Source organism: Rubripirellula lacrimiformis (assembly GCF_007741535.1).
Classification (GTDB): Bacteria; Planctomycetota; Planctomycetia; order Pirellulales; family Pirellulaceae; genus Rubripirellula; species Rubripirellula lacrimiformis.
Genome location: NZ_CP036525.1, coordinates 7,266,590 through 7,324,260 on the forward strand (window position 1 = coordinate 7,266,590; position 57,671 = coordinate 7,324,260).

The window sequence follows — 57,671 nt, forward strand, 5'->3', positions numbered from 1 at the left end:
CAGCCGGCGGCTTCCAGGCCTGCCAATCCAAGGCGGGTTCAAAAACGGCTCGCAAGGAGAAATAGTCGGCGTGTGAGATAGGGTCGTAGCGGTGGTCGTGGCACTGGGCACAATGAACGCTAGAACCAAGCAAAGTCGAGCAGACGATTTGCAGTGTGTCGGCGATCACTTTGTTGCGGGCTTCGGGACTGTTGTCACCACTGCCGGTGCCGTCGGCTGCCATTCGCAAAAAACCTGTGGCGGTCAACAGTTCAATCTGGCGTGGCGTCCAATCGTCCTGTTTAGGTCCGGCCAGTTCATCACCCGCAATCTGCTGGTGAATGAATTCGTCGAACGGTTTGTCTTCATTGAACGCTTTGGTCACATAATCGCGATAACGCCACGCCCACGCGCGGTTGCGGTCGGCTACCGTGTAGCCGTCGCTATCGGCATACCCCGCCGCGTCCAACCAGTGCCTGCCCCAACGTTCGCCATAGTGTGGCGAACGAAGCAATTGATCCACCAAGTTTTCAAACCATCGCGGGTCCGCGGTATGCAGCCAGGGTTCAATTTCCTGCTTTGTCGGTGGCAGTCCAACCAAGTCGTTGTAGGCGCGTTGGACCAGCGTGAATCGATCTGCATCGTCCGAGAAAGTCAAACCAGCGGGCATCGCCGCAGCGATGAACGCATCGATCGGCGAGCGAATCGACGGACTGTTCACGTTGGCCGGAATGGACACGTCCGCGATCGGTTGGTAAGCCCAGTAGTTGCGTTCTTCCTCGGTGATCGGAATGCCTGGTTCCAGTTGTTCGGGTTCGTCGCGCAGCGTTGCTGCCCCAGACCGAATCCACGCTTCCAAAACGGCGATCTTTTCATCCGCAACTCGCGCGTCGCCCGGTGGCATATCCCCGTCACGAACACGCTGGATCAACAGACTAGCGTCAGGGTCGCCCGGAACCACTGTAGGTCCCGAATCGCCACCCGAAATCATGAAATGGACGAGGCGCAGGTCCAAGCCGCCCTCGAGTTCTTCCACCGCACCGTGGCAATCGAAGCAGTATTCACGAAGGATCGGGCGGATCTCGGTCTCGAAGTACCGTGAATCTGCCGCCCACCCCGATTCGCAGATCAGCACCAGCAGAACGCTGACGAGTGCAAAGCGATGCGGGCAGCGTGAAGCCAACCAAAGGTGCATGGCATCTAACCGATTCGTCGAGGCGGGATTTACGAGGCAGGTCGTTGAAGGCGGGGCTAATTCGGCAAGCGAACCAGATCGCATAGTATGACCTTCGCCGGCGCCAACATCAACGACTTTGCAACGAGCGATCAATCAGTGTCGTTTCTTTCTTCCCCCTCTCTCTAACTCTCACCCCCGCAAACCGCTGCGCGACGGAGGCGAGATGACTTGAATCGCGACACTGATTGATCGCTCGTTGCTTGGGCCAGTGCGGGAAACATTTGTCGTGGGTGGACGAGGGCGCGGATCCCGTTCGGATGCTTGGTGTGTGGCACAAACGGATGCAGCCGTGGCGGGTCACAGCGTCAGTGACCATTTGCCTGCTGGCGCGTCGACACTGATGATCAGGGCGTCGTCATCCTGGGTGAAGGTGTTGTCGCTTAGCTGCGTCGCGGTTGCGACCTGCCGCAACACTCGTTTGTCGTCCTTGTGGTGCAGCACCGGAGGCGACTTGATTGCCGCGGCATCCAATTCCAACGTGAATCGCGGGCAACTGAGCGGCGTTTCAATTTCCAATCGGTCAGGGCTGGGCCGCGCGATCGTGGCCATTTCCTTGACGGCCCAATAGCGAGCGATCTCGCTGACTTTCATCCACAACGTTTGGTCACGGTAGCGGTCGGCAAGCGATACCACGATTCTCTTGAAAGTTTCGAAGCCCGACTTTTGACCGTTGCAGTACATGCCGGGCCAATGGCACAACATCACCGCTGGTTCGCCGCGCTGAATCATTTCCACCATCCGACCCTGTGTGGCGTCGGCGTTGCAGTAGCGGTCCCCTTCGCTGTCCATGATCCCCTGCCAACCGCCGAACCAGTCCCCCGTGCCGGCCGGAACACTGACGGTAAGATTGTCGATCGTCTTGCTCGCTCCCACAAATTCCAACCGCGGTGCCGTCGATTCGGGGCCGCTGACCACGTATTTGAAGTAGTGCGGCAGTTCGACCGGGAACACGTCGCGGACCGCTTGGTGAACCGCCAAGGGCAGCGAATCCTTGACTCGATTCCCAAAACCACCCGGCGTGGTAACGCCTTCGCAGGGCAAGCCACAGTTCTTTAAGATCTTCAGCGCGTAGGCCAGATAGCTTGCCAATTCGTCGACACTCTGGTCGATCTGCGGATACGAGTTCTCCATCGTGGCGGAGGAAGCCGTTGCCTTGGGACGCCCCGTTTTCAGGTCAATGACACGCGTGTGCGTAATCATTTCCGGATGAATGTCCCAGTTGGGCAACATCAAATCGCGGACCAGTCCTAGGCTGGCGTCCAGCTGTTGCTTGGACCAGCCGGGGAGACCGCGATCCAGCCATCCGACACAAGCCGGATAGGGCACGATGCTGTACTTGCCTTTGACCCCCTGTTGGGCGCACCATTCGCCAAACTCGCGGACAAAGTCGTCGGGAATTTCTCGCGGCCAATCTTTCCACGGTTGCTTGTATTCGTCGCGGTCGGGCCAAGCTTCGGCGAACTGAGGCGTACAGAAGTGGCCCATGTTCACCAAGCACGTCGAGTCGTCGATGATGAACGACAGCGGCACCCGCCCGAGCGGATTGACGATCCGCACACCGCTGGCCAGTGATTGCTGGGCGTGCAACGTGTTAACGCACGCACCGGCGATGGTCGCGCCGGTAGCCTGCATGAAAGTTCGGCGAGGCAGGTCAAAGGAGTTCATGATCAGAGAAACCTGTGAATGGGGAGGGGTTTCCTCATCTTAGCAACGAGCGATCATGGCAGGGGCATCTTTAGAATTCGGTGATGGTAACTATCAGCAATGAATAGCTCGCCACCGCGAACGGTGACTCCGTGAGGCCGCTGAAGTTTGAAGTCACCACGACCAAGCACCGTTGTCAAAGTCTTTGCTTGCGGATCGTATTTTCGAATCATGTGATTCCTATCATCGGCGATGTAAACATGGCCCGCTTTGTCGATGGCTAAGTGCTTCGGTTCCGCCAACTGGGCTTCCAACGCGATGCCGTCTTTCCAGCCGGACTTTCCCGTCCCTGCGACCGTTTCGATGATGCCCGACGGGCGGACGACTCGCAGGGCATTCCCATTGCGTTCGACAATGTACAGGTTGCCCGCATCGTCCATCGCTGCCGCGCGCGGATCAACGAGCGGCGATTCGATCGCCAACTGCCCGTCTTGGGGAACCCCGACCTTTCCGTTCCCCGCGACCGTCGTGACGGTGTTGGATCGCAAATCGATCAACCGAATGCGATGGTTCGCTAAATCGGCGACCAACAGTGCCGTGCCATCGGGAGTCAGCGCGACACTCATGACGACATTGAATTGTGCTTGGTCCGCCGCCCCACCATCTCCCGAAAACCCACGGGTACCCGAACCCGCAAAGGTAGACACATTGCCGCTAGACGCATCAATCCGCCGCACGACGTGATTGTTGTGATCCGACAGCAGGACATCACCGGCCGACGTGACCGCCAGGTTATGAATGTCGTTGAAGGTAGCCTGTGTTGCCGGGCCACCATCGCCTTCGTACCCGTTCTTGCCCAAACCGGCGACCAATTGCAGGTTGCCGGAGCCCTGCAAACGCAGCACACGGCCACCGACATACTCGGCGATCAGCATGTTCCCCTGCGGATCAAAGTCGACCCCAAAAGGAATATTCAACGGCCCACTGGTTACGTCATGAGGCGACGGCGTAGGGTCCCCAACCAGCACCGTCACATCCTGGGCAGCCAACGATGCGACCGACACGAAAACCAACACCAGCGACGGAACAACATTGCGCACAGAATAGCCCTTTCGAAATACCAGTCGTCTCATTCCAATTCTTCTCGTTCGATACCAGTTCGGTTATCCAGCACTATCGAAGAGCGCGGCAATCGGCTGGCCTTGGTCAATGATAGGAACCGGGCGATCGCCGGCAAAAAGGTTCTTGCGGTAGTCCACTCCCGTCGCCGCACAAATCGTCGCGAAGAAATCGGGAACGCTGACCGGATCCGCAACAATCTTCTTGGCGGCTTCATCCGTTTGGCCCCACGCGCCGCGATGCGACAAGCCGCCACCGGCCAGCACACAACTGAAGGTCGATCCCTGGTGGCCACGTCCGCCGCCGCTATCGAACCCGGCCGGTCGTCCGAATTCCGTTGTGATCACGATCAGCGTCTTGTCTAGCAACTTTTTCTGTTCCAGGTCGCTGATCAGCGTAGCCACCGCGGTATCCATTTCCTGGATCAGTTTGTGTTGATTGACGATCCCGCTGTTATGAACGTCCCAACCCGCTCCGTTTAGAAAATTCAGGTTGTGACTGACTTCGATAAACCGCACACCACGCTCGACCAGTCGACGGCTCAGCAAACAGCGTTGACCAAACTCGCCACCGTAGCGATTCCGCAAATCATCCGATTCACCGTCAAGGTGAAAGACGCGGTTGAAGTCGGGGCCGCTGAGTTTCAAACTTTGTTCGATCGCAGCATCGTAGTCCAACAATTCGGCAACCTTCGTCGGCGGGGCATTCTTCCGCAGTGTCGCAAGGAATTGCTCGCGGCGGCTTTGACGCTGCGGCAAAATCCCATCGGGCCGCGATAGCCCCGCCGGACCTCGTCCCGTTTCGGTCAAATACAGATACCCATGCTTGGCTCCCAAAAAACCGGGACCGCGCGTCACGTTGGGATAGCCAATCAGAACATAGGGCGGAGCCGTATCATTCATGGGGCCACGTTGGTGGGCGATCAACGACCCCAGCGACGGATACGTCACCGTCCCACTGATCGCGCGGCCGGTGTGCATGCGGTTGGTCGCCGCAGCATGTTCGTCGATCACATTGTGGTTCACCGATCGCACCGCAGTGACGCGGTCCATCACCTTGGCCATCTGGCCCAGATGCTCGCAGACCTGCACTCCGTCGACAGCTGTATCGATCGCATCGTAATAGGATCCCGGCTTCTTCGTTTTGGGATCGCCTTTGGCTTTCGGGTCAAACGTATCGATCTGTCCCATCCCGCCGCCCAACCAGATCGAAATGACGTGCTCGGCTTTTCCCTGAACGAACGGCCCGCTAGACGATGCTGATGCAGGGTTGGTTAGCAAACAGCCGGCCGCCGCCGAGATCCCCATCAAACTTTCGCGACGGGTGAATCGACCACGTGTATTTTGAATGTTCATAGGAAGGGTTTTCCAAAGTCAAGGATTGTGTTTCGGGGGAACGATGAAAGCGAAGCGTCGGTGAGGGGGCAGCCTTTTGAAAGCAGGCTCGAACGCCTTCTTTCCCCCCACGCGCACCGCATGGCTTGCCGACACTAAGGCACAAACACAAAGTCGCGATCGTTGACCAAGCTCCAGATCACATCTTCGTACACTTCACGCCAATCAGGTTGCAGACGCGGATCGACAGCGGGCCCGCGTCGAACTCGCCGCTGCCATTCCTCTTGGATCTCGTTCGCTTCGGGCACCAAGTGGTTCGACCACGTCGATTGCGGCAAACGCGGTTCCGGGACCGGCCGTTTTACCAGTCCGTCCGGCAGCCGACGTTCTTTGAAACCGGCGGCCAACGCGGGAACAAAAGCAGCCTGTTCCTGGTGACTGGGATATCGCGTCAGAAACCGCAAGAACAATGATTCCAGCAGTGTTTCAGGCGACGCTGCGTCGATCGCAAGCTGCGCCAGGGCAGATTGGTCGGCCGCCCGCGTCAACGACATCGACAGGGTGCCATTGGCCAGAATCCCAGGCTGCAACAGGTTCGGATCGGTTTCACGCTGGGCGATCGGTTGCTGACGGGTTCCAGTCCAACCAAACGCTTCTAGCACATCAGCGATCGGCTGGGCACGCGGCATCGACAAACTGGGACGGTCACGTTCGTTATTCAATCCGGCAAACATCCAGGCGTGGCTTGGCGATCCAAGTGTCAGCCGATGGGTCATGGGTTCGGCACCATCGTGCACGAACGTCAAGGTTTCGGTATCCATCGGACGCTGGGCAGCGGCGAACAGCGAATCAACCACTTGTTCAGCGGCCAATCGTCGTGGATCGGGTGCCGCAAAGAACCTCTGCTGGGCGGATGCGGTTTCGTTCTGGCCGACCGACTTACGTTGGTACGTTTGCGACGTCATGATCTGCTGCAGGACATGCCGCAGATCGTAATCGTGTGATATCAGTTCATCGGCCAACCACTGCAACATTTCCGGATGGCTGGCGGTTGCCCCTTCCCAGTCGTTGACCGGCTGGACGATGCCAGCACCGATCAATCGATTCCACAGATGGTTCACGACGACCTTAGGAAAGCGATCGTTTTGGGCAGCGGTAATCAACGCCGCCAAACGTTCGCGCGGATCATCGGGGCTTTGCATCAGCTTGTCGATGTGCGGACCATCCTCCACGGCGGTGAACGATGCGAACGGCCATTTCGGCTGAACTTGCACGCCCGGTTTCAGCGTGACCTTGATCAACGATTCGCGTCCAATGTTCTCGAAGAACGCATCGGGAACGCGGCTGGTTTTCGGCGGGGTCAGCTGTTTGCGATTCAGCATCGCGGCTAACGAATACAGGTCTTCTTGGGATGTGCTGTGGTAGGGCGAATCGTGACAACGGGCACATTGCAGTTCGATTCCCAGAAACGCCGAGGCCAGGATGTGCCCTTTGGCTGCCAGCGGAGAATCATTTTCACCGGCCATCCCAAAGCCAGCACTGCCACCTTCGTGCGGACTGCCACGCATCAAAACCAGTTCGGTCACCATCCGGTCCAACGGTTTCCCATCCCGCAACGATTCGTACAGGAACCAACGGAACGGTCCCGTCGAATTCAGCGATTGATTCAACAGCGTCGGATTCTCGGCCAATAGGTCCATCCAAAAACTGACCCAATGATCGGCGTAACGTTCGTCCTGCAATAGCCGCTGAATCAACTTGCTTCGTTTCGCCGCATCACGATCGGCCAGAAACGCCCGTGCCTCGTCTTCGGTCGGGCCTACGCCAACCGTGTCCAGATACGCACGGCGAAGGAAAGACGCGTCATCGACCAGCGGTGCGATCGCGACCGACTGCGGAGCCAGCGGCGGGTTCGGCCAGAGAGCGCCATCATTGACCCAGTCTTCCAAGGTTGCGATCTGCGATTCAGTCAGCCCTTCGTCGGTCGGCGGCATATCATGGTCACGGATGCGAACGATCATCTCGCTGGCGTCCGCATTGCCGGGCACGACGGCCGCCAATTCCGATTCACCCATCGAAAGAGCGTGTTCTCGCGAGTTCAGCCTCAGCCCACCCTGCTGTTTCTCGCCATGGCATCGGAAGCATTGTTCCTGCAAGATCGGCAACACATTCTGGTGGAAATGCTGAGTCGTTTTCTCGTCCGATTCTGCCGCTTGGCTGACTGCAAGATCGATTTTGTCGGCGACGAATCGGTCGATCGGATGGACGTTCCCGTGTTCCACAGATGAAGTCGGCTGCGCGACCGAAGCACGTGCGACCGCGTGCCGCTGCTGCCAAAACGCGTCTTGCGAAGCGGCGGCTTCTCGGCGTGTGGAGTCTTCGAACGTCACCATCGACGATTCGAACTTCTGCAATTCTCTTTCGATTGCAGCGTCGGTCAGCATCAACGGCGACGACGAATCGGCTTTCAACACGAACAGCGGGCCATCTCCCTCGGGTTGCACCGCGACACAAACCTCCCCCGATTCCGTCCGGTCACCGTTGCCACCGACCATCACTTCCAAGACGACTCGCAACCGCCGCGGTTCGTCCTGTGGACTTGATGGGATTTCGTATTCCGTCAGCGCTTCCTGTTGTGGGAACGGCAGCAATCGAGCACCGGGAACCAACGGTTCAGGGACCGGCACAATCGGCTCTAGATTCCCACCTCGATTGCGCACGGTTTTGGTGCTCGTCACCAGTTCGCCATCCACCCACAACCGACTCAGCGAGCGGGCCCGGACAAGAAAGCGATGTTTGCCGCTTGGCAATTCGATGTCCCCGGCAATCCGCAGCAACAGCGGAGCCTTCCAGTCGGAACGGATCCCCCACGCGTCATACCGCACCGGAATCCGCGGCAGCAAAAACGAATCGCCAATCCAGCGAGTCGATTCTGCGGGCATGGGTTCGCCTTCATACAACCAACGGTTCCCCGCAGGCATACTTTCGCTTAGCTGAAACAACACACGACCGCTGGGAACGTCGTCCAGTTCGGGCATCACTGCCGGTGCGATTTTCACCACCCGTTCTTTTCCTACGCGGCGGAAACGAGCGGCGATGGCTTCGTCATCTAGCAGCGAACGATGGATCGCGATGCCGTCCAACAGTCCATCAAAACCGTTGCCGATACGAACTTCGTCGTCATCAACGACCGGCTTCTCTTTGGTCGGGCCGGCATAGCTCCATACGCCTTCGATCGGTTTGCCGTTGATCCAACCACGTATCGATTCCAGATCGCCGAAACGGTGCGACACAGCAATGTGGTGCCAACCGGTGCCGAGGGGGAAACCCGTCTTGGAGTCCCATCGATGCCAGTGTTTACCGTCGCCCGTCACCTTGGTAGCGAACAGAAAACTCAGCCGGGATTCGCCCTTGACCCCAACGATCCGCAGGGCCCAGTTCTGGTTGTCTCGCGTGAAGTTTGGATTTCCCGTCCTCCCTTTTCCAATCACGTACAGAGGCTGTCCGTCGCGAACGTCCGACGGGTTGACCCAGGATTCGATCGTGATTTCATCGTCGTTGGTAAAGTCAAAACGGCTGTCTTCGCCGGGATCCTGAACGGAAAAGAACGCTCCCGCATCGACTCGCACGGCCATGTTCTCCGGCGACATATCGGGGAATTCAGGGGGTCGAGGACCGACTTGATCTTGTTGAACTTGTCCATGAGGAACCAGAGTGGTTTCATCATCGGATCCGAATTCCCAACGTGCGACTTCCTGAGCCAATCCAAGATTGGCGACTAGCAGGACGATGGCGATCGACTGACAGGTTTTGTTCCACATCGGGATGGTCTTCTTTTTTACCAATGAAGTTTGGACAAACCGCTTGCTTGCGAAATTACTGTCCAGCTATCGAATGCATTCGAAGGATTCAGCGCGGCACTATGAAGTGATGTCTTGATAGAAGTGACCTTCATTCAGATCAACTCGTTCAGGCCGCCCCTTGTGCATGTAGACGACTTTGGTGTGGTCCATGCCAAGCAAGCCCATCACGGTTGCGTGAATGTCATGGACGTGCAGTCGGTCTTCGACCGCGTACAGCCCTAGTTCATCCGTGGCTCCGATCGTCTGGCCTGCTTTGACGCCGCCGCCGGCCATCCACATGGTAAACCCAGTCGGGTTGTGGTCGCGTCCGTTTCCCTTTTCGCTCATCGGCGTTCGGCCGAATTCGCCACCCCAAATCACAAGTGTATCGTCCAGCATGCCACGCTGCTTTAGGTCAGCGATCAGTCCGGCGATCGGCTTGTCGACACCTTTGCACAGCCGGCCGTGGTTGGATTCGATATTGCTGTGACTGTCCCATTTGCTGCCGGCACCGGAATACAGCTGAATGAATCGCACGCCCCGTTCCACCAATCGACGTGCCAACAGACATTGCCGACCGTAGACTTGTGTTTCTTTCTGATCCATGCCGTACAGTTCTTTGATGTGGGCAGGTTCTTGGTCCACATCAATCGCCTCGGGGGCATCGGCTTGCATTCGCGCGGCCAATTCATAGCTATGAATGCGAGCTTCCAATTCGGAATTCGATTCGCGCCCGGCAAAGTGCCGTTGGTTCAATTGGTTGATGAAGTCGATCTTGTTCTTCTGTCCCCCGCCTGAGATCCCCGCGGGGTTGTTCAAATTACGCAGCGGTTCGGCGCCGGTTTCAAACAGCACGCCTTGGTGTCCCGAAGGCATGAATCCGGAACCCCACGCACGAGCGCCATTGACGACCATGGACGCGCTATCCTTCATCACGACAAACGTCGGCAGACTTTCGGTAACCGTCCCCAGACCGTACGACACCCAGGCCCCCAGCGAAGGGCGGCCTCCGAACACGGCCCCCGTGTTCATTTGACAGACTCCGCCGGCATGGTTGATGCCGTCGGATACGCACGAACGAATCACGCACAGTTCGTCCGCCACGTCATGATGATGCGGCAACCAATCCGAGATCCAAAGCCCGCTTTCGCCACATTGTTTCCATTTGCGTTTGACCTCTAGGATCGGCGAATTGGCTTCGCCCATCGCGGTAACCGGACGAGCAAAGCTGTCCGGCAAACTCTGCCCAGCCAACTCGTTGACGGCTGGTTTTGGGTCAAACAGATCCAAGTGGCTGGGGCCGCCTTCCATGAACAACCAGATGACGTTCTTCGCCTTGCCAAATCGATTCGCGATCTTTGTCGCAGCAGGATTTTCAGTCGTCGACGCCATCAACGAATCGCCGGTCAAAGCGGCATAAGCCAGCGCACCAAATCCGCCTCCTGCTTTGCACAGGAATTCGCGTCGTGAATCTGGAATATCGAATTGGTTACATCTCATGGGATCAATCCCTTCCTTATCGCAGTCAGGTTTGCATCAATGCAGATACAGAAACTCGTTCGAATTGAACAGTGCGTGACAGAAATCCGTGACGGCGGAAATCATCGGATCATTTTCGCTAGTCGCATCAGGTTTGGTTTCGCGGCGCAGCCATGCTGTCGATGGCGCCGGCTGTTCACCGTCGCTGCCGTCAAACGTCCAGTCGATGATGGCATCGGACTTGTCGGAATCATTGCCGGTCAGCAGTTGATCGCTGGCCAATGCACCCCGGCTGATTTTCAGTCGGGCAAGCTGGCCATCCCACAGGTGTCCCTTGCTGTCACGACCGCCCGCAATGATCTTCATCGCCGGATTCTGAGCCTGGCCAACCACCGCTGTCTCGACCGTTGCGGTTTGCAATTTCGATTTTGGATCCGATAGATCTTTCATGGTGAACGTGACGTAGCCGCTGGTTGGGTTGTCATCTGAAACGCTGGCCGAAATCGATGCCGCCAAGTAGACCGGTTTGCCAATCGGGAAAGTCAGTCCCGATGCAACCACCTCGTACGTCGGTTCGTCCTGAAAATTACGTCCCACCAGTTGGACGATAAAGTTCTGTGGATGGTATCCGGACTTTGCACTGGTAACACCAAAGTTCCAGCCATTGGTTTTGGTGCTGCTATTCCAACGCGACAGCAATGTATTGACACTGGCATCGGGATAGATCCGATCCAAGATTGTAATTGCTTCGATGGTGAACTGATCACCAAGATCGTCCGTCTTTTTCAAGTGCAGTCTTTCAAAGCGGCTATCCGGTTGGAACCAAAGCGTCTTTTGGCCGAGACCGAATGAGGATGCCGATGCAAAATGCTGCGACGCAGGGCGCAATCCATTTTCGTTTGGAAATGGCACGTCGGGTTGCGGACGCGACGTTTCGTGCAATTCATATTGTTTGGTCTGCTGATCGATGAAGCGCAGTGCGCCCTGAATTTCTTCGCTGGTGACCTCTCGCCCATACGCCAAACGATAGGCCTCGCGAATGGAATCGTCGGTCACTTTGTGATTGCCCGCGATCAACCGTTTGGCAAACGAGCGTGATCGATCCAACGTCCACTTTCCGTTGACCAGCAGCAGAGACTGGACAGGCGTGGTGGTCGCAATCCGTTCGGCCGCCGACTCGAACCCGAGCGGCGAGTCGAAACCGCTGAGCATTTCGTCAGGTCGATTTCGCATCTTTTTCACAAAGACGCTACGATTGGGCGAAGTGCCGCTGACCGAGGCACCTCCGTCACGGTGCTTCAGTTCACCGGAGACAGCGAACATCGCATCCCGCACCTGTTCGGCATCGAGTCGCTGCGGTGGAAAACGCCATAGCAACCGATTGGTCGGATCCACGGTGTCTTCTTTCTTCGTCGGCTCGCGGCGTGCCGTTTGACGATAGGTAGCGCTGTTCATGACCATCGCGTGCAGCGGCTTGATTTTCCAGCCCTTTTCCAGGAACCGTTTGGTCAACCAATCCAGCAACTGCGGGTGACTCGGCAATTCGCCCAAGGTGCCAAAGTCATTGGCCGTGGGCACGATCCCTTCGCCAAAGTGACGTTGCCAGACACGATTGACGATCACGCGAGTCGATAGCGGGTTGTCATCTCGCGCGATCCAATCGGCCAGTACCGTTCGTCGGCCCGTGGTCGTCGCCGTTGGTTGGATTTCAGGCGTCGGGTCTCCCAACAATGCTAGAAACGACGGTTCGACCGTTTCCTGTGTCGTGCGAGTCATCAGCAACGTTGGGGCAGGATCGGGCCCAACGTCAGTTGCGACGAACGCCGTCGGCAATGGCTTCGGTTTCACCGCGTCGAACTTTTCCAATTCGACCTTTAGCTGGTGGTAACGTGCAAGCTTGTCCGGTTTCTTGGCCAGACTTTTTTCATAGTTGAACTTCGAAGCCGCACGTTCGGCCTGACGCCGAACGAGGTACGACAATTGTTTCTCGTAGGTTGTCTTCTGCGATTCGGGCTTGCTGTAGATTTCCTTGACATCGTCGGGGAACTGGCCAACGGTGTACTGTTGATCTTTGTCGAATGCTTCCTTCGCCAGGTCATGCATTTCGTCGCGGATAGCTTTCGTGGCGTCTTCCCACGCCTGTTGCTGTTCACGGTATTCAGCGATTTCTGCGGGCGTTGCCAATGGTCGGTCCATGGGCCAAGCCACCGACGAAAGAAACGCCTGCAGTCCGAAATAGTCCTTCTGCAGGATGGGATCGAATTTGTGGTCGTGGCACTGGGCGCATCCAATCCCGATCCCCAAGAACGCTTCGCCGGTCACGCGAGTCATTTCGTTGATGATCAGGTCCCAATGCATCCGCGCGTTCCGTTGATTCCATTCGTAGACACCATGACGAAGATAGGCGGTGCCAATGAATACGTTGGGATCATCCGGTGCGATCTCGTCACCGGCCAAATGCTCTCGGACGAATTGGTTGTACGGTTTGTCGTCGTTGAATGATGCGATGACGTAGTCACGAAAGACACTGGCATCGGGACGGAAGGCGTCTTCGTTGTACCCGTCGCTTTCCGCGAACCGCACCACATCCAACCAATGTTGTGCCCAACGTTCACCGTATCGCGGACTATCCAACAATTCGTCGATCAAACGCTGCCACGCATCGGGCCGGTCATCGTTGACGAAGGCATCCACCTGCTGAGGCGTGGGCGGCAAACCGTGCAGGTCAAAGTAGGCGCGCCGCACGAGTTCAAAACGACTGGCCGGTTGGGCGGGTTCCAGCCCCGCATCATCCAATTGCCTAGCGACGAAACGATCGATGGGATTGCGCGCCCAGCCCTCACCATCCGCAGGCGGCGTGGGATCTTGCACCGGTTGGACGGCCCACCAATTTCGGTCTTCTTCGGTGAACGTTTTTTCGGAAGTTCGAATCGGATTGGAATCCGATTCTGGCCAGGGTGCCCCCATTTCGACCCAACGTGTCAGCACGTCAATCGACTTTTCGCTCAACTGCTTCTCCGGCGGCATTTCGAACGACTCGTAATTGATCGCCTCGATCAGCAAGCTTTCCTCTGGCCTGTGTGGAGTGACCGCCGCGCCACTGTCGCCTCCTTGGATCAATGCCGCCAATGAATCCAAGCGAAGTTCGCCTTCCTGCTTTTCAGCACCGTGGCACTGGACGCATTTAGAAGCCAACAAAGGGCGCACTTCGGTTTCAAAGAACTTCAAATGCTGGACATCGTCCGCGTCGTTTGCGGTTACCAAGGTTGGCAACGACAACAGGGCCAGTAGTGCAAAAAACTTGGGAAACATGAAGAACCTAAATTCGTGTGTTCACAGCAAAGGTTGGTGGCGTTGTCGGATCAAATCAGCGGAGGAAGACCGCCGATAAACACGGGATCAACAATATGCTTGTCATCGAGTGCGTCTTGGATGAACAATTCATCCACCGTTTCGCCGTCGCCGTATCCGAGGTCCGACAAGTCAATTCCGACGGTCAATCCACGAAATCGGATGCCGTGACGGCTAGGGGAAGTGTCCAGTGTTCGAAGCGTTTCCAGCGAACTTGCTCGTTCGCGAAACATATGCACGTAAAAGCCTGCCAATTCGTGCGATCCGGGTGATTCCATGGTCAGGTCATAGATGCGGATCGTGTGCGATTTCAGGCCAGGCCGGAAACGGACGGGGCTGATGTGAAACGCATCCCCATCGGGCGGATTGCCAAACGTTTGCAAATCAAAGAACACCACGTCATCGCCGGGGCCGTTGATGACCGGTTGGCGAAAGCGGATCGCCATGCCCGGAGTCGCCGATTCACCCAACAGCACAGGATCGGCAGATAGCGGTTCTTCGCTACCACCGGGGTTGATCACCCCCGCGTTCAAACTGCGATTGGAGGCGGTTTCCAGCAGTTCAACCGGGTACGTCGAATCGCCGCAGATGAACGCGCCTGGCAGGGTGGTCGTGAACGCGGTGATCTGTGCAGGGATGATGTCACCCACCAAGATCGTCTCGGTGCGGCCGCCACGTTGGATCGTGACACTGGTCAATGTTGTGGAACCGCCTTCTTCATCCACGTTTGCCTGATAGGAAATCACACGATCGGGCAACTGGCGATGGTAGGCCGCGGGGTCATAGGGAATGCTGTCTGCGGCAAACTCTCGGCCTCTTGCAAACTTACTCGCTTCGCCAACGGTCAGACGAACTTCCGTTTGTGTTGCCCTCTGTTGGGCCGCTGCGTCTGCATTGGAAAGAGCTTGCGAACCATGCTCGTAGATGTCTGCTGCGCCTTCGATGACTTGGACTTCCGTTTCGCTTGTTTCCGCGACACTGACATTGAACCGGGTGCCGCGATCCACCACACGCGTGACGGGAGTGACGACGTGGAAACCTTCTGCACCGTCGGGAGCGTGAACGCTGCAGCTTCCCACGTCCAAGGCAAGGCTGTCTTCCGAGAGAACACGGAAGACGGCGGGGCCTTCGACAATCGCCGACGCTCCTGCTGGAAAGCTAAGTTCAACCAAACCGCTCATCAACACGTAGTCGCGGCGCGGCGCCAACGCAGAATCCACCGGCGGCAGCAATTCGCCAAAGAACTTCGCGTGGGCCAAACTGGTAAACCGAACGTCACGGATCTGGTGTGACGCATCCGTTGGTTCCGAAACCACCGTGGCGACTTCAGGAGGACTTGATCGCCATGACGCAAATCCAATAACGGCGATCAACAAGGATGCAACCAGTGCCAACATCCAGCGTTGATCCCGTACTGCCGAATCACCATCGGCGGCTGGGGTCATTGGTTGCTTGGGTTCCACCTGCACACGGCGTTCGGACAATTGTTCGACATCTGCCATGACATCGCTGACAAACTGGTCCGATTTCTCAGGCAAACGGGCGATCACTCCATCGACAAACGCATTGCGATGCATCGATGTGTCGTCGGCCACAAGCCCCAGCAAGCGGTGAGTCTGGTACAGATCAGCAGCGGTCCTGACCAAGTCAGCATCGGCGGCCAACAGTGCACGCAGTTGGTCGATGCCATTTTCATCAAGCTCGCCCTCGAGATAGTCCGTCCAAAGCTCAGCAAATCGATCGTCAGGATTCATCCATTCGTCCTCTCGGAGGTTGCCATTCGCGATTCAACGCAGGCTTGAAGTTGCTGCCGGATCAACCACAACTGTTTTTTCATTGCCGCAACCGAACGATTGCTGCGGCTCGCCATCTCTTCCAGAGAGATTTCTTCGTCGTATCGCCAACGGACATAACGGCACAGATGATCGCCTAAGCCATCCAGGCATTGCTTCAGATGATCCAGCCGCGTCGACAGTATTTCGGGCGGCTGGGAGCTTCGTCGCTGCAATTCACGCTTCAAAAGATCCGGAGCGTAGCGGGCGTGGTAATCGGCAACGCGGCGCAGACGCGTCAGTTCCGTTTTCATCTGATAACGTGCGATGGTGAACAACCATGCGCCAAAGCGAGTTTCGGGCGTGTATTCGTCGAGCCGTGAAAAAGCCGCGACAAATGTCCGCTGGGCTACTTCGTCGACATCGATCCCGGGCGGCAAATGACCGGCCAGCCAGATACGCAGCGGCGTCTCGAACCGTCGCACCACCACCTCAAAGGCTGCGGTTTGACCGTCTTGGGTGAGCTGAATCGCCTGTTCAAGCTCGGCGTCGTTGGTGTCTTGGGGAGCTGTCATCACCTAAATATGGCAGCTCGCGGCGGAAGGTTACCCCTTCCCGCAGCAATTTCGGCAAAAAGCCCCCCCGACGCTGCCATCACAGCGTGCTACCCCCCGGTCTGCAATTGCATCCGGTCTGCAAAATCACTGAGGCGAATCAGCCAGACCGCCCCCCCGGATAGAAGATGCCGTCAACGAACGACACTGCTTAGGTCGATGGATCGCTCAGACACTGCCCAGCAGTGCATTGGGTTGAGTTGAACTGGGTTTGCGAACGGCGGATCTACCGACCGACTTTGCGCATCGCCTTTTGAAGCCCGTCGGATTCGCCGTACAGCGGCGAATCGCTGCCGCGGCTGCCGGGAACCATCGCTGCATCCGTGGCAGGGATCCAACGGCGATGTTCCGCGATGACGGCATCCAACGTCTGGTCCCCAGCAAGGTTGTGATACTCGTCACCGTCGGTTCGGTGATCGTACAGTTCCTCGGCCCCATCGCGATAACGAATGTAGTGATAGTCGCGTGACTGGATCGAATGGTTTCCAGGCCCGAACGTACAGATAGCAGGGTGCGGCCAAGGCGCGGTGACATCTGACAACAGTGGGGCCAGCCCATGACCATCTAGACCTTCCGGTCGCGGCAGCCCACACGCATCGGTCAACGTCGGGTAAACATCGATCAGCCCAACCGGTGCGTTGCACTGTTTGCCCACGGCAACATTGGGACCAGCGATGATCATGGGGACACGAGTGGTCCGCCGCCAAAGACTTCGCTTGGCCCATTTGTTCTTTTCGCCCATGTGGAATCCATGGTCGCTGAACAGCACGACGATCGTGTTGTCGCCGGCGCCGGACGCCTGAACGCTGTCCATCACCATCCCGACCAAATGATCGACGAACGAGATCGATGCCAAATAGGCTTGCACGGCATGCCGGTCTTCCCCGGACTGTTTCATCCATCCATCGCGAGGCGCGGTCGGGTTCAGACTTAGCTGCACTGCGATTGGCGGCACATCATCCAGATCGTCGGCGGGCACCTCCGGCATCTGGAGATTATCCAGCGGATAAAGATCCAACCATTTCTTCGTCGCGTAGATCGGGACGTGCGGAAGGTGGAAACCGATCGCCATCAAAAATGGTTGGTCTTGTTGGGACAGTTCGGGGATCCGATCCGCCGCCCACGCCGCGGTAAAGTAGTCACGCTGGTCTTCATCGGCCATTTGGAACTGCCCCCAGTCCCAGGACGGGTGAGAGCCGGGGACTCGGTAACGCAGTTTCTCGGTTTGCCCCTTCATGCGTCGGTAGCCACGCGACGGTTGGACATGGTCGAACGATGCCTTATCGGAACCACCATGAAACACTTTGCCCATCGACTCGGTTCGATAACCGCGGGAACGAAAGTACTGGAACATCGTCACTGCGTCGCGAGTGACATCGACATCACGAAACCCAGGAACCAAAAAATAGTGACCTGTCGTCGAAGGCAGTTTGCCTAGCAACATGCTGATCCGCGACGGATTGCAAATGGGCGCCTGACAATGGGCATTGGTAAAGTTCACCCCTCGTGCCGCCAACTGGTCAATATGAGGCGTCTGCACCTGAGGGTGACCGTCTAGGCAGCCAACCCAATCGTTCAAATCGTCGATCGCGACGAACACAACGTTGGGACGGTCGGCCGCCGCTGCCCAGGGGATCGCCACAAGCATCCCCAGCAAGAAAAAGAGTGGTCGCATTCCCATGTCAGCCCTGTGTTCCCGTTGGTTTCTGTTACCGCTAGTCTCCGATCGTCACCCCAGCAATGGTAGCGGAGTTGGTGATCGTCAACCACGATTGCAAGAAACGCGGTACTATCGCCGCCACAGACGCACATGGGAAACGTGGTGGGAACCGGCTTTGGCAAACAAGCCAACGTTGGGATGTTGGCGACGTTCTACCGTGCTGTGAATACGCGAAGCACTGGCGAGGCCTGCCGAGGATAGGATGGCGACCAGCGATGCGATGGCGACCGCGCTGCGTAGGAAGCGAGACATGATGGAACTTCTTCTGTGCAGAGCCTGCAAAAAACTGCGGGCGGTGGCCCCACGGATTCTGGAAGAATCGGCGCCGGGATACCGCGTCCCAACGGCTTGTACCGCGGCAGCATCAATGCAACGAATAGCGTCCCATCTTGTAGTGCAATGTGCGGACGCTGATGCCCAGCGTTTTGGCCGTCCGTTCGCGGTGCAGATTGCATGCTTGCAGAGCAAGTTCGATGGTTTCTCGCTCGCAGCCTTCGACGGCTTCGGCCAACGAATGCGGTAGTGTCCGACTGGACCGTGGCCGGGGTGCAAAATCGGTGGGCAGTTCGTCGACCTGGATCACGTCATCGGGGTGCGTCACCACGATCCGTTCGACCAAGTTACGAAGCTGTCGAACGTTGCCAGGCCAATGTGCCGAGGCCAGTGTCTGCATCGCTTCGGGGGACACTCGTTTGCTGGGCCGCTGATGACGCAAACAGAAATCGGCAAGGAAGTGTTCGACCAACAACGGTATGTCCTCGCGTCGCCCACGAAGAGGTGGTACATCGATGGGGATCACGTTCAGACGATAGTACAAGTCTTCGCGAAAACTGCCATCGGCGATCAGTTCATCGACGCTGCGGTTGGTGGCTGAAACAACGCGTGCGTCGGTATGCAAAAGAGACTCGCCACCGACACGCCGAAACTGCCGTGATTCCAACACGCGCAGCAAGTCCACCTGACTCTTGGCCGACATCTCGGTGACTTCGTCCAAGAACAACGTGCCGCCGGACGCCTGTTCAAAGCAACCGGGTTTCTGTCGCGAAGCGCCGCTGAAGGACCCTTTCTCGTGACCAAACAACTCGCTTTCCAGCAAGGATTCTGGCATCGCGCCAAGGTTGACGGCTATGAATGGGCCACCACTACGATCGCTGAGGTCATGCAACGCTCGGGCGACAAGCTCCTTGCCCGTACCGCTTTCCCCTTGGATCATCACCGTGGCTTCGGTTGCCGCGACCTGACGAATCTGTTGGAACACGGACTGCATCGCAGCGCCACCGCCGATGATGTTCGAAACATCCCCGGCGCCCGCCAACCGCTTCCGCAGTTGTTGGTTTTCGATGCGAAGCCGGTAGTATTCGCGGGCCTTGCGGACCTGCTGGCGAATCAAATCCAGGTCTAGCGGTTTCAGGATGAAGTCAAACGCACCGGCGTGCATCGCTTCCACCGCCATCTCGACCGTTCCATGCGCGGTGATCACGATCACGGCGGTCTGGGGATGAGAATCCTGCAAACGTTTTAGTAGGTCGATGCCGGTCATGCCACAGTTGAGTCGAACGTCGGCGATCACCAGTTGATAGTGAGACCGATCGACTTTGTACAACGCATCCCTGGCTTCCCCGGTGGTGTGCACGGTGTCCGCTTCGCGTGCCAAGCCCTTGGCTAGCCCGCTGCGGATGTTCGGTTCATCGTCGACGACCAGCACACGAAAGGCGTCAGAATTCATCAGGTCCCTTTCCATTAGCAATCGAACAGAGAACTCGCAGCCCGCTGGGGCCGGAACAGAATCGATGCGATCGCAGTTGTCGACGAATCACTGTGTCGCGAAGCTGCACACCATGCCGGCAGCCGCGCCAAACAGGCTAGTAGGCAATTGCTGTGCCAAGGGGATGGGATTCCATCAAGATGACGCGTCACCGCCACCAGATTTAGGGTCACTAGCAGCGAACGAGACGCACCAGCGGTTGCAGTTAACGTGCCGCCGTATGCGGCCTGCTGACTTCGGCTTTGTCAAAAAAGCAGCGTTGGAATCACAACCCGAAGCGCCGGCGAGTGGCGGAATCGAATCACTCGCTTTCGCGTCGGGTTACTAAGCAACGAGCGATGTTCCGAGGACAAACGATGTGCAATCGATTGCACGTCGCCTGCAGTGGATTGCAGAGCGACGTGGATCAGGCCTGCTTTGGGCCGCTGGTTCGATATCGCGTCGTCGATTTCGCAGAAGTGCTTGTGGGCGGGGGAGGGAATTCCGGCGAATCCCACTACGGGATCGGGATGCATGGGCCTTGGGTGATGATCTACTTGGGTGATGATCTAGTCGATCACGCCTGCGTACTTTCGAAAGACGCGGATCAGTTCCGATAGTTTCTCGTCACGATCACTTGCATCGCCGCTTTGGATCGCATCGCTGACGCAAGTCTTCAGGTGCTGTTCCAAGACGATTTGGCCTACCTTGTTCAACGCTCCCGTGGCGGCGGACAACTGCATCAGAATATCGACGCAATAGTCGTCGTTGTCGATCATTCGGCCAACCGCCTCGACTTGTCCAACGACACGCCGAAGTCGATTGTTGAGTTTCTTTTTCTCGTCGTCTGAGCGCATTTCATTCCAGCAAAGCAAGTCCCACGAACCGAGGGCATTTAACAACCGACCCATTGTAGCTGGAATCCCGATCACCCGGCATCCCACGGTCAGATGGCGATCGAACACCGCGATCGATTCGCCCATCCAGCCGACGGACGTCCGCAGTCCGAATCAGTTCAGATCGGCCGATCGCAGCCGCAGCGCGTTGGCAATCACCGACACGCTACTAAGACTCATGGCCGCCGCAGCAATCATCGGACTCAACAGAACACCGAAAAACGGATACAGCAGTCCCGCTGCCAACGGGATCCCCAGCGCGTTGTAGATAAACGCAAAGAACAGGTTCTGACGAATGTTGCTCATCGTTTTGCGGCTCAGCGTAACGGCCGCGGCGACACCGCGAAGATCACCGCCAACGAGCGTCACGTCGCCGGACTCCATCGCGACGCCCGCGCCCGTCCCCATGGCGATGCCCACTTGGGCTTCGGCCAGCGCCGGTGCATCGTTGATTCCATCGCCGCACATTGCAACGATCTTGCCAGCGCTTTTCAGAGACCGAACGAAGTCATGTTTGTCCTTGGGAGAAACGCCCGCGTGAAATTCACCGATGCCAAGTTCGGTCGCCACTGCTCGGGCTGTGGGTTCGGCGTCACCGGTTAACATCACAACTTTCAACCCCAGTTCATTCAGGGTCTTAAGCGCCGCTGGCGTGCTGCCTTTGATCGGGTCGGTGATCGCCATGATCGCCGCCAACTGTCGATCGATTGCGACGAAGACCACGGTGGCCCCATCGGCCTGATAAGCTCCCGCCAAGGATCGCCCATCGTCGACGTTGCCAATCCCCTGCTGGTCCAACAATTCTGCTTTGCCGATCAGCAGTTCGTGGTCGCCAACCCGCCCGCTGGCTCCTCCGCCGGTGACACTTTGGAAATCCGATGCCTGTGCGACGGACAGCTTGTCGGCTTTCGCACGCCGCGTAATCGCCTGGGCCAAGGGGTGTTCGCTGGACGCTTCGACGGCGGCGGTCAGTGCCAGCACATCACGGTCATTCCACTGGCCAAATGTCTTGATATCGGTCAGTTCCGGCTTCCCCTGCGTCAGTGTGCCGGTCTTGTCGACCACGATCGTGTCGACCTTTTCCATCACTTCCAGAACCTCGGCATTCTTGATCAACACACCTGCTTTGGCACCACGTCCGACGCCCACCATGACCGACATCGGAGTCGCCAACCCGAGGGCGCATGGGCATGCAATGATCAGCACCGCCACGGCGGCCACCAACGCGTGTGTCAACTGCGGTTCCGGGCCGAACATCCACCATCCGACGAATGCTAGGACCGAAGATGCGATCACGGCCGGCACAAAGTATCTGGCCACCACGTCGGCTAGCCGTTGAATCGGAGCACGACTTCGCTGCGCCTCTGCGACCATCTGGACGATTCGGTTCAGCACCGTGTCGCCCCCCACACCCACCGCCTCCATCACCAAGCCGCCGGTTTGGTTCAGCGTGCCACCGGTGACGTCGTCGCCTTCGCCCTTGGATACCGGAATCGGTTCGCCCGTCAGCATCGATTCATCCACACTGCTAGCTCCGCTGATCACGCGACCATCGACTGGCACCTTTTCGCCGGGACGAATTCGCAGGCGATCGCCTCGCTGAACCGATTCCAACGCGACGTCCTCTTCACCCTGGTCGCTGATTCGATGAGCGATCGAGGGCGCCAGTTGCATCAATTCGCGAATGGCCCCGCCGGTTTGCTGACGAGCCCGCAATTCCAAAACTTGCCCCAACAACACCAGCGTGATGATCACAGCGGCCGCCTCGAAGTACAGTGGCGGTGCCCCGTTTTCGAACATCGATTCCGGAATCGCACCTGGCAACAAGACAACGATCAAACTGAATCCATAGGCTGCAAGTGCCCCCACCGCGATCAACGAGAACATGTTTAGGTTCAGGCTGCGAAAGGACTTCACCCCGCGAACCAGCAACGGCCACCCGCACCAAAACACCACCGGGGTCGCAAGCGCCAACTGCAATCGGCCAAAGGAAACTTGCCCGATCCAATCCGAGACGTTCACGCCCACCATCGGCCCCATCGCGATCAATAGCAGCGGCAGCGACAACGCAGCACCCATCCAAAAGCGCCGCTTCATGTCGCTGTACTGTTTGTCATCGCCATCGGACGACATGTCAACGAACTTGGGCTCTAGATCCATCCCGCAGATCGGACAATCGCCAGGACCGACTTGTTCGATCTCGGGGTGCATCGGGCAGGTGTACACGGCTTCGGAATCGCCATCCGCCGGATTCCGTTTCGCCAAACCGGTGGATGATCCACCATTCCCGCCACAGCATGAATGTTGTTCGCCGGGATCCGCCGTCGCCTTCGCAGCATCCTTTGCCGCCCGCTTGGCTAAGACGCCAACCGGATCGCTATCGAACTTCTTCTGGCACCCGGCACTGCAAAAGAAATACGCCTTCCCCTTGTACTCGCTGCGCAGCGAATCACCGGGGGCAACGGTCATCCCGCATACAGGGTCGATTGCTGAAATATTGATCGCGACCATCGGTCATCCTTCGGTGTCATACTGGCATCAGGCAATATACCCTGCATAGGTATGCAACTTGTGTTCCGAAATCGCTGTATTCCCAGGTTATTCGCTGCACAGTGTGCAAGAAGGGACAGTGTGCAAGAAGGGATCGCCCGGCTGAACAACGGTGCGATCGCAGCCGCGGGGGTTCGAAGAATGGGCGGCAAACGCCCAGCAAACGTCCGGCAATTTGCGGCAACCGGCCCATCGTGCCTCCATCGTGAATGCCACGATGCTGGACGCCGGCCATCATTCACCCGTCGTCGGCGGATCCAGATTCGATTGTCGCGTTGTCGGCGCCGTCGCCAATCAGGGGCAGCCGACAGTGCGTTCGATCTGGGCCATCGTACTGGCCAAGGCGGCTTTGCTGCGTGCGACTTGGACCTGCAGAGCCAACAGTTCGTGATAGGTGGCGATCAGGTCTGTGAAATCGGCTCGCTTGCCTTGGTAGTCCGCGATCACGATTTCCAGAGTCTGCTCGGTGCGCGGGATCAAGCGATTGCGAAAGAGTTCCAGCTGCTCGACCGCAGCATCCGCGGCGGCGACTTGACGCCGCAATGTCCCACGCAGTTTGTCCTGTTCCGCTTCGCGGCGAAGCGTGGTGCTGGAACGGTTGTGCGCCGCTTCGCGAATCCCTGCGTTGATTTTGTCTCGCCAGACTGGCAACGTGATGCCAACGGTAAAATTGATGTTGTCGTGGCCGTTGGCGACGGGACTGATCACATTGGTATCGTCGTCAACAATCGAATAGCCCAGGCCAAGTTGAAAGTCCGGGTACTGCTGCAAACACGCCAGCGATTCCTTGGCTCGATCCCGAGCGATCTCGGCGGCCAAGCCCTGCAGCGTTGGATTGCACGCTTCGGCTTGGGCAACCAATTCATCCAGCCTCGGTGAGGCCTCGGTGAGGATCAGTTCGTCGACAGCGATCGACATCCAATCCAGCGGCTGACGAACGAGCGCACCAAGATCCGCTCGCGCTTGCTCTTTCTGAAGTCTCAGCGAGATCATCTGCTCGGCAAGACGGTCGCCTTCTAGCTGCGCACGCAGAATGTCTTGCTGGCTGCCACCGGTTCGATATCGAGCCTCGGCGACTTCAATCAAATCGTCGACAAGCGCGCCATTTTCATCCACGATCTGAACCAATTCTTCGGCTAGCCACAACTGATAGTAGGCCAAGCGAACCGCTTCGGTGATCTCCAGTTCCGCACGCGCGCTTTCCGCGATGGCAACCTGCACCTCTCGCGATGCCACGCTTCCTCTTGCATTCAGTTTGGCGGGCCAGGGAACTTTTTGAGTCAAAGCGAACTGGTGACCGATCCGGCCTCCGGCGGTTTGCAAGGCTTGGTCTTGGATCGGCCAAAACGTATTGCCCAAGGTAGGATCGTCCAGCGCCGTCACTTGCGGGATGCGATGCTGGGCGGCGGCGACTCTTTGACGCGCTGCGGCGACCGTGGGGTGCGTGGCCAACGCACGAGCCACCAGATCGGAAAGCGAGACCGGGACTGGCGTCGAACGCGAGTCCACCAAGACGGGAGCGATCGATTCTTCGTCAACGCCTGGGATGACTTGGATCGCTTGGTCGTTTGCCGCGGGTAAGTCGGTTGCTGCCGCGATCTCGTTAGGATTCTTGGCGACTTGCTCGGCATTCCCGTTCTGGGCAATCTGGAAACTGGCCAGCGCAGTTTGCGAATCCGGGGACGACGCAGCGGCGATGCTTGCGGATCCCGCGGGCGTTGCGGCCGCTGGTCTGCCGACGTCCGCGACGCGAAGGCCGCTCGATTGGCAGCCCGGCAAAGCGAAAACGCAGCCCAGCAACAAATGTCGTTGCCAGCGTCGTCTTCGATTCGGATTGATTCTTCCGAATTTGTCCATGCGATCTGCGCCCGTTGTATCGACCGTTACGAAAGTTCCTCTAAGGCACTTTTCGGCATGCGGCGATACGATGGATACCTCAAAGGGGTATCTTTCACCCTGCTTCCCCCATCGAACTTCCGAACAATCCGCATCGCCGTCAAATCTTGACTGATCGATACCGACGCATCGGGAGTGTTGAACGCGGCTCAAGGGGGGGGGGCAGAGAGATGATGAACACGCGGCCGGACAGCGGCGTAGCGATGATCCAGCGCAGGGAAACGCTACTTCGACGCCTTCAGCGCAACCGCCTCGGCCTCTAGTTTCGCTATTTCGTCCTCCAACTGCTTCAGTTCATCCAGGTCATCGGCCTGTTCGCGGGATCCGGCTAGCCGCGGTCGCAGGGTTTGCAGTTTCTTGTTAATAACGTCAAGTCGTTTCTTAGCTTTCTTGTCCACGGATCAGCGAGGCCTTTGGGGGAAATCGAACGGTTGGGCAACCTAGAACTCGAACAACGCGATGATGAAATGAACGACCAACACAAACAGGGTCGTCCAAAGCACGGTTGATGTGATCGCGTTGCTGACATCACCAGCGGAATGCTTCGGTGACGCCCCACGATAGTAACCGATCGTACCGGTTCCTACACCGCAGGTAAGGTTCTTCAACATCACCCACCCCCAACCTTTCGGCCAGGTGGAATCACCAAGGTGGCGAAAAAAGTGTTGCTCCCAGAAATGCGACCCGATATCGGGATGCGTGTTCACGAAGGTCGCCAACGAAATCCACTGGGCCGCGGTGAACGCCAACCATTCCAATACCGGTGTCGCGACCAGGAACGCCATCACGACGCAGGCCAGCAAATAGACCTGGGGCCTGACCCCCAACGTCCGCAGCGCATCGATCTGTCCGCCATACTGTTTAACGCCAACATCGGCTGCGACCGCCGCACCGCAGCGAGCGGCGATCAGCGTCGTCGCCAAAATCGGAACCAACACGCGGTACAGCGCAAATCCAATCGACGACAACAGTTCGTCGATCAGCAGCGGTTGGGTGTATAGCCGAAAGGGCAGAAAGCGAAATGTAAAATAGGTGGTTGTGAATCCCACAATCAGCCCGGCCAAAATCAAATAGGCCCATGCCGACGGGCCACCCACCAAACGCAAGTAGTGCAAAAAGAAACGGATACCCCAACGCGGACGAGGAAACAACGGCAACCCATCAAAGGGCAACCGCACCGCTGCGATCAAGGCGGATCCAGTCGCGGTCACAAACCGGTCAATCCCGGCCAATGACGACGCGGCGATCGTTGTATCCGGTGTCGTGATCGGCTCGGTTGCCACCGGTTTCATCCGATCCGGAATCTGAGACCAATCTTCCCGTGCAATCGAAACCAAACGTTTTTCGGCACTGTCCAACAACAGCACTTCGTCGGCGATCGGCAGCAGCGTTTCATAGTCGTGTGTGACGACAACACTGGTGCGTTGGTGACGTTGTTGTGTTTGCCGAATCAGTTCGGCAACCTTCCGGCCGCTGGCGGCATCCAACCCTGACGTCGGTTCGTCATACAGAAGGATGTCAGGATCCGATGCCAACGTCCGCGCGATCGCCAATCGTTGCTTCTGTCCCCCGCTTAGCTGAGCAACATGCCGATTGCTGGGCACCCCCAACTCTTCCAGCCATTGCCGGGCATCTTGCGATACCGGCGCCCCTGGATCGCTTCGGTGGTCGATCCCAAACTGAACATTCGCCAGCGGCGACAGTTCGTCGAACAACGCGAACTGCTGAAAAACGATCCCGACACGGGGGACACGGCCTGGTTCACTTTTCGATTGTCCGAGCTGGATTTGGCCCTGCCAAGACAACGTTTCACCATCGCGAGGAATCAACCCCGCCAACACTCGCAACAACACCGACTTGCCCGCGCCGCTGCCGCCGACAATCACGGTGATTTTCCCACCGGGGATGGTGACCGTCGTGTCGCCCAACAACGATTGACGACCGGCCTGAATATTCAGGTCGGTCAACTGCAACGGAGATTGATCCGATGAAACAATGGGTTCAGCGTTTGGCATCGTGCGTCAGTTCTTGGGGTCGGCCAAATGGACAATCGGGTACGGCATCGTTTCCGTAGCCATCGTGATCCGCGGCGGGTCGGTCGTCGCGTCAGCGTCCGATGGTGAAACCGCGCGGGCCACGATCCAACGGCGATCTTTTCCCAAGATTTGGTTTCGCAAGACGCGAGCAAAATTGGGATTGATTCCGCCTTCGCGAGTCCCGAACAAATCGTCACCGATCTGGCGTGCGACAGGTTCCAATCGATCGCTGGTCAAATCGAATGCGGATCGCGCTTCGTCGCCCGTCCAGATTTCAGTCCACACCATTCGCAGTTGCTGGTTTTCAACAAACGTTTCCTTCAGGATCGTTCGCACCAGATCACGGGTTTCGGGATCGGCCGCGATCTGGCCAGCCACTTCGGACAGTTCGGAACGGATGTTGGGATTCCCCGCCACGTCGATCACGATCTGTTGCACCGCGTCCGCGATTTCGTCCATGTGAGATTCGAATACCGGGACCGCCTGTTCTTGGACGAATCGATCCCACTCTTCTTGCAACAGATCTTTTTTCGGTAGCGGCGACCGATCATAAACCGCTCTCCAACCGAAACGCCACAACGATGCTTTGTCCCACAGTTCGCGACCGATTGCTTCGGCCTGCGGTTCGCCATGCTTTCGCACGATGGGTAAAATTTCGCGTCGCGCCATCGGGATCAAACGATCTTCCAGGACCTGATCATTCCACCGTCCTAGCAGCGAATCGACCTCGTCGCGATGGCGCCCGACCGACAACCGAAACTCGTCCTCGATGACCGGCAACGAGGCTTGCAGGCTGCGCTGCACCAACGGCAGGTACGCTGCCGTCAATTGGTCGCCATGCTGGGCCATCGCCACCTTGATTCGGTCGATCATTTTTTGACGTTGCTGATCGGGCAACATCACCGCAATCACATCCTCTAGCCGGCCGCTGCTGCGATACAGTTCCAACCGACAAGCCGATGGCGGGATGTCACGAGAATTCCAAGCGATGGCGACGGTCGCCGCCGAATCGGCAGACGTTCCGGTATCGCCAGCCACGGAATCCGATTCGACGTATCCGATTTGCGACCATCCGCCTTCCGCGTCCTGATAGAAAACGGGGTCATGAACCTTCAATTGGCCGGTTGGATCTGCCGCGATCACGTGATCCTGCGCCCCCAACCAGTGCATTGCCATGGTCTTTGCGATCGGCGCAGACGACGACCCTTGGTCGGATTTCAATCCCCAACCGGCCATTGCCAAGACGGCTGCCCAAAACAGCGTCCCCGTTCCGCGGGCGATATTGCGACGCATTCCTGGTTTCATCGTTGCTTTCGTAAAAAGTAGATTGATGCCGCCGTCCTGGTGGCTCCGCGATTGGGTCGTCCCGAGTATTCTACGCAGGAAGACAGACTGATCGGGCAAAACCCGTTCGCCGCTGGTGCGCTTGCACCGATTGAACTTGCGACCCGCGGCGAATGCCCAAACGGCCGACACGCCGAATGGATCCTGACGACCTGCTTCACCCCACTTTTGACACGGCACCGATGCCGTGCGATTTGCCTTTCCCCGAGGATCCGCCTCTATGAAACCCTATTTCCTGGGCATTCTAACGCTCGTTTCGATTTGCCAGTACCAGTTTGCCCATGCCCAAACCGAGGTCCAACCCGTTCGCATGGGATGCGGGATCATGACGTTTGATACCGTGCCGGGATGGGGACTTCGTCCCGACGGAAACTCCGCAGTCGGGTCGACTCACGGCGGCGTCGTGATCGACAAAGCGGGCAATATTTTCTTCAGTGCCAAAGAAGGCGTGTTCGTATTTTCGCCCGACGGAAAGGTGATTCAGTCGTACTTGGGCAAAGAATATGCCAACATGCACGACATTGAAATTCGATCCGAAGAGGACGGTGAATTCATCTACGGCGCCCGCAATGTCGATGCCGAGGGAGTCAAATTCAATGCTCATTCGGGCGAGATCGTGTTGCACCTGGGCGTCCCCGAAGAATCCGGACTGAAGGGAAAGATCCAACTGAAACCGACCGCCATCACCGTAGCCCCCAATGGCGACATTTTCTTGTCCAACGGATACGCCAGCAACCATATTTTCAAATACGACAAGACGGGAAAGTATTTGATGCACTTTGGCGAAAAGGGCAACGGCATGAAGCAGTTCAATACTGCGCACGGGATGACAGTGGACACCCGTTATGACCCGCCACGACTGCTGATCTGTGACCGCAACCACGAACCCAAAGGTCGATTGCTGCACTACACACTGGACGGCGAATTCATCGAAGAAATCATCACCGGATTGGGCATGCCGACGTCCGCATCCATCCAAGGTGACTACGTCTCGGTTCCCGATCTCCGTGGTCGTCTGGTGATCTTGGACAAGACCAACACGATCATGTCGGTGCTTGGTTACAACCCGGACATCGCACGCGGACGCCAATTCAACATTCCACAATCGGAATGGGTCGAGGGCATTTTCAACGGCACTCACGGATCCTTCTGGGACGCCGATGGCAACCTTTACGTCCAGGACTGGAACGTCGACGGACGCATCAGGAAATTGGTGCGGGTGAAACCGTAGCCTTTACTGGACCAGCGATTTCAGCGCCGAGGAAATTTCCGACGACTCCATGTGCGGGTCGGTGGAAGCTTGGGCATAGGCCACCATCGCTTGGGCCAACCGTTGCAGGTCTGCGGCATGCTCTGGATCGCCGGCATGGTTGATCAATTCGTCTGGGTCCGATTTCAAATCGAACAGCCAGGGCACATCGGCAACCGAGACCACTAGTTTGTATTGGTCACTGACCGCCGCCAACCAACCGGGCTTGCTGCCAGCGGATCGAAGAAAGGTGACGTCATCCCAGGATGGTTGGTCCGCATTGCCCACCAACAATGCCGATGCGTCCCGCCCTTCGATTCCATCGGGCGAATCCATTTCCATCAACGACAAGATGGTGGGTGCAAAGTCGACCGTGCCCAGTGCTTGGTCGATACGCTTGCCAGCGGGAATTTTCCCTGGGGCCGCGATGATCATCGGAATCTTCGCACTGCCTTCGTATGGGTTCCCCTTGTTCAGCCGTCCGTGTTCATAACACAGGTCGCCGTGATCGGAAGTGAACACCACGATCGTGCGATCCGTCAGATTCAATTCGTCGATCAGCGCCAAGATCCGTCCCACGTTGTCGTCGATGCATCGCACCATGCCGAAATACAGTGACATCTGGTCGGCGCGAAACGAAAGCTTCGCGTTCTTGGCCCCCGACCCGATGTACTTGGGAAGCGGGTATTCGGTCTGGAACGTTGCCGGTGGTCGAATGGGAGTGTTTTCGAACATCTGGTCATAGGGAGCCCTGACCGCATTGGGCCCGTGCGGATCCGGCAAACTGAGGTGATAACAGAATGGTTCACCGGCGTGCTTGCGGATAAAATCCATCGCCCGGTTCGACAACCAATCGGTAGAGAACGATTCTTGGTCGGCGCCGGCCAGTGAATAACTGGGGTCGCCCTGTTTGCTGCGGGCGGCAACGCGGGGCCCATCGGCGGTCAGTTCGAACTTCTTCCAGTGACCGCGATTGAACATGAATCGGTTGTCAGTGAACCCAAACTTTCGTTTCGGCTGCCACTGTGGTTTCCCCGCACCGTCCAGGTGCCATTTGCCCGCGTAGCCGGTTGAATATCCCTGCCGACGAAGCACTTCGGCGAAGGTGACGATATCGCCCGAAAGCGGACGGTCGTTTTGCCAACTGCCCGTGTTCTGTGGATAGCGTCCCGAGAAAAACGCGGCTCTTGATGGCGTGCATACAGGACTGGTTGCGTAGTACGAGGTGCAGATCGCACCGCGTTGGGCAATCGAATCGATCGCCGGCGTTTCAACCACCGCGTCTTTGCCCCAGACGAACGCTTGCTGGTCCGCCAAGGTCTGGCGATAGCAACCCAGCGTTCGAAAATTATGCTCGTCCGTCTGGATAATCAAAAGGTTCGGCGGGGGAGTCCCGGCGGCGCCCGCGGTCACCGAAACCACCAACAGAAACGCAGTGGAAAGAATCTTGGTCATGGGACATCCATCAATGCACGAGAGAAAAACGAAACCTTCTGTCACGGTCAACCACATTGGCGGCACGACCCCTTGCCGAACATCACGTCCAACATCAGGCCAACCAACCGCGATTACTTACCACCGGCGGATTCCAGCAGAGCCATCACCTTTTTCCACCCCAACGACTTTGCCAAACGCATCGCCGTCATGCCGTTGCCAGCAACCGCATTCGGATCGGCGCCGTGTTTCAGCATCACAGCCACTCCTTTGGCGCTGCCAGCCAACGCCAACTGATGCAAAAACGTGAATCCACGATCATCGGTCGCGGTCAGAAAGCTGGGATCTTCCTTCAACGATCCAGCCAGCGAATCGCCCATGTTCTCTGACATCGGGTGTTCGAACTTACTGACTTCGGAAACCGTTTGGGGGATCTGCTTGGCTGGGAAGAATCGACTTAACATCCCAGATTTAACGGGAGCTGCACCGATGGAATCCGGCGGCACCAATCGCACCATGGTGGGGTCACCAAAATCCAGTCCCCACGCGGCATCATGCTGTTTGCGTTCTTTGCCGCCCATTCGCGACCGCAACAACTGGACGGTATAGCCGCCGTAGACTTGGTTGGCGATCGCGTACATCCAATCGGAAACTTGTCCGGGTTTGACTTTCACATCGTCCCCTTCCGAAACGGACTGCAGCCAACCGGGCGAATTGATCAAGGTTCCAGTCACATGCTGGCCATCAAACTGCACATCACTGATCCACATGTGTTCGACCGACGGATCGTCGCCGTGATCGATCTCCGGCGGATCACGAAACATGACTTTCACGCAAGCCATGTCCAAGCCAGGAATGATGCGGCGATACTCCCAAGCCAGCTCACGCCAAAAATACCGAAATGTCTGGCGTGCCCGCTTCCAGGCGGCTTCCATTTCAGCATCGTCATCGGGATTCAGAAAAATGGGCGGGTCGTTGGATTCAGCATTCATGGCTTCATATTAATGGGCCGAAGGCGTGCCGGGGGACCGCTAGCCCCACCATTTGAATAGATTTCGCACGCCCAACTGAAATGAACTAAACTGGGCCTCAAATTCCTGTGCCCGACAATGACGACATTGGCGGGGTTGATTGGCCCCTCGGGGTCGTGTCCATCGATGATGGGACGCGGCCAAACTCTTTCTGCACTGAGCTCATGAAACGAATCTTCCGCTTGCGTTTCGCATCCGCACTCTTGATTGGGTTGATCTCGTGCGGCCACTTAGGAACCGCCGCCGCAGCCGATACGACGCTGCCCGAGCCGCCATCGACGAGTGATAAACCCGCCAGCGAAAAACCCGCTGGCGATAAGTCGACCAGTGACAAGTCGACAGGCGATGAAACGATTGACAAACCCAATCGCGATCCTGCGGCCAAGGAAGATGCGTCCCCCGCGAAGGCCGAAAAGAAACCGGATCCGATTCGGATTGCAGGCGTCTTCGAATCCATCCAACCATTCGAAATCAAACCTGACACCGAACGGACCAAGTCCTGGGAAATCAAAAAGATCGTCAAGCATGGCGCGACGATCACTCGCGGCCAGAACGTCGTCGTGTTCGATTCCAAAGACATTGACGAAACCATCCAGCGATCGGAAGTGGACCTACGATTGGCCAAGCTTTCGCTGGATGACGCAGAGTTCGACTTTGGCCAGTTCCAGAAAACCCAAGAATTGGATCGCCAAGCCGCCAAACGAGATCGCGACAGCGCCAAGCAAGCGCACGACAACTTCGTACAGGTCGATCGAGATCGCCAAGTATTGACTGCCCAGTTCAGTCTGAAGTCGTCGCAAGCATCGCTTGAAAACGCTCAGGAAGAACTGAACCAATTGCAACAAATGTATTTGGAAGACGATCTGACCGAAGAGTCCGAAGAGATCGTCCTTAAGCGAGCCAAGCAAGCTGTCGAATCGGCTCAGTTCCGACTCGATGGAACCAAAATCAGTTCCGACCGCAGCCTATCGCAAAGCATTCCCCGCGCAATCGAAACGCAAGAGTATGCGTTGGCGAAATCGGAACTGGCCTACCAGAAAGCCATCCGCAACCTGAACTCAGAACGTCAACGTCGAGAAATCGAAATCCAACGCAAACGCGACGATTTCCGGAAGCAACAAGACAAGCACGACGAACTGAAACAAGAACGCAAACGCGTCGCGATCACCTCGCCGATCGATGGCGTGGTCGTGCACGGGGCACTGACCCGCGGCAAGGTAAGCGACAAGCCAAGTCTGTTGGAAACGGGAACCAAAGTAACGGGGCAGCAAGTGGTTGCCACCATCGTCAACCCTGACAAGCTGCAGATCCGTGTATCGCTGGACGAAGATAAGCTTGACGTTGCGAAGGTTGGTCAACCGTGCAAAATCACCAGCGATGCCTACCCCGGTTTCAAAGCAAGCGGGAAGGTCCGATCGGTTTCGTTGGTCCCGTACGCGGGCAGCAAATTTGATGCGGTCGTTCAATTCAAGATGCCAGCCGATGCGCCGGCAATCATGCCCACCATGACCTGTCATCTGGATTTCGAAGCCAAGACCAAGGACACCGACAAGGATGAATGATGTGGCTAACCCAAGACGCAGGGAAGTGGATCGCGGGCTAGGATTGCTGGGTCGATGCCTGTTCCTAACGCTGTTTGTCATGGTTCCGGTACCGGGGGACGTCATCGGCGACGACAACCCGGTGGTCTTGGACCGTGTCGCCGACGATCACGTTGCAGATGATTCGGTCACAGCCGAAGCATCCGATCACGCCACGTCAGCCGCAATCGATTTCAGTGCCCCACCCGTGTTGCCCGAAATCGATGCCGCGAACGCATCCGAGATTCGGTCGTCGATCGATCGTGGGATTGCATTCCTGCTTGCCGATCAAAACCCCGATGGATCATGGGGATCTGCGACGCGCACGAAAAGCTTGAACATCTACGCGCCCGTCCCAGGCGCTCACCATGCATTCCGCACGGCGACCACATCATTGTGCATTGCCGCGTTGATCGAATTGGAAACCGAATCGGTTGCCGACAAAGCGAAAGTTTCCGCTTCGATCGACCGGGCGGAAACTTGGTTGATTGAACGGTTGCCGCGGCTGCGACGCGCCACAGCCAATGCGATCTACAACGTTTGGGGGCATGCCTATTCCATCCAAGCGCTCGTGCGAATGCATGGCCGCCATGCTGGGGACGAAGCGGCGCAGGCCGGAATCGTCGCTTTGATCCAATCGCAGTTCGACATGTTGACTCGTTATGAATCGGTCGATGGCGGATGGGGGTACTACGATTTTCGGTATGGCGGCAACCAACCAACTTCGTCCTCGATCAGCTTTGTCGGCGGAACGGTACTGATCGCGTTGGCCGAGGCTCGTGATATCGGTGTCCAGCCGCCTCAGCGCATCGTTGACCGCGCGATCGATGCACTCAACCGCCAAAAGAAACCCGACTTCAGTTACCTGTATGGCGAGTATCTTCAATACCAGCCGATGCGTGGAATCAATCGGCCGGGTGGAAGTCTAGGGCGGACGCAGTGTTGCAATACCGCACTGCGTGCCTGGGGCGACACCACCGTCACCGACAATGTGGCCATGCATTGGCTGTACCGTTTGTACGTACGCAATGGCTGGCTGGATATCGGACGCAAACGCCCGGTTCCTCACGAGTCGTGGATGCAGGTCGCTGGGTACTTCTATTACTACGGCCACTACTACGCGGCCCTTAGCATGGACCAGTTACCGGCATTCGAGCGTCCGCCGTATCGCGAACTGCTGGCACGGCTGATGCTAGATCGACAAGAAAAGGACGGTTCATGGTGGGACTATCCGCTGTACGACTACCATCAGCCCTACGGCACCGCATTCGCGCTGATGACGTTGCGGCGTTGTCTGCCAACGCCCTAACCGGCGCGTCAGGGTCCAGATTACAACAGCCTCGGAGAGGCGAAAGCGTCATGCCGGTGGCCTCGGGCCACCGGATATGGCATCCCCCCATGATCGTCTCGGCCATCACTAACCGTGGGCCAGCCACACGGCAAAAAGCTGCCGCCGCACAGCGGCTATGCGGAACGCTCTCGTCCGCCGGAACTGCTTCGCTCAGTCAGGCCCGATACCCAGGCCCGATTCCGCCTAAAGGCGGTACTACGAACGGCGCCCATTCTGTTGCCTACGCGTTAAAACCCTCACGATCATCAATCTCACCGCCTTGGCACCTCTGCTTCTGGCAGCGTAGGGAGACGAGTCGAGCACCGGCGTTCTCTGCAACCTAGGGTTTCAAGCCTTCCTATTTCTTGCAGTGTCATCGGAAGACGCCATTTTGCCAACCGTCAAGGGCGTCCGCGCGGGCATGCTAGATCAAAGAACGAATACGAGTACCGTCGTGCCATACACATCCGATCGCCAAACGCTGAACAGCACGACGGATAACACATCGACGACCAGCGGCTACACGTCGCCAGAATTTTCTATCCAGTGTGACCAATCGAACACCGCAGTCCTTGCGGATGCCGAACGAAAGACCACCGAAGAAATCGTCAAGCAGCAATTGACCGCTTTTCGCCGCGCCGTCAGTGCAGCGGGGATCTTGGCAGTCACTGACGTCACCGGAAAGATCATTGAAGTCAACGACAACTTTTGTGAAGTGTCGGGGTACGCCCGCGAGGAACTGATTGGTCAGGACCATCGCATTCTGCAATCGGGACAACACAACGTCCAGTTCCTTCGCGAAATGTACTCGACGATTGGACGTGGCAAGATTTGGCGAGGCGAAATCTGCGATCGCGCCAAAGATGGTTCGCTGTATTGGATGGACACCACCATCGCGCCGATGCTGAACGAATCGGGCAAACCGCACAGCTACTTTGCTCTTCGCGTTGACATCAGCGACCGGAAACGGTTGGAGGGATGTCTGCATGAACTGGCCTATCACGACACGCTTACCGGATTGGCGAATCGCGACGCCATTTTACAATCGATCCAAGCGTCCATCGGACGCAGTAGCCAACACCAGTCAGCACTGCTGTTCTTGGATTTCGATCGTTTCAAACTGGTCAACGACAGCCTAGGCCATGACGTCGGCGACCAACTTCTGATCGCCATCGCAAAACGGTTAAGCACAACCTTGGACCATGCGGTACCGCTTGCAAACAGTGTGATTCCCGCCCGCTTGGGAGGCGACGAGTTTGTCGTCTTGCTAGAGGGATTGAAGCGAGCCGAAGATGCGACGATCGTGGCCGAGCGGTTGCTGCGAGTGTTCAGCAAAAGTTACAAGCTGGGGAACCACACGGTTTATTCCTCTGCCAGTATCGGCATCGTGACCAGCACGCAAGAGTACACACTGGCACGCGAAATGTTGCGTGATGCTGACCTCGCGATGTACGAAGCCAAAGCAACAGGAAAAGCAAACTACGTGGTCTTCGACTGCGCCCTGCGTGACAAAGCCAAAGCCCGGCTAAAAATCGAAAACGAAATCCGATTAGCGATCGAACGCGAAGAGTTTTCGCTGTTGTACCAGCCCATCGTTTCGCTGGAATCGGGACGAACCGAATCGGTCGAGGCACTGATCCGCTGGAAGAACGAAGATGGCGAACTGATCGAACCCGAGGAATTCATTTCGATCGCAGAAGAAACCGGAATGATCGTCCCGATCGGCAATTGGGTGCTTCGCGAAGCCTGTCGCCAGATCGCCCAATGGGAAGAAACTCTTGGCCCGTTGGCACCCGTATGCGTTCATGTCAACGTATCACGTCGCCAGTTGGCATTGCCGAACTTTGCATCCTTCATTCTTGAAACCACTCAGCACTACGGTGTCGAACCGGGGCGACTCCATATCGAAGTCACCGAAAGCATGATCATGCATGATCGCGAAGCGTCGATCGCGATCTTGTGCGACCTGAAGGAACTTGGATTCAAAATCGATATCGATGACTTTGGAACGGGCTATTCGTCCCTGTCATGTTTGCACGCGTTCCCCATCGATGTGCTGAAGATCGACCGCGAATTCGTTTCGAACCTGAATCATGGTCAAGACTTTGGTGCTCTGCTGCATACGATCGTCGCATTAGCCGACAACCTTAATCTGAAGGTGGTCGCCGAAGGAATCGAGAACACCAACCAACTGACCCTGATCCAGGCGTTGGGTTGCGAGTTTGGTCAGGGGTATCTGTTTTCCAAGCCGCTGCTGCCCGAGGATCTGGAACAGTTCCTGCGCAACGACGCGGCACGCCCGCCGTGCCACTGGGACGTGTCCCCAATCCAAACGTTCCATTTATCCGATTCAGATCCCACCGACCCTCCACACCGCCAACCAATGTCGGTTGCCGCAAGCTCTTGCGGCTCAGGTTCCCAAAGCCTGAAAATCAACCGATCGAGATCCACCCTATGAACGCTGTGCTCGACTGCCAAGACGTGACCAACGACCTACCGTTGGCGGTAGATATCGCCATCGAAAAAATCCGCAATCTTGCCACGTTGCCGACGGTGGCCACCCAGATCATCGAAATGGCGGCATGCCCTGATACCGGGCTGAACGAACTGCACGCGATCATCAACGGCGACCCCGCATTGGGCACCCGAATTCTAAAGCTGGCCAACTCGGCATTCTATGGCGTCCCAAGACAGATCGATTCGCTCGATCGTGCCGTCGTGATGTTAGGAATGAACGCGATCAAAAACACCGCGATTGCGGCTAGTTTGCACAAGGTCTTTCGATCAAGTTCCACCCCGTCGGCTTTGAATCCACGCGATCTTTGGTTGCACAGTGTCGCCGTTGCGGTTGCCGCAAAACAGCTAGCCATCACCACGAGGACGCTAAAATCGGACGTCGCTTTCCTTGCCGGACTGATCCATGACATTGGCATCATGGTTGAAATGCAGGCGTACAGCATCCGGTTTGGCGAATGGGCAAAGTCGATTGCGACGCCTCATGAAAACGGATTCCTGGCCGCTGAACAAGAATTCTGGGGGGCCACGCACCAAGACTTTGGTGCTGGCCTATGCCGAAAATGGAACTTTCCCTTCCACCTAGAACTTGCCACCCGGTACCACCATTGTCCGGACTTGTTGCCCGAAGACCAACGATTGTTGCCGACGATCATTCACGTTGCCGACATCATCGCAGTTCGAATGGACGCTGGATTCACAGGGACGGTCGACCACGCATCGGTGCATCCGAGTGCTTTGAAAATGCTGGGGCTTAGCGACCAGGACGTCGACGACCTGGCCGCGACTTTGCCCGAGGAACTTTCCCAGGCCATAACGCTGCTGGGTTCATGACCGCTTGCTGCGGATACTCTTCTTTGCCCAGGCGTCCGAAGCATAGACGGGTCTTCCACAGCCCAGTCAATGAACGATCACGGTGGTCATCGCAGGCCCCAAACAAAGACCATTCGAATTGGTTCTTGATCTATTCATCGGCTCTGGTTCGGCCTAGGATGATGACGTTGATCCCTCTGACGAGAAACGAATGAACCGCCTGATTGCGATCCTGCTGATTCCCATGTTCATGCTGGGGCACACTCTGCCTCACACGCATGCGGATGGCGGCGCATCGAGTTCAGGCGACCATGCAGTGCGACCGCACCTGCATTTGGGTCATTCGAATCCACAGCACGCTGCACCGCATGGACATCACGGTGACCACGGTCACGCACATCGTCCGACGCAGCATGAATCAACGTCGATTGATTCGAATTTGCCAACGGGAACCGGATGGGTTCAGCAAGGCAGCGACCACGACAGTGACGCGGTGTACTTGTCGAGTTTGCCCGCCATCCGAGCAATCGCAGCGGATGCAACCAGCACGGCTTGCCCGATCGCCCGTTCGACCGACCCACATTGTCCGTCCCCACGACGGTCCAATCAACGCGTCCAGCAGGCCCCGCCCCAGCGGTCTGCTTCGCTGCCGATCTATCTTTTGACGTTATCCATTCGGCTATAGCGGATGCGTGCGCGATCGCGCTGATCGCCTTCTTTTTTGAACCCCGGCAGTCGCACGAAACGAGTGCCGCTGACCGCTTCCCAGCTTGCCAAAAGGTTGTCGCATGTGCTGCGATCCCCTTGGGTTGTCTGCTGCACTTCCAACGAAGGATCCGTTCCGATGAAACCCAACCGGTTCCGTTTCAACACTTTCATAGGACCGACAATCCTGATCGTGGCCGCCGCTGCGCTGTGGTCTTTCCGCGCGGAACTTTTTCCGGTCCGACCGGCAGCTGAAGCCCAGTCCAATCGTCCACCGGCACAACCAGACGAAGACCAGACGGTGCTAGAGATCAGCGTCCAAGCGAGAAAGAACCTGGGCTTGGTATCGGCTCCGGCAAGACCGCAAACGTATTGGCGTTCGGTGACGATCCCAGGCGTCATCGCCGATCGTCCCGGCCAGTCCGATCGCGGCGTGACCTCACCCGCCGTGGGGATTGTCACCGCAGTCCATGCGTTCCCCGGGGACACGATCCGGCCTGGCGATGGCTTGTTCACGCTGCGACTGTTCAGCGAGTATCTGCAACACACGCAGACGCAACTGTTCAAGGCGAACCAAGAAACTCGCATCATCCAAGAACAGATCGATCGTTTGTCCGCGGCCGCCACAACCGGTGCCGTTTCCAAAGCCAAAATGATTGAATTGGCGGCCAACATGACTCGCCAGCGAGCCGTCATCCAATCGTCGCGGCAAGACCTGCTGACTCGCGGGCTGCAGCCCCAGCAGATCGATCGTGTGGAACAGCAGGGTCAATTTGTATCGACCATCGATGTCACCGCCCCACCACCGCTAGCGACAGATTCATCGGCCGACACCCCGGCCAGCGACACTACGACCAGCGACACTACGACCGGCGCCCCAACAGCGGCATCGGACAAGACCGAGGACCGTTCCGCGGCAAACCAGGTTGCCTACGAAGTGCAGGAACTGAGCGTTGAAATGGGACAACAAGTCCAAGCCGGCCAGTTGCTCGCCAAATTATCGAACCACCAATTACTGTATGTGGTCGGGCACGCTTTCAAACGCGAAGCAACGTTCCTGGAACAGGCAACCCAGGAAGGTCGACCGGTCACGATTGATTTTACTGACGATCGCGGTGACGAATGGGAAACCATCCAACCATCGTTCCAGATCCGCCATCTGTCGAATTCAATAGACACCAACAGTCGAACCTTCGACTTCTTTGTGCCGCTGATGAATCAATCGCGATCCTACCAAAAGTCGGGCAACGAATTCCTGGTGTGGCGGTTTCGTCCCGGCCAACGTGTTCGCATCCAGATCCCGGTTGAATCGTTCCTTGACGTGATCGTGCTGCCTGCGGCGGCGGTCGTCCGTGATGGGCCCGAAGCGTACGTGTTCCGCCAGAACGGTGATCTTTTCAAACGGCTTTCCGTGCACGTGCAGCGCGAAGACCGGTTGTGGACAGTGGTCGCCAACGACGGCAGCATTCCGCCGGGATCCTATCTAGCACAAAGTTCTGCGGCCTCACTGAACCGCGTGCTACGGGCACAAACAGCCAGTGGTGCACAACCGGGTCTGCATGTGCATCCCGATGGAACCACTCACGCCGCTCACTAGGACAAATGCATGCTTGATTCCATCATTCGATTTTCGCTTCGCTATCGATTTCTGGTCCTTGTGATCAGCATCGTCGTGTTGGTGTATGGATCGTTCCTGGCCACGCAGATGCCGATCGATGTCTTTCCGGACCTTGACCGCCCCCGCGTCGTCATCATCACCGAGGCCCCCGGTTTGGCGACCGAGGAAGTCGAAACGCTGGTGACGCAGCCGATCGAGATTGCGTTGATGGGCGCAAGCGGCGTCCAGGCCGTACGCAGCCAATCCACCGCTGGGCTGAACGTCATCTACATCGAATTCGATTGGTCGACCGAGATTCGATCGGCCCGGCAAACCGTTCAAGAACGTCTAGCGACCCTAGAAGGCATCCTGCCCGATGGCATTCGCCCCCAGATGACCCCGCCGTCGTCGATCATGGGACAGATTGTGGTCGCGGGGCTGTATCGCCAAAACGGGCCCAACGGCGGTCGACTTTCGCAGATCGGCAAGACCCGAATGATCGCCGAATGGGTCGATCCAGGCGAAGGCCAACCCGACATCGAAGTATGGAACCCGATCGATCGGCATGACGTTTCAAGCTGGCAAAAAGTCCAACCGGTCAGCATTCATTGGACCGAAGACCCGCGTCAGGAAAGTCCTGATGAACGCCTCGTCGACAACGGATCCAATCCAACATCATTCGCGGGCACCCCACCGGAACCACCGCAACGAATCGGCACGGCGACGATCAAAATTGATCAAACAACGCATCAAGCCCACTTCCATACCGATGCCAAACAGCAACTAGAACTGCGCACCATCGCCGATTGGATCATTCGGCCGCGACTGCTGAAAGTGACCGGCGTCGCGGAAGTGTTCATGTTGGGTGGCGACCGCAAGCAGTACCAAATTCTGATCGATCCAACCGCGTTGTTGCAGTACGACGTGACGGTCCAAGACGTCGAACTCGCTCTGCGTCAAAGCAACATCAACACCAGCGGTGGATTCGCCGTCACGGGCGAAACCGAACGCCCCATCCGAATTCTTGGACGACTGGGATCGCTGTCGCAATCCGTCATCGACGATCTAAAGAAGGTCCCGGTCGGCAACAACCCCAAGCGATCGGTGCTGCTTGAACAGGTGGCTCGCGTTACCGAAGGGCCACAATTCAAACGCGGGGATGGCAGCGTTGATGGGCGGCCGGGCATCGTGTTTACCATCGTCAAGCAACCGCACGTTGATACTCGCAAACTGACCGACAACATCGCAGAGGCATTTCGCGAGGTCGAAACCTCGTTGCCGGCCGACGTGATCGTCAACAGCGAACTGTTCCGATTGAAGAACTTTATCGACCGTGGCATTTTCAATGTTGCCGAGGCGCTGGCGATCGGTGCCACGCTGGTCATCATCGTACTGTTTCTATTCCTGTTGAACTTTCGGACAACGTTCATCACCCTGACCGCCATCCCCTTGTCACTGGTGTTGACGACGTTGGTGTTCCGCGTGATTGGGTTCATCAGCGGGAACGAATTGTCAATCAATGTGATGACGTTGGGCGGCATTGCGGTGGCGATGGGCGAATTGGTCGACGACGCGATCGTCGATGTCGAGAACATTTTTCGCCGGCTTCGACAGAATCACAACTTGCCCATCGAGGACCAAAAATCATCGATCGTCATTGTCTTCGAAGCGAGCCGAGAAGTTCGCAGTTCCATCGTGTTCGGCACCGGCGTCGTGATTTTGTCTTTCTTGCCATTGTTCGCATTGTCGGGTGTGGAGGGGCGACTGTTCACGCCACTGGGTTTTGCATACATCGTTTCCATCCTGGCATCGTTCGTTGTATCCATGACCGTCACGCCGGTGTTGTCGTACTATTTGTTGCCGACCTCTGGCGCGACTCACCGCCAAGGCGATGGGTTCTTGCTTGGCGGAATGAAACGTCTCGCGACACCGTTGATCCGAACCAGCATGGCGATTCCCCGCACACTGTTGATCCTGACTTGGATTGCCGTGGCCGTGTCCGCGTGGCAGATGTCGCAGCTTGGCAAGAACTTTCTTCCCCCCTTTGACGAGGGCAGCATTCAAGTCAACGTGACCCTACCACCAGGGTCGTCGCTGCAGGCGTCCAATCAGGTATCCCGAGCGATCGATTCGGTATTTCGATCGATGCAGAAGAGCAACGATCAACCCGACGGCGAGATCCTGCACTTCGTTCGTCGAACCGGTCGCGCTGAAATGGACGAACACGCATCGCCAGTCCATTTTGGCGAATACATCCTAAGCATGAATCCGGCGTCATCGACCGATCGCGAGGAAGTTCTATCGCGGCTACGGCAACGGATCAGCATCGAAGCCCCAGGCGTTGACATCGAAGTCGAACAACCGCTGGCCCATTTGATCAGCCATATGATTTCGGGCGTCTATGCCCAGATCGCGATCAAAATTCACGGCGACGATCTCGATACCCTGCAACAGATCGCCGAACAGGTGAAGGGTTCGATCCAAGACGTCCCTGGGATCACGCCGCCGATCGTTGAACCCATCCGCGAAACACCAGAGTTGCATATTGAACTGCGTGGCGATGATCTGGCACTTCACGGGCTGACCCGCAAATACGTTGCCGACGTGCTGCAAACTGCATTGCAAGGCGAAGTGGTTTCGCAAGTGCTGGAAGGGCAACGCCGATTTGACCTGATGGTGCGACTCGAAGAGGAGTATCGGACCGACTATGCCAATTTGGATCGGATCCGCATTGACCTGCCACATATCCCAGGTCAGACCGAGCGTGGGCAGATCGAACTGCGTGAAGTCGCCGATGTCACCCAGGGCACAGGCCCCAATTCAATCAACCGCGAAAATGCACGCCGTCGCATCGTCATCCGATGCAATACCGAAGGACGTGATTTGGCCGGTTCCGTCAACGAAATCAAACAACGCATCGCTAACCAGATTGATTTGCCGATCGGCTACTTCATCGAATACGGAGGCCAGTTCGAAAGCCAACAACGAGCGACGAAGCTGATCTTCTTGTTGGCGGGTCTGTCCGTCGCAGGCATGTTTGTGGTGCTGTTGATCCTGTTTCCGTCCGTGCGGATCGTGTTGCAAATCCTGAACGCGTTACCGACCGCTTTTGTCGGCGGCGTAGCCGCCTTGGTCATCACTCAGCAAAGCCTGACGGTGGCCAGTCTGGTCGGATTCATTTCGTTGGGAGGGATCGCGGTTCGCAATGGCATTCTACTAGTGACCCACTACTTCCATTTGATGAATCAAGAAGGCGAGGACTTCACACCCGGCATGGTGGTGCGTGGTAGCCTGGAACGGCTTGCACCCGTGTTGATGACAGCCCTAACGGCCGGGATTGGATTGATCCCGCTGGTCGTGGGCGGGCAAGAACCTGGGCGTGAGATCCTGTATCCGGTGGCGACCGTCATCTTGGGCGGCTTAACCACGTCGACGTTTTGTGAATTCTTGATCCACCCCGGACTGTTCTGGAAATTCAGCGGCAAAGACGCCGCACGACTTGCCAAGCAACCGTCCAAGGAGGACGAACTAGCCATGCCTTGATGTATGCCGACATTTGCCGAACGAAGAATCCAACGAAGTCCCTTTTCGAACCCCAAGGCCCAATTCGATGAAGATCAATCCGATGCAGATCAATCCAATGACCACCACCCGATCGTTTTTCTTACTGCTGATGCTCGCTGGTTCTGTTGGCCTAACGGGCTGCAAACAAAACGCGACGGATGCTGTCACGACCGACCAACATGAACACGATCATGCCGACGACGGCTCGCACGATCATGACGTGGCCGGCCACGCTCATGGAATCGGGCCTCACCAGGGTGTGATCGCCGACTGGGGCGGCGGCAAGTATCACGTCGAGTTCACCGTCGATCACGACCAGCAACAGGCAACCGTCTATGTATTGGGCGGCGACGAATCCACGGCCACGCCGATCGACGCCGAATCGATCGAACTGCGAATCAAGGATCCCGAAATGACGGTAACGTTAGCCCCATCGCCACAGGAACAAGATCCCGCTGGCACAGCATCGCGTTTCGTTGGCACCCACGAAAAACTTGGCGTGGTGCAGGAATACGAAGGGACGATGACAGGTCTGATCGACGGAACTCCGTACTCCGGAGACTTCAAAGAAGAAGCCCACGACCACTAGCCGCCACGATGTTTCCGGGCGCTGGCTCGATTCAACTTTAGGAACGTGCAGCACGGGCTCTCGCCCACGCCCCCCAACATCGATCGGATCATTGACAATGCTGGCCGATTGGCAATGATCGCCAGCCGATGGGCAACGTGGACGCCGGATCCGAAACCAACACCCGGTTCAATTCTGATGAAACGATTCCGATACGAACTGCAACACGTTCGGCAGCGCCGATCGCCAATAGCTCCACCGGTGTCCACCGTCTCGGATTCGAAACTCGTGAGGAACGTCACGTTTTCGCAGTGCGATGTGGACCAGTGAGTTTCCTTCGTAAAGGAAATCGTCGTCACCACAGTCGATGTACCAGCGAACGCTTTTCAAATCGTCCACCGGCATGTTTTCAGCCAACAGAAGTGCGCTGTGCCGTTCAACGTAGGCTTTGATAGTTTCGTCACTGACCGGTTCTAGCTCGGCATCCGATTCATCACGGCGCGGTCGGTTGTAGCGTGCTTTGGCGTCATCCAAATTCTTCGACCCCGTGCTGGCACTTAACGGGCACGCCGAGGAAAACAATTCGGGATGGTGCATCGCATACATGAAGGCGCCTCCGCCTCCCATCGAAAGCCCCGCAACGGCGCGATAGCGTTTGTCCGCTTTGACTCGGTAGGTCGATTCGATATGCGGGATCAATTCGTCGAAAAAGAAATCCTCGTAATTCCATTCGCCGCGAATGTCATTGAAATACCCACGTTTGCCGGTATCCGCATCGGGCATCACGATCACCATCTGCGTTGCCACCCCATCGGCGATCGCTTTGTCGGCAATGTGCTGAACCTCACCAAACTGAATCCATCCGGTTTGATCGTCCCCGGCACCATGCAGCAGATACAAAACCGGATAACTGCGTTGGGACGTTTCATAGCCCGGGGGCAGATAGATCGCATAATTCCGCTCGCCCCCCAGAATCTGACTCGTCATGGTGCAGACGTCTTTCACGACGCTGTGGTGACTGGTTTGGGCCGAGGCAACGCTAGAGGCAAGCAACATCAGTGATGCCAAGATCTGGATAGCGAAAGTCTTCATATTGTTTCCGTGGTGCCAAAGAGATTCGTCGAGGTGTTTTGGGAGCGAAGCGTTTTCAGAGCAGGTGTTTGGGGGCCCGGTGTTGTGGGGGCCCGGTGTTTGGGGAGCCCAGTGTTTCGGGAGCCCGGTGTTTCGGGAGCCCGGTGTTTGGGGAGCTAGGCGGAGAAGGGCGGGTAGCAGTATACCCAAATCCCAAACCGCCCACGCCGTTCAGCGTTTCGTCATCGATCCCGCCGTCATCGATCCCGCCGTCACCTATCCCGCCGTTGCACCGGAGCCAGGCACAGGGATACCAGATTCCGGCCTGGGTCATGTCCCCATGGGATTCCGGTCTGCTGTTCTTTGCCGGCCGGGGCTCGACCGCAGGAGAACCATTTCGAATGCCAGCAAAAACCGGACGGCCGCAACCAATCGATCGATGCCCGGGCACTTCGAAGCCCGGGTCGCACCGTGGTTGATCGGACCGATACGCAGGCCAGCGAAACGTCCAACGACAAAGAGGATTCGGATCGATACAATTTTGGAAGACAGCGCTCCATTGCGATCTGCGATTCAGTGTGCTGGGCGGACGGAATCGGTCGCAATGGTGTACCCATCGGCACTAGGTCGTGGAGGGAGGACGCGGGGGCAAAAGATTTCCTCCTAAATTCATGAACGGAAATTTCCGCGCTCTCGTGGTGACGGTTTGACAGGCCAGGAGGCCTTTGGGGGTGCGAGAATGGAAGAAACACAGTCACTCGGACACATCTTGCCGACGGCCACTGCGTCCAAACTTCGTTCTGGGAATCGAGTCATTCATGTTGACCGGGCCCCCCCGCAGGTTGATAAAGGGGAATGCTGTCGCTGAATCAGCTTGTCGCCCGCGTCCCAGAATGACAGATCGTTGTGCCAAACTTGCGTGAATTGTTCTCCATTTCCCCAGCGTCGGCAGAGTTATTAATCATGGGACTCATCGGTATGTCGCGTCGACAAGCCAAGCTTGGGTTTCGATCCATGCATGTGGGCATTCCACTGGTGTACCAATTCCGCCGCCGAACCGTCGCGATCGCAGCTTTGATTCTGTTGTCAGGTTTCGCATTTCCTGGCTCGGTGCTGGGACACGACGTGGACGATACGCTTGCGGAAACGTTGAACGAGCTGACCCAGACTCGCAACGCCCATCCAGACCGATCACACGCGTTTGACATTGAAGCGCAGCTGGTTTTCGAAACCCGTGAATGGAACCGATTTCGGGTCATTGAAGGACTTCGCAGCGATTGGTGCGTAGCGCCGACAGAGTATCGCCAGCGATTGATGGGTGCGCGACTGGGGGACCGCCTGCGGATTCGCGGAACCAGTTCACCGAACACGACGATTCTGAATTGCACCTATGTGGAGTTGCTGGGTCGCGGCGATGTGGATTCATTGATGACCGTTCCGGCGATTGACGGCGGCGTAGCGAACCTAAGCCGCTACGTCGTCCACACGGGAGTCGTCAAGAACGTCTTCGTTAGCCCGCGATTGATTCGCCTAGACCTGAAGGACCCTCAGCGTCTGCTATCGATCTACGTTGGCTTCGCGATGCCGATCGAGGAACTTCGGACGTTGTTGGGGGCGACGGTGACCGTTACCGGCGTGATGGAAACGAATCCGCAGGCTTCGCCGCTAAGCGAGTCTCCGGTGCGCATCCTGTCGATGTCGCCCGAACAGTTACAGATCCAAGAACCAGCCGACCCAGCATCGATCCAACAGCGGAAGTACGAAACCGGTCAGATCACATACATCGGCGAAGACTACGTGTTGACGGACGGATCTCGAATCCAAACCATCGACAGTCCCAGGCTTCAAGTCGGCGGCAGGATTGAGTATTCGGTCACCCCCACCGATTCCAACGAACCGGGTGGCGAAGCAAAATGGATCTCGACGGGGCTAGCGTCAACTTTCCCTGCCGCCGTCGCGACTCGTGCTTCGGACATCATCGACCGCGAATTGATGTTCCACCGCGTCCGCACCCAAGGACGGGTACGATCGATCGATTTCAGCGACCATGCCGCTCAGCTAAAACTGGACGACGAAGGCACCAATTTTTCGGCTTGGATCACGCCTCGCAATCTGGCAGTTCCGATTCGGGAACAATTCTCCGGGATCGAAGCTGGCGATTGGGTTCAACTGACCGGAACGGTCGACTCCCCAACAGCCCTGCAAACCGGCGAACCCTTCCTGCTGCGGATTGATCGTACCAGCGACATCGTGGTCGCGTCCCGCTTGGTCCAACTGGAATCCAGGACCGTTGCCTTGATGCTGCTGGGATTCGGCGCATTGGCGTCGACGGCGTTTTTCTGGCAACGAAGCCTGCGACATCAAGTTCGGATGGCGACCGAAGAACTACGTTCCCTGAACGCTCGCATCATGGCGGCCACACGGGCGGTGCGGGACGGCATATTGGTGCTGGACCTGGACAACCGTGTCGCCCAGGTGGACGAAGACATCCAAGCAATCTTTGGCAACCAGATCGCAGTGGGTGACGGCGCCGACCGGACCCTTCGCTGTGTGTTGTTGAGCCGATTCGCGGACTCGCAGGATTTCCATGAATTCTGGGACCAGTCATTTCGCGACCCGACACTGACCGCCGCACGCGAATTCCAGTCGGTCCATCCCACCGGATGGCTATCGGTCTATACCGCCCCGGTCGTGGACACCAACGACCGACACCTGGGACGCATTGTGACTTTCGAAGACATTTCGAAAAAGAAACAGATCGAAGAAGAGTACCTGCAATCCCAAAAGATCAGCGCCATCGGACGGCTAGCCGGTGGCGTTGCGCATGATTTCAACAACGCGTTGCAGGTCATCGGTGCCCGGTTGGAACTGCTATCTTCGCTTGGCGCCGACGACGATCGGATTCGCGAACACTCTCAAGCAGCAACCATGGCGGTCGACAAGGCCAGCGAGATGAATCGTCAACTCTTGACGTTTTCGCGGCGAACGACGATCGAATCCAAGACACTTTGCACGGCGAATTTGATCCAAGAGACGGCCGAGATGCTTCGCAATACGTTCCAAGCGAACATCAACTTTCGCGTTTCCATTGCACCCGATCTGTGGCCGGTCGAATCCAATGCGGCTCAACTGCAACAGGTGCTGATCAACCTTTGCTTCAACGCTCGCGATGCAGCCAAACACGCGGTGGGGACGATTGAGTTGAGCGCTATCAACACTGTCCGCGAGGGGATTGGTGAATGCGTGCAGATTTCGGTGACCGACGACGGTGTCGGCATCGCGGCGGAAACCCTTCGCCATGTCTTCGAACCATTCTTCACGACCAAGGCGGTCGGTGAAGGAACCGGGCTGGGCCTTTCGACATCGCTAAGTGTTGTGGAACAACTGGGTGGCCGGATGACGTGCCAGTCCGATCTTGGCAAGGGCACGCGGATGGATGTCCATTTGCCAAGGTCCAAACGCAGCGTCGAAGAAGTCCCCATCGAATCAGCCAAGCCGCAACCCACGGCCGCCCGAAGTCAACGCATTCTGTTGGTCGACGACGACGAAGCGGTCCGCAAGTCGACATCCTTGCTGCTGACGAACCTTGGACACGAAGCCCATGTCGCCAATGGCGGCAAGCAGACGCTGTCCATCTTAGAAGACGATTCCAACTTTGATTTCATCCTGCTAGACCTGACCATGCCGGACATGTCAGGCCGCGAAACCCTGATCGAAATTCGCCGCCGATTGCCCGACATGCGAGTGATCATATGCAGCGGCTTTTCGGATGATGCATCCCACATCATGGAAACGGACGCCCTGCGCGCCGACGCGTTCCTCAGCAAGCCGTTCCGGATTCGCGACTTTCAAAAACTGATCGACTCGCTGGCGTCGCTGGACCAGTCCATCGCATAACGACCGCCCAGGCGGGTTAAGCGATGATTTCATGAATCGGTTCGACCTCTTCCACACCGACCAGTTTCTGATCCAGCCCGCTGTAGAAGTACGACAAGTGATTTGGGTCGAGCCCCAATTGATGCAGAATGGTGGCGTGCAGATTCTTGACATGCAGCGGATTTTCGACCGCCGCGGCGCCCAATTCGTCCGTCGTCCCATGACTGACACCGCCTTTGATTCCACCGCCGGCCATCCACATCGTGAAACCGTACGCGTTGTGGTCACGCCCGCTGCCGTTGGCGTATTCGGCGGTCGGCTGACGACCGAATTCTCCACCCCATACGACAAGCGTTTCATCCAGCATGCCGGTGCGTTTTAGGTCAGCCAACAAGGCCGCAATCGGTTGATCGGTATGACCGGCGTGCTTGTTGTGGTTGGTTTCCAAATCGCCGTGCGCATCCCAGTTGTCATCGTTGTGGGCACCGCCACTGTACAGTTGGACAAATCGCACCCCACGTTGGACCAAGCGACGGGCCATCAAACAGCGTGTACCGAAGTCTCGCGTCCCCTCTTTATCGATTCCGTACATGGCCAGCGTTTGGGCGTCTTCACCCGCTAGGTCGACGGCTTCGGGAGCGGTCGACTGCATGTTGTAGGCGAGTTCATAGCTTGCGATTCGAGATGCCAAATCGTCATTCCCCGGATGCATCGCCATGTGCTGCGTGTTCGCGTTCTGAATCGAATCGATCAGAGTTCGCTGGACGCCTTCGGGGAAATCAGCAGGGGCAGCCAGGTCTAGAATCGGCGCCCCTTTGCTGCGAAAGACGGTACCGGCATAGGTCGCCGGCATGTATCCGCTGCTCCAGTTTTTGGCACCGCTGATGGGACCGCCGGTGGGGTCCAACATCACCACAAATCCAGGCATGTTTTCGTTGACGCTGCCCAAGCCATAGTTGACCCAAGACCCGATCGCCGGATTGCCCGACAAAATCTTGCCACTGTTCATCATCAACATCGCCGAACCGTGGATCGGCGAATCGGCGGTCATCGAATGCAAGAACGCGATATCATCGACATGCTTGGCAACGTTCGGAAATAGCGAACTGACCCACTTGCCACATTGTCCATGCTGTTTGAACTTCCAACGGGGTTCGACGATCCGACCGCCCGCCTTGTGACCACCACGACCAAAGGTTTTGACGTCGACGGTCTTGCCGTCCATCCCGTTCATCTTTGGTTTGTAGTCGAACGTATCGATATGGCTGGGTCCGCCATACATGAACAAAAAGATCACCGACTTTGCTTTGGGTGCAAAGTGCGGGGGCTTGGCGGCCAGTGGATTGCGAAACGCCGACTCCGACGCACCCGCAGAGGCGCCAAAGAATCCGTCACGCGACAGCATCGATGACATTGCCGCAGCACCGAAACCGGCGCCGGATTGCCATAGAAATTCGCGGCGAGTCCGTCCGCAGAAACCAGTTCGTTTTCGGTTGATGGTCATAAGATTCGGGAAGGCTTGAAGGGCGGGTGTGATGAAGGACGCCGTCGCTGTGTTCGTGGCCACGACGGCGACGTCCGTGGTGCGTTGAAACGCTGTATCGATGCTGCGCCGCAGCGTCGTTGCGATGGAAAGTCGTCGCGATGGGACGCCGGGTCCATGTTGCGACCAAGCGCCGGGTCCATGGACCGACCAAGCGCCAGGCGGATTAATCAACAAACATGAATTCGTTCCAGTTCAGAACCGACAAACAGAACATCTGTACCGCGCGGCCGCGAGGCAATTTGAATTCGTTCTGCAGATCTTGGATCAATTGGTCACCGGCGCGAACTTCGTCCTCGCTGGCTTCCCGCTGCAGCACCGACCGAATGGTGCGTCGCACAATCCGAGGGTTGTCCGACGGTTCGGTCAATTGATCGCTGCCCACCGAAACGGCCAAAGCCGTGGCCTGCTGGTGCACAAAATCGCTGTTCAACAACGACAACGCTTGGCCGGGCTGCAGCGTCGCAAACCGTTCTTCGCAAGTCAGGTCGGGATCGGGAAAATCGAACGCGGTCAACAGCGGCGACAACAACGATCGCTTGACGTGAATGTAGGCGCTGCGGCGGTTGCGTTGATCTTGAGTCGACTGTCCCCAACCGTCCCCCGGACGCGATTGGCCCGCAAGTACTTCGGCCGACATTTGGGGATAGAAACTGGGACCGCCGACCTGCCGATTCAACGTCCCGTTGACCGCCAGGATCGAATCGCGAACCTCCTCGGCGCTCAGACGACGTGGATCGAATCGCCAAAACAGTTGATTGTCGGGGTCGACCGATTCGCCTTGCGCGTTGCTGGACGACGACATCTGGTAGGCGCGGCTGGACATGATCAGCCGGTGCATCGATTTCAGTTTCCAATCGCCTTCGATCAGACGCTGGGCCAACCAATCCAACAACAACGGATGGGTGGGTGGGGTTCCCAGTTGCCCAAAATTGTTGCTGCTGCGAACGATGCCGCGACCAAAGTGGAACTGCCACAATCGGTTCGCCATCACCCGCGCGGTCAAGCGATTCTCGGGCTGGGTCATCCACTGGGCCAACACACGTCGACGTCCGGCCGATGTGGCATCGGGCCCCGGTTCAGGAAAGCTAGGTGGTTGTTCGCCAAAGATCTTGGGAAAGTCCGGCTGAACCGGATCCGCCGGTGAATGCGGATTGCCACGGAACAGCACGAAGGTTTGCTCTGGCTTGGCCTCGCATTTGGCTAGTCCCATCACGGTTTCCCGTCGGGGCAAAGCACCGCGTCGTTTCCGGATGGCTTTGGCCTCGATCACCAACCCTTGGTAGGTTTCCCACTGTTGGGCGTCCAGGTTTTCTTCTAGCCGGGCATTCAGAACCCGTTGGCGAGCCTTGGGTTTGCCTTCGGTGGCCCGTTGATCGGGCGCCGACATCTTCGCGATGCCCGCCTGTTCGATCGCGTGCATTGCCGATTCGACACGTTTTTGGTCGGCATCACACTGTTGATGTTGGGCCGCGACATCGGGTGGCGTCACGTCGATCTGGTTGTTGGTGGCGCCGTCGCCGCGAGTCGCGAAGGACGTCACGTCGGCTAGGAAGGCGACCATGCTGTAATAATCCGCTTGTGGGATCGGATCAATCTTGTGGTCGTGGCAGCGAGCACAGTTGATTGTCAGACCCAAAAACGCCTGGCCGGTCGTCGTGATGATGTCGTCGATCTCGTCGAAACGAGCCTGCAGCGGGTCGGCCGGTTCATCGTCCCAGATCCCCAACCGATAGTATCCGGTTGCGATCAACGATTCGGTCGTGACCTTGTCCAGTTCATCACCGGCTAGTTGTTCATGAACGAACTGGTCATAGGGTTTGTCGTTGTTGAATGCATCGATAACGTAATCGCGATACTTCCACGCATTGGTTTTGACGCTATCACGTTCGAACGAATTTGTTTCGGCATAGCGAACCAAGTCCAACCAATGCCGTCCCCAACGAACGCCGTACTGATCGGAATCCAACAACTGGTCGATGATCTTTTCGAAAGCCAATGGGTCCTGATCATCGACAAACGCCTTGACCTGTTGAATCGTCGGTGGCAAGCCGGTCAGGTCGTAGTAGGCGCGACGAATCAGTTCGCTTCGTTTCGCTGGTGAATTGGGGGACAGCCCCGCGGCGGCCAAATCGTCATAGATAAACGCATCCACGGGATGCTGGTTCCAATTTGGATCACTGACCACCGGTGGCTTGGGGTTGTCCATCGGTTCAAAGGCCCAGTGGTCGCTCCATGGCGCTCCGGCGGCGATCCAGGCCTTCAGGATTTCGATTTCTTCGGGCGTGACCGGGTCACCTTCGGGCGGCATCCGTTCATACTGGTCGTCGGACATGATCCGCGTGATCAATGCGCTGGCATCCACATCGCCTGGCACGATCGCGAATTCGCCCGAATCCGTCTCGGCGTACGCGGACTCTTTATCGACAAACTTCAGTCCGCCTTCGGCTTCGTCCGGGCCGTGACAGGCATAGCACCGCTTAGCAAGAATGGGCTGCACCTGACGTGCAAAATCGACCTTGGCGACGGGTTCAACTTGATCCGTTTCCGAGCGGCCGGTTTCGGACGGTTCATCGGCCGTCGCGGTCGCAGGGATTCCCAGCGGCAACGCGAACACCACCGCCGCGGCGACTGCGAACCAGGACTGGCCGATCGTCGTGATTCCGAACCTAGATATTCCGAACTGGGGCAAGCGGGTCGCCGAACAGCGACGATCGGCTGCCGACAGGCCAGCACGCGTGAACGTGTTGCTAGCAGATCGTCGCGAACACTTCGTCATGAGAGAACCGAGGTGGGTCATGAGAGAACCGGAGAGGACAGGCGGGATCAGAACAGGTGGGGACTTGGGGAATGGAAACCCCCGTCAAACGGCCTTTGCGGGACGCTTCCAGGCTACTCATCCTAGCCGTTCAGCGAGGCCTGCCAATGAGAATCAAGGTTCTGCGAATGAGACTCTTATCACATATTTTACTAGAAAACGGCGTCTAAGAATCGATTGGCCCCCTGATTTACGATACGATCGAGCGTAGTGTCGGTTACGGCGGAACCTGGCAAAATGTCTCAAACTTGGCAACAATCGTTATCCAGCGTGCGATCAACGTTTTGTGAAGACCATTCTGCACCCCTGATCTCCATGACTTGCGGCGACACTCGGCTAGAAACCCTATGAAAGAAACGATTCGCGGTAAATCGACCGGTCTTCCACGCGAAGGCGATCGCCCGAATGTGTTGCTGATCGTTGAGACAGCGATGTCGTTCGGTCGCGGTGTGTTGGAAGGGATCAGCCGTTACATGGTCGAAGCGCCATCATGGTCGGTACAGCTGGACCTGCGAGAGCTGTTGGTTTCACCGCCGGCATGGCTACGACGCTGGGACGGCGACGGGATCATCACACGATCGACGACGCCGGAGATGGCGGACATCATTTTGAAGTGGGGCATTCCCACCGTCAATTTGACCGACATCTATGGCGATCAAGGAATTCCGGCGATCTGGAACGACCATGCAGCGATCGGACGGATGGCAGCGGAGCACTTGATCGAACGCGGTTTGACGAACTTTGCGTTTTGCGGGTTCAGCGATCATCACTGGTCGACCGAGCGGCGGATCGGTTTTTCGGCAGCCGTCGGTGAACGCGGCCACCAGGCACATTGCCATGCATCGGATTGGTCCCAGGCGCGTCGCAGCGGCTGGGAAAAACAGCAAGCGAAGATTGTCGAATGGCTGCAAAGTTTGCCGAAACCGATCGGGATCATGGCCTGCAACGACTTTCGCGGCCAACATGTGCTGGAGGCCTGTCGATCGGCCCGACTTTCGATTCCCGATCAGGTGGCGGTCATCGGCGTCGATAACGACCAAGTCATTTGCGACTTCTGCCAACCGCAGCTTTCGAGCGTGGTGCCGGCTGCCGAACGCATTGGTTACGAAGCCGCCGCGTTGCTGGATCGTTTGATGCATGGCGAAAAACCGGCTCGCACGATCCGCCTGGTCCAACCACTGGGCGTTGCATCGCGGCACTCGACCGATGTGATGGCGATCGAAGACAAGGAAGTCGTGATGGCGTTGAAGATCATCCGCGAACGAGCCTGTTTGGGTTTGACCGTGCAAGAAATTCTGCGTGAAGTCCCGATTGCACGCAGTTCGCTGGAACGTCGATTTCGCCGCTCGATCGGCCGATCGCCGCAGGCCGAAATTCGCGACGTGCAGATGAAACGGGCGCGCCAACTGTTATGCGACACCGATCTATCGCTGGCACAAATCTCTTCGCTGACCGGATTCAAACACTCCGAGTACTTCAGCGTCGTCTTCAAACGAGAAATTGGGCAAACCCCGGGACAATTCCGATCATCAGTCGGATGATCCCCAGTGAAGTGAAGCAGCGAAGTGAAGCAGTGAAGTGAAGCAGTGAAGTGAAGTAGTGAGGTGAAGTAGTGAAGTGAAGTAGGCCGGATCCAGGAGCGCTGCGACGCCGATCCGGCAACCAAGCACTCCCCCCCCCTCTCTCTCTCCACGTTCTGGGCATTCTTCGTATCGCAACTCGCCAAGATTCCCGGCCCAGCATGGGGGGGATTCCCGGCCGCTCACGCGTCGCGGCTCACCCAATCCGACAGACCGTTGACGACATCCGCAGCGCAACACATTGGCTCCGACATGCTCTGGCGCGGGGGGGATCCGCTGAATCTGGAAACGGATGTACCAGATTGGCGTTTTCCAAGCTTCGCAGACTTCGTATACCTGGAACCTCGACGGTTCTTGTCTTCGCTAAGTTCGGGTTCAGAAAGCCTCCACGATGAAACGCTTGGTCCCTTGGTTGATCGGATTCGCAGTCTACGGACTCCGCTGGACCTGTCGGGTGCGAATTCACAACGATCCGCGGGCCGACATTCGCCGACGGACCGGTCGTTCGTATGTGTTTGCCCAACTGCATTCCCAACAGGTTGCCGCTGGCATGTTTGGCGAGCAGGGGACTGGGGCCATGGTGTCGCGATCCGCCGACGGCGAAATGATCGTTCCGACGCTACGGTTGTGCGGAAAGACCCCGGTTCGTGGCAGCAGCGGCAAAAACCGCAAAGGCGGCGCCACAGCTTTGCACGCATTGGTGAAACACGTGCAAGCCGGATGGCCTGCGGTGATCGCCGTCGATGGCCCGCGGGGCCCGCGTGGGGTGGCCCAGAAAGGAGCCGGGTTCCTGGCTCAAAAAACCGAAACGCCCGTTTTGCCTGTATTGGTCGTCCCCGCACGGCGCTGGGTGTTTGCAAAAACCTGGGATCGCATGCAGGTTCCCAAGCCATTTTCGATGATTGACATCTATTTCGGAGAACCGATCACGGTGGGGCCTGACGACGATGTCCGCCGTGTGGCTGAAACGGTCGGGCATGCCTTGCACGCGTTGGAATTCAAACATGACCCCCAACAGCGTCCTGAACCTCCGGTCAACCTAGCCGTCATCGATACCGATACGGATTTGCCCGCTGGATGCAATCGATCCGACGACAGTCCCATTTTGATCACGGATGACGCTGATCAACGAACGGCTGCGGCGACTCGCGTCGCCTAGTCCCGGGGCCGGATAACCGACAATTCCGACACCGCCGTTGCAAAGTTGGCGGATGCGGATCGAACGCAACCAAAATGCGTTGATTCACCCAGCGGTTCGATCCGAACTGACCACCTAGGGGCCTGCCGAACTGTTCGGCGATGGTCCATGCTGCCCAAATCCGGGGCAACTTTGGTCATTCGGAACATCCCGCATCATGCCCGCGACGAATCGCAAAGCCAACAGCCGCGCCCAGCATCCAAGCGATGTGGCGGCACGCCAGTGCTTTGGGCTTCGGATCGAGAGCCATCAGATGCAGGTCGCGATCGCGACCCCCACACAAGATGAACGATTCCACATCCAGATCGACAACTTGGAATGCGATGCCCCCGATGGTTGGCTCAGCGCAGCCGGTTACCCACTATTGGTGGAAGCCTTAGAAGGTTTGGTCGAACGCCACAACATGCGACGGATGCCGATCGCTGTGTCGTTGGATGGTGACTTCTGCGTCACGCGAGTCACGATCGGGACCGCAGCCGAAGTCGATCACGAGTTGTCCAGACAAGCGACTCGCATTCCTCGGTACCTGCAACTGGGACCGGGCGAAAAGGTAACCGGCGGTGCGCGACGTAAGATCGATTCCACCACCGACTATGCCGTAACCGGTGTTGTCAATCGTTCGTTGATCCAGCTTGTTTACGAT

36 protein-coding genes (2 of these 36 running past the window's edge) are annotated in these 57,671 nt (G+C 57.3%); 13 read left to right on the forward strand and 23 right to left on the reverse strand.

The genetic code is table 11. The features are described from left to right. The 18 genes from K227x_RS25350 to K227x_RS25430 all read right to left on the reverse strand — a co-directional run. Window positions 1-1,174 carry the 5' end (the start) of a PSD1 and planctomycete cytochrome C domain-containing protein gene (locus tag K227x_RS25350; RefSeq protein ID WP_218933521.1) on the reverse strand. 1,967 nt of this gene lie to the left of the window's left edge, so 1,174 of the gene's 3,141 nt are visible here — the first part of the coding sequence; its start codon is at window positions 1,172-1,174; its stop codon lies off the left edge, out of view. Window positions 1,175-1,513: 339 nt separating this feature from the next. Then, entirely contained in the window at window positions 1,514-2,881 is a 1,368-nt protein-coding gene (locus K227x_RS25355; protein ID WP_246146242.1) for a hypothetical protein, read from the reverse strand. Window positions 2,882-2,934: 53 nt separating this feature from the next. Then, on the reverse strand, window positions 2,935-3,993 hold the full coding sequence (locus K227x_RS25360) for an NHL repeat-containing protein (protein ID WP_145174590.1): 1,059 nt from the start codon (window positions 3,991-3,993) through the stop codon (window positions 2,935-2,937). Between the two features lie 30 nt (window positions 3,994-4,023). Next, window positions 4,024-5,286 carry a DUF1501 domain-containing protein gene (locus tag K227x_RS25365; RefSeq protein WP_391540465.1) on the reverse strand — a complete coding sequence of 421 codons (1,263 nt, stop codon included), beginning with the start codon at window positions 5,284-5,286 and terminating at the stop codon, window positions 4,024-4,026. A gap of 182 nt (window positions 5,287-5,468) precedes the next feature. Further along, window positions 5,469-9,134 carry a DUF1553 domain-containing protein gene (locus K227x_RS25370; RefSeq protein WP_145174595.1) on the reverse strand — a complete coding sequence of 1,222 codons (3,666 nt, stop codon included), beginning with the start codon at window positions 9,132-9,134 and terminating at the stop codon, window positions 5,469-5,471. A gap of 99 nt (window positions 9,135-9,233) precedes the next feature. Next, window positions 9,234-10,655 carry a DUF1501 domain-containing protein gene (locus K227x_RS25375; protein WP_145174598.1) on the reverse strand — a complete coding sequence of 474 codons (1,422 nt, stop codon included), beginning with the start codon at window positions 10,653-10,655 and terminating at the stop codon, window positions 9,234-9,236. Between the two features lie 36 nt (window positions 10,656-10,691). Then, entirely contained in the window at window positions 10,692-13,946 is a 3,255-nt protein-coding gene (locus K227x_RS25380) for a PSD1 and planctomycete cytochrome C domain-containing protein (protein ID WP_145174601.1), read from the reverse strand. A 50-nt stretch (window positions 13,947-13,996) separates the two neighbouring features. Beyond that, entirely contained in the window at window positions 13,997-15,739 is a 1,743-nt protein-coding gene (locus K227x_RS25385; protein ID WP_145174604.1) for a FecR domain-containing protein, read from the reverse strand. Next, window positions 15,736-16,332, reverse strand: a complete 597-nt coding sequence (locus K227x_RS25390; RefSeq protein ID WP_145174607.1) for a sigma-70 family RNA polymerase sigma factor — start codon at window positions 16,330-16,332, stop codon at window positions 15,736-15,738. Before K227x_RS25390 ends, K227x_RS25385 begins: the two co-directional genes overlap by 4 nt. A 265-nt stretch (window positions 16,333-16,597) precedes the next feature. Next, window positions 16,598-18,046 (reverse strand): sulfatase, encoded by a 1,449-nt coding sequence (locus tag K227x_RS25395; RefSeq protein WP_218933522.1) that lies wholly within the window; start codon window positions 18,044-18,046, stop codon window positions 16,598-16,600. 114 nt (window positions 18,047-18,160) lie between these two features. Then, on the reverse strand, window positions 18,161-18,343 hold the full coding sequence (locus K227x_RS25400; protein ID WP_145174613.1) for a hypothetical protein: 183 nt from the start codon (window positions 18,341-18,343) through the stop codon (window positions 18,161-18,163). A gap of 112 nt (window positions 18,344-18,455) precedes the next feature. Then, entirely contained in the window at window positions 18,456-19,817 is a 1,362-nt protein-coding gene (locus K227x_RS25405; protein ID WP_145174616.1) for a sigma-54-dependent transcriptional regulator, read from the reverse strand. 587 nt (window positions 19,818-20,404) lie between these two features. Continuing rightward, window positions 20,405-20,692, reverse strand: a complete 288-nt coding sequence (locus tag K227x_RS25410; RefSeq protein WP_145174620.1) for a metal-sensitive transcriptional regulator — start codon at window positions 20,690-20,692, stop codon at window positions 20,405-20,407. A 153-nt stretch (window positions 20,693-20,845) separates the two neighbouring features. Beyond that, window positions 20,846-23,242 (reverse strand): heavy metal translocating P-type ATPase, encoded by a 2,397-nt coding sequence (locus K227x_RS25415; RefSeq protein ID WP_145174622.1) that lies wholly within the window; start codon window positions 23,240-23,242, stop codon window positions 20,846-20,848. A gap of 333 nt (window positions 23,243-23,575) precedes the next feature. After that, window positions 23,576-25,081, reverse strand: a complete 1,506-nt coding sequence (locus tag K227x_RS25420) for a TolC family protein (RefSeq protein ID WP_246146247.1) — start codon at window positions 25,079-25,081, stop codon at window positions 23,576-23,578. A gap of 320 nt (window positions 25,082-25,401) precedes the next feature. Then, window positions 25,402-25,575 (reverse strand): hypothetical protein, encoded by a 174-nt coding sequence (locus tag K227x_RS30880; protein ID WP_218933523.1) that lies wholly within the window; start codon window positions 25,573-25,575, stop codon window positions 25,402-25,404. 42 nt (window positions 25,576-25,617) lie between these two features. Continuing rightward, window positions 25,618-27,192, reverse strand: a complete 1,575-nt coding sequence (locus tag K227x_RS25425; protein WP_145174627.1) for an ABC transporter permease — start codon at window positions 27,190-27,192, stop codon at window positions 25,618-25,620. A 6-nt stretch (window positions 27,193-27,198) separates the two neighbouring features. After that, window positions 27,199-28,518, reverse strand: coding sequence for a hypothetical protein (locus tag K227x_RS25430; RefSeq protein WP_218933524.1), 1,320 nt, complete (start codon window positions 28,516-28,518; stop codon window positions 27,199-27,201). A 259-nt stretch (window positions 28,519-28,777) separates the two neighbouring features. Between K227x_RS25430 and K227x_RS25435 the strand changes: the two genes are divergently transcribed. Continuing rightward, window positions 28,778-29,788: an NHL repeat-containing protein gene (locus K227x_RS25435; RefSeq protein ID WP_145174631.1), complete on the forward strand. Its 1,011-nt coding sequence runs from the start codon at window positions 28,778-28,780 to the stop codon at window positions 29,786-29,788. A 3-nt stretch (window positions 29,789-29,791) separates the two neighbouring features. Here K227x_RS25435 and K227x_RS25440 read toward each other — a convergent pair whose 3' ends face one another. Both K227x_RS25440 and K227x_RS25445 read right to left on the reverse strand, forming a co-directional pair. Beyond that, window positions 29,792-31,261, reverse strand: coding sequence for a sulfatase family protein (locus K227x_RS25440; protein ID WP_218933525.1), 1,470 nt, complete (start codon window positions 31,259-31,261; stop codon window positions 29,792-29,794). Between the two features lie 113 nt (window positions 31,262-31,374). Continuing rightward, a complete protein-coding gene (locus K227x_RS25445) occupies window positions 31,375-32,232 on the reverse strand; it encodes a DUF2314 domain-containing protein (protein WP_246146250.1) in 858 nt (285 codons plus the stop codon). Window positions 32,233-32,435: 203 nt separating this feature from the next. Here K227x_RS25445 and K227x_RS25450 point away from each other — a divergent pair, with 203 nt between their 5' ends. From K227x_RS25450 to K227x_RS25485, 8 genes are all read left to right on the forward strand, one after another. Then, window positions 32,436-33,833, forward strand: a complete 1,398-nt coding sequence (locus tag K227x_RS25450) for an HlyD family secretion protein (RefSeq protein ID WP_145174635.1) — start codon at window positions 32,436-32,438, stop codon at window positions 33,831-33,833. Continuing rightward, entirely contained in the window at window positions 33,826-35,160 is a 1,335-nt protein-coding gene (locus tag K227x_RS25455; protein ID WP_246146251.1) for a prenyltransferase/squalene oxidase repeat-containing protein, read from the forward strand. Before K227x_RS25450 ends, K227x_RS25455 begins: the two co-directional genes overlap by 8 nt. Window positions 35,161-35,635: 475 nt before the next feature. Continuing rightward, window positions 35,636-37,639, forward strand: a complete 2,004-nt coding sequence (locus K227x_RS25460) for a putative bifunctional diguanylate cyclase/phosphodiesterase (RefSeq protein WP_218933526.1) — start codon at window positions 35,636-35,638, stop codon at window positions 37,637-37,639. Next, on the forward strand, window positions 37,636-38,529 hold the full coding sequence (locus tag K227x_RS25465) for an HDOD domain-containing protein (RefSeq protein WP_145174639.1): 894 nt from the start codon (window positions 37,636-37,638) through the stop codon (window positions 38,527-38,529). The genes K227x_RS25460 and K227x_RS25465 overlap by 4 nt, the downstream gene beginning before the upstream one ends. 190 nt (window positions 38,530-38,719) lie before the next feature. Then, window positions 38,720-39,193 (forward strand): hypothetical protein, encoded by a 474-nt coding sequence (locus tag K227x_RS25470; protein WP_145174641.1) that lies wholly within the window; start codon window positions 38,720-38,722, stop codon window positions 39,191-39,193. Window positions 39,194-39,352: 159 nt separating this feature from the next. After that, window positions 39,353-40,810 carry an efflux RND transporter periplasmic adaptor subunit gene (locus K227x_RS25475; RefSeq protein ID WP_145174643.1) on the forward strand — a complete coding sequence of 486 codons (1,458 nt, stop codon included), beginning with the start codon at window positions 39,353-39,355 and terminating at the stop codon, window positions 40,808-40,810. A 9-nt stretch (window positions 40,811-40,819) separates the two neighbouring features. Beyond that, a complete protein-coding gene (locus K227x_RS25480) occupies window positions 40,820-44,353 on the forward strand; it encodes an efflux RND transporter permease subunit (protein WP_145174645.1) in 3,534 nt (1,177 codons plus the stop codon). Window positions 44,354-44,420: 67 nt separating this feature from the next. Next, on the forward strand, window positions 44,421-44,963 hold the full coding sequence (locus tag K227x_RS25485) for a C40 family peptidase (protein ID WP_246146253.1): 543 nt from the start codon (window positions 44,421-44,423) through the stop codon (window positions 44,961-44,963). Window positions 44,964-45,131: 168 nt separating this feature from the next. Here K227x_RS25485 and K227x_RS25490 read toward each other — a convergent pair whose 3' ends face one another. Beyond that, window positions 45,132-46,034, reverse strand: a complete 903-nt coding sequence (locus K227x_RS25490) for an alpha/beta hydrolase (RefSeq protein ID WP_218933527.1) — start codon at window positions 46,032-46,034, stop codon at window positions 45,132-45,134. A gap of 957 nt (window positions 46,035-46,991) precedes the next feature. On the opposite strand from K227x_RS25490, the gene K227x_RS25495 reads away from it, so the two are divergent. Next, a complete protein-coding gene (locus K227x_RS25495; RefSeq protein ID WP_218933528.1) occupies window positions 46,992-49,910 on the forward strand; it encodes a hybrid sensor histidine kinase/response regulator in 2,919 nt (972 codons plus the stop codon). A gap of 16 nt (window positions 49,911-49,926) precedes the next feature. Here the strand turns inward: K227x_RS25495 and K227x_RS25500 are convergent, their stop codons facing one another. Together K227x_RS25500 and K227x_RS25505 are read right to left on the reverse strand one after the other, a co-directional pair. After that, window positions 49,927-51,393 (reverse strand): DUF1501 domain-containing protein, encoded by a 1,467-nt coding sequence (locus K227x_RS25500; protein ID WP_145174649.1) that lies wholly within the window; start codon window positions 51,391-51,393, stop codon window positions 49,927-49,929. Window positions 51,394-51,598: 205 nt separating this feature from the next. Beyond that, entirely contained in the window at window positions 51,599-54,211 is a 2,613-nt protein-coding gene (locus K227x_RS25505) for a PSD1 and planctomycete cytochrome C domain-containing protein (protein ID WP_145174651.1), read from the reverse strand. 386 nt (window positions 54,212-54,597) lie between these two features. Here K227x_RS25505 and K227x_RS25510 point away from each other — a divergent pair, with 386 nt between their 5' ends. From K227x_RS25510 to K227x_RS25520, 3 genes are all read left to right on the forward strand, one after another. Beyond that, window positions 54,598-55,791, forward strand: coding sequence for a XylR family transcriptional regulator (locus K227x_RS25510; protein ID WP_246146255.1), 1,194 nt, complete (start codon window positions 54,598-54,600; stop codon window positions 55,789-55,791). Between the two features lie 430 nt (window positions 55,792-56,221). Further along, on the forward strand, window positions 56,222-56,989 hold the full coding sequence (locus tag K227x_RS25515) for a lysophospholipid acyltransferase family protein (protein WP_145174653.1): 768 nt from the start codon (window positions 56,222-56,224) through the stop codon (window positions 56,987-56,989). A gap of 196 nt (window positions 56,990-57,185) precedes the next feature. After that, window positions 57,186-57,671 carry the 5' end (the start) of a hypothetical protein gene (locus tag K227x_RS25520; RefSeq protein ID WP_145174656.1) on the forward strand. The gene runs 1,053 nt beyond the window's last position, so the window shows 486 of its 1,539 coding nt (coding positions 1-486); it begins with the start codon at window positions 57,186-57,188; the stop codon falls past the right edge of the window.

Coding starts and splice junctions, on each gene's coding strand:
- K227x_RS25355 (WP_246146242.1), bottom strand. CDS start 2,881: ATGAACTCCTTTGACCTGCCTCGCCGAACTTTCATGCAGGCTACCGGC.
- K227x_RS25360 (WP_145174590.1), bottom strand. CDS start 3,993: ATGAGACGACTGGTATTTCGAAAGGGCTATTCTGTGCGCAATGTTGTT.
- K227x_RS25365 (WP_391540465.1), bottom strand. CDS start 5,286: ATGGGGATCTCGGCGGCGGCCGGCTGTTTGCTAACCAACCCTGCATCA.
- K227x_RS25370 (WP_145174595.1), bottom strand. CDS start 9,134: ATGTGGAACAAAACCTGTCAGTCGATCGCCATCGTCCTGCTAGTCGCC.
- K227x_RS25375 (WP_145174598.1), bottom strand. CDS start 10,655: ATGAGATGTAACCAATTCGATATTCCAGATTCACGACGCGAATTCCTG.
- K227x_RS25380 (WP_145174601.1), bottom strand. CDS start 13,946: ATGTTTCCCAAGTTTTTTGCACTACTGGCCCTGTTGTCGTTGCCAACC.
- K227x_RS25385 (WP_145174604.1), bottom strand. CDS start 15,739: ATGAATCCTGACGATCGATTTGCTGAGCTTTGGACGGACTATCTCGAG.
- K227x_RS25390 (WP_145174607.1), bottom strand. CDS start 16,332: ATGACAGCTCCCCAAGACACCAACGACGCCGAGCTTGAACAGGCGATT.
- K227x_RS25395 (WP_218933522.1), bottom strand. CDS start 18,046: ATGCGACCACTCTTTTTCTTGCTGGGGATGCTTGTGGCGATCCCCTGG.
- K227x_RS25400 (WP_145174613.1), bottom strand. CDS start 18,343: ATGTCTCGCTTCCTACGCAGCGCGGTCGCCATCGCATCGCTGGTCGCC.
- K227x_RS25405 (WP_145174616.1), bottom strand. CDS start 19,817: ATGAATTCTGACGCCTTTCGTGTGCTGGTCGTCGACGATGAACCGAAC.
- K227x_RS25410 (WP_145174620.1), bottom strand. CDS start 20,692: ATGCGCTCAGACGACGAGAAAAAGAAACTCAACAATCGACTTCGGCGT.
- K227x_RS25415 (WP_145174622.1), bottom strand. CDS start 23,242: ATGGTCGCGATCAATATTTCAGCAATCGACCCTGTATGCGGGATGACC.
- K227x_RS25425 (WP_145174627.1), bottom strand. CDS start 27,192: ATGCCAAACGCTGAACCCATTGTTTCATCGGATCAATCTCCGTTGCAG.
- K227x_RS25430 (WP_218933524.1), bottom strand. CDS start 28,518: ATGAAACCAGGAATGCGTCGCAATATCGCCCGCGGAACGGGGACGCTG.
- K227x_RS25435 (WP_145174631.1), top strand. CDS start 28,778: ATGAAACCCTATTTCCTGGGCATTCTAACGCTCGTTTCGATTTGCCAG.
- K227x_RS25440 (WP_218933525.1), bottom strand. CDS start 31,261: ATGACCAAGATTCTTTCCACTGCGTTTCTGTTGGTGGTTTCGGTGACC.
- K227x_RS25445 (WP_246146250.1), bottom strand. CDS start 32,232: ATGAATGCTGAATCCAACGACCCGCCCATTTTTCTGAATCCCGATGAC.
- K227x_RS25450 (WP_145174635.1), top strand. CDS start 32,436: ATGAAACGAATCTTCCGCTTGCGTTTCGCATCCGCACTCTTGATTGGG.
- K227x_RS25455 (WP_246146251.1), top strand. CDS start 33,826: ATGAATGATGTGGCTAACCCAAGACGCAGGGAAGTGGATCGCGGGCTA.
- K227x_RS25465 (WP_145174639.1), top strand. CDS start 37,636: ATGAACGCTGTGCTCGACTGCCAAGACGTGACCAACGACCTACCGTTG.
- K227x_RS25470 (WP_145174641.1), top strand. CDS start 38,720: ATGAACCGCCTGATTGCGATCCTGCTGATTCCCATGTTCATGCTGGGG.
- K227x_RS25475 (WP_145174643.1), top strand. CDS start 39,353: ATGAAACCCAACCGGTTCCGTTTCAACACTTTCATAGGACCGACAATC.
- K227x_RS25480 (WP_145174645.1), top strand. CDS start 40,820: ATGCTTGATTCCATCATTCGATTTTCGCTTCGCTATCGATTTCTGGTC.
- K227x_RS25485 (WP_246146253.1), top strand. CDS start 44,421: ATGAAGATCAATCCGATGCAGATCAATCCAATGACCACCACCCGATCG.
- K227x_RS25490 (WP_218933527.1), bottom strand. CDS start 46,034: ATGAAGACTTTCGCTATCCAGATCTTGGCATCACTGATGTTGCTTGCC.
- K227x_RS25495 (WP_218933528.1), top strand. CDS start 46,992: ATGTCGCGTCGACAAGCCAAGCTTGGGTTTCGATCCATGCATGTGGGC.
- K227x_RS25500 (WP_145174649.1), bottom strand. CDS start 51,393: ATGACCATCAACCGAAAACGAACTGGTTTCTGCGGACGGACTCGCCGC.
- K227x_RS25505 (WP_145174651.1), bottom strand. CDS start 54,211: ATGACGAAGTGTTCGCGACGATCTGCTAGCAACACGTTCACGCGTGCT.
- K227x_RS25510 (WP_246146255.1), top strand. CDS start 54,598: ATGAAAGAAACGATTCGCGGTAAATCGACCGGTCTTCCACGCGAAGGC.
- K227x_RS25515 (WP_145174653.1), top strand. CDS start 56,222: ATGAAACGCTTGGTCCCTTGGTTGATCGGATTCGCAGTCTACGGACTC.